This window comes from Streptomyces lasiicapitis (assembly GCF_014646335.1).
GTDB lineage: Bacteria > Actinomycetota > Actinomycetes > Streptomycetales > Streptomycetaceae > Streptomyces > Streptomyces lasiicapitis.
In genome coordinates, this window is the sequence record NZ_BMNG01000011.1 from 330,858 (window position 1) to 388,224 (window position 57,367).

Below are 57,367 nucleotides of genomic sequence, written 5' to 3' on the forward strand. Positions count from 1 at the left end.
CGCAGCGCGACCAGCGCCCACCCCCGGCAACGCACAGACAAAGCCCCCCCCAAGGCGCCCCGCGACTAGGAGGGCTTCTCCTCGAACGCCGGCAACGCAAAGATCCTGACCTTCGCCTCATCGGACATGAGCTCCACCAACGGCAACACCAGGTCCCACAAATCCCGCTTCCCGACTTCACGCACGAGCGCGTCGAGCTCGGCATCGGACAGCGCGGCCGCCCGCGAGGCGACAACCCGCCGGGACTCCTCCGGCAACACCTCCACAAGGGGCAGGAACTCCCCCCACAGCCCGGTGGCCACAACGGCGGGAACGACGCCGCCGAGGACATCGGCGTCCCGCAGGGCCGGCAGCCCCGCCACCACACGCAACTCCTCCTCCCCGAGCAGCGCGACCAACGGCAGCAGCGACTCCCAGAGCCCCTGCCCGGCCACGGTCACGACGAGCGGGTCGAGGAGCTCGGCAGGCTGCGCGGCGGCGAGCGCGGCGATGCGCCCGCGCTGCTGCCCCGTCACCATCCCGGCCACGGCCAGCGCTTCGGGCCACAGCCCCTCCCGGGCGGCGGTGGCGATGACGGCGGCGAGCCGTTCCTCGCCCATCAACTCGACGATCTGCCCGAGCCGTTCGGGAATGTCGACGAAGAAGCCGGTGCGCAGCACCACCGCGTCGGAGACCTGCGGCAGGATCCGCCGCAGCGCGCCGTCGCGCAGATGACCGACGAAGCGCCCCATGGTGACGTGGTCCTCGCGCTCGGCGAGGGCGACGGAGATGCGGACGAGGAGGTTCTCGTCGAGGCGGTCGACGATGCCGCTGATCCGCCGCGGGTCGAGGTGCCCGCAGGACTCGGCGGTGAAGGACACCGGGAGCTTCTCGATGATGTCGGCGGCACGGGCGGGTTCGAGGCGCCCGGCGACGGCGGCGGCGAGCCGGGGGCCCAGCGCCTTCTGGGAGATCGCGGCGGCCACCCCCGCGGGCACCAGCTTCGTCGCGGAGGCGATCCGGTCGAGCATCTCGGGCGCCCGGTCGTACAGCGCCGCGACGCACTCGGTACGGAAGCGGCGTACGTCATCGGCGGGCAGCGCCCCCAGGAACGCGAGCGCGTCGGGCTCGACGCCGAGGAGACGGGCGGTCTTCAGGGTCTCGGCCCTGCCGCGCAGCTTGTCCATGCTGTCCTCGCCCCCGCCCTACCGGAAGAGAATCCGGCGTACGGGCCCGCGGGCCAGCGCGGGCACCAGCTTCAGGGCCTCCTCGGCCGCCTGGTTCAGGCCGGACGCCCGGCTCTCGCGCTCGTGGCGCAACGCGTCGGCGAGCAGCGCGAGTTGCTCGGGCGGCAGCCCGGCGAAGGACTCCGGGGGCCCGGCCCCCAGCTCCGTCGTCAGTTTCTCCAGTGCTTCGGTGCTCACGGGACCTCCCGGGGGTGCGCCGGTCTTGGAGGTCCCGAGAGTGGAGCGAAATTGAATAATAGTCAATAGCGGTGGCGGAGCAAGCCGAGCAAACGGAACGGCGCAAACGGAAGACAGAAGAAGGGGGTACGGGGGGTGTGCCGTACCCCGGCACACCCCCCGTACCCCCCGACAGGCGTCAGCCCTTGACGGCCCCCGCCGCCAGACCCGAACCGAGCCTGCGGTGCACGACCACGAAGAAGAGCATGACGGGCACCGTGACCAGCGTGGAGCTGGCCATGACGGGCCCCCAGGACGTGGTGTTCTCCCCGAAGAACTGGAAGATGCCCACCGCCGCCGTGTACTTGTCGTTGCCCTTCATGAAGGTGTACGCGAAGACGAACTCGTTCCACGCGGTGATGAAGGCGAAGATCGAGGTCGCGACGAGGCCGGGCGCGACCAGCGGAAGCAGCACCGACCAGAACATCCGGAACCAGGAGGCACCGTCGATGTACGCGGCCTCCTCGACCTCCTTGGGCACCGCCGCGACGAACCCGCGCAGGGTCCAGATCGCGAACGGCAGCGACAGGGCGATGTACACGATCGACAGGCCGAGCAGCGAGTTGAGCATCTCGTAGTCCCGCATCTGGATGAACAGCGGGATGACGAGGGCCTCAAGGGGCACCATCTGCACGATCAGGACCATGATCAGCACGGAGGTGCGGAACTTGAACTTGAAGCGGGCCACCGCGATCGCCGCGAACAGCGAGAGCAGCGCCGCCGCCAGGATCGTGGCGATGCCGACGATGGCCGAATTCAGCAGGTACTGGCCGAAGTTGCCCCGGTCGAAGACGAAGTCGAAGTGCTCGAAGCTGATGCCGCTCGGCAGCAGGTCCGAGCCGCGGGTGAGCGCCTTCGGGTCGAGCGCGGTGGAGACCATCCAGTAGACGGGGAAGAGGGTGAAGACGAGCAGGGCCGCCACGGAGAGCGGCAGGCCGATGCGCGCGGCGAGCGAGGGTCGTCGGGTACTCACAGGTCCTCCCCCCCCTGCCGGAACAGTGTCCGGATGTAGACGATGGTGATCGCGAGCAGCAGCAGCGTCAGGAGGACGGCCGCCGCGGCGCCCGCGCCGTAGTCGTTCTTGGCGAACGCCTCGATGTAGGAGTACACGCCGAGGTTGTAGACGTCCGGGTTGGAGCCGCTGCCTCCCGGCATCAGGAAGACCTGGGTGAAGACCTTGAAGTCCCAGATGGTGGAGAGGATGGTCACCACCAGGAAGACGGGCTTGATGGTCGGCACGGTGATCTTCCAGAACCGCTGCCAGGCGTTGGCACCGTCGATCTCCCCTGCCTCGTACAGCTCCTTGGGAATCGTCAGGAGCCCCGCGAGGACGGTGATCGCCACGAACGGGAAGCCGTGGTGCACGACGTTGATCGTGGCGATGCCGTAGAACGGCAGCCGCTCGGTGAACCAGTTGGTGGTCTCGGCGTCGATCAGGCCCATGGAGTCGGCGAGCTGGCTGAACATGCCGTCCTCCGGCGAGAACAGCCAGATCCATACGTACGTCCCGGTCACCGCGGGCATCGCCCAGGCGGCCAGGATCGACACGGAGCAGATCAGCTTCCACGTCGGGCCGAGGCGGTTGAGGAGCAGCGCCACGGCCGTGCCGAGGGCGACGGTCAGGCCGACGCAGGCGAACGCGAAGAACACCGTGTTGGGCAGGACCGTCTTCCACAGCAGATCGCTGGTCAGCAGGTCCTTGTAGTGGTCGAAGCCGGTGAAGGTGGCTTCGCCGCCGCCGAACTTGACCTTGTAGTCCTGCATCGACAGCTTGCCGACCTGGATCAGCGGCCACAGCAGCAGACCGGCGAGCACGATCAGTGAGGGGGCGAGCAGGAGCCAGGGGCGGGTGAGGGTGGTGAGCTTCTTGCGGCGGCGCGCAGGCTCACCGTCGTCGGACGGGTGGGAGCGAAGGCTCGAAGAGCCGGAGGAACCGTCCTTCGAGCCGTCGCTGACGAGCATGTCTTTCACGTTGGTCACTCGTCCCTGTGATGCCTACTTGTCCTTGGCGAAGATCTCGTCCATGTCCTTGGCCGCCTTGTCCGCAGCGTCCTTCACGGACGACTTGCCGGTGAGGATCGACTGGACCATGCCGGTGACGACCTGCGAGGCCTGGATCTCGCCGTACGCCTTGGTCTTGGGCACCGTGGCGCCGGCCTCGATCATCTGCTTCGCGAACGGCTCGACCAGCGGGTCCTTCTGGCCCTCGATCTTCTTCAGCTCGGAGTTCTGGCCGGGGAAGTAGTTGGTCTGCTTGGCCCACTTCGCGGCGAACTCACCGGTGGTCATCATCTTGACCAGCTCCCAGCCGAGTTCCTTCTTGTCCGTGTTGAACGTGGACAGGTAGGAGCCGCCGAGGAAGGACTTGCTCATCCCGCCGGTCTCGCCCGGGATCGGGACGGCGCCGAGCTTGCCCTTGAGCTTGGGGTTCGCGTCGGTGATGGCCTTCGGGGTCCAGTTGCCGCCGATCGCCATGGCGATCTGGCTCTTGTTCCAGGCGTCGCCGACCTCCTTCTCGGTCCAGGTGTTCACCTTGGCCGGGGAGACCTTGTCCTTGGTGGCGAGGCCGGTGTAGAACTCGATGCCCTTGATCGCCTCGGGCGAGTTGATGGCGGACTTCCACTGGTCGCCGTCCTGCGTGGCGAGTTCACCGCCGGCGCCCCAGATGAAGGGGGTCGCGAACATCTCCGCGCCGCCCGCCACCGGGAACGGGATCAGCCCCGGCTCCTTGTCCTTCAGCGTCTTCGCCGTGGCCTGGAGCTCCTTCCAGGTCGTCGGCGGCTTCAGCTTGTGCTTCTCGAAGATGTCCTTGCGGTAGACGATGGACCGCACGCCCGCGTACCACGGCATGCCGTACTGCTTGCCGTCCAGCGTGCCGGCGTCCTTCAGGCCCTCGACGAGGTCGCCTGCGAGGCCCGACTTCTTGACGTCGTCCGTCACGTCGACGAGCGCCTCGGTCTCCGCGAACTGCGGCACCCACGTCGTGCCGACCTCCGCGACGTCGGGGACCTGGTCCTCGCCGCCCTCGATGGCCGTCGTGAACTTCTTCTGGGCGGTGGCCCACTGCTGGTACTCGACCTTGATCTTGGCGCCGGTCTTCTTCTCGAAGGCCGCGCCGACCTCCTTGAAGAAGGGCCGGGGGTCGGGGTTGGTGCCCTCCATGATCCACACGGTGAGCGTCTTGCCCTTGCCCTCGACCTTGCCGCCGTTGTCGCCGCTGTCGCCGCCGTCATCGCCGCCGCACGCGGTTGCGGTCAGACCGAGCGTCAAGGCGATACAACCTGCCGCGATGACACGTCGCTTCATGCCGGCCCCCTTAAGGTTCCTTTGGTGAGAGCGATTCTGGTCACACAGAGTGTGGGCGGTCTAGACCCTTTCGGCGAAGCGGCCGAACCGTAATCACCGTTGCGCGCTGCGCTACGGGGTGCAACCGCCGTTGCGGACGGCGCAATCCCATGCTCCCGACCGTGCGCTCTCGTGCTCCCGCGGCGCCGGGCAAGCAAAACGCGACGCCCACCCAGTGTCCGGTCGGGGACAAGGCAGGCGTCGCGCCAGTTCCGTACGCCGTTGTACGGGACGTTTGTGGGGCCGTACGGATTACACCGTCAGCGCCCGGTCGGTCGGGCGAATGGGCGAGGGAAGATCACTCGCACCGGTGAGGAAGCGGTCCACGCCGCGTGCGGCGGAGCGGCCCTCGGCGATCGCCCAGACGATGAGGGACTGGCCGCGGCCCGCGTCACCGGCGACGAAGACACCGGGGACGTTCGTCTGGAACTCGCCGTCGCGGGCGACGTTGCCGCGCGCGTCGAGGTCGAGCCCGAACTGGTCCACCATGCCGTTCTCACGGTCCGTGCCGGTGAAGCCCATGGCGAGGGTGACGAGCTGGGCGGGGATGCGCCGCTCCGTGCCGGGCTTCTGGGTGAGCTTGCCGTCCACGAACTCGACCTCGACGAGGTGCAGGAACTGCACGTTCCCGTCCTCGTCGCCCTCGAAGTGGGTGGTCGAGACGGAGTAGACGCGCTCGCCGCCCTCCTCGTGGGCCGAGGTGACCTTGTAGAGCATGGGGAAGGTCGGCCAGGGCTGGCCGGGGGCCCGGTCCTCGCCCGGCTGCGGCATGATCTCCAGCTGGGTGACGGAGGCCGCGCCCTGCCGGTGGGCGGTGCCCACGCAGTCCGCGCCGGTGTCGCCGCCGCCGATGACGACGACGTGCTTGCCCTCGGCGGAGACGGGCGTGGTGACGTAGTCGCCCTCCTGCACCTTGTTGGCGAGCGGCAGGTACTCCATCGCCTGGTAGACGCCCTTGAGTTCGCGGCCCGGGACGGGCAGGTCGCGGGCGGTGGTGGCGCCCGCCGCGATGACCACGGCGTCGTAGCGCTTGCGGAGCTTCGCCGCGTCGATGTCGCGGCCGATCTCCACGCCGGTGCGGAACTTGGTGCCCTCCGCGCGCATCTGCTCGATGCGGCGGTTGATGTGCCGCTTCTCCATCTTGAACTCGGGGATGCCGTAGCGGAGCAGGCCGCCGATGCGGTCGGCGCGCTCGTACACGGCGACCGTGTGTCCTGCCCGGGTGAGCTGCTGGGCGGCGGCGAGGCCCGCCGGGCCCGAGCCGATCACGGCGACGGTCTTGCCGGACAGGCGCTCCGGCGCCTGCGGCGCCACGTCACCGGTCTCCCACGCCTTGTCGATGATGGAGACTTCGACGTTCTTGATGGTGACGGCGGGCTGGTTGATGCCGAGCACGCACGCCGCCTCGCAGGGGGCGGGGCACAGGCGCCCTGTGAACTCCGGGAAGTTGTTCGTGGCGTGCAGCCGCTCCTGGGCCGCCGACCAGTCCTCGCGGTACGCGTAGTCGTTCCACTCGGGGATGAGGTTCCCGAGCGGACAGCCGTTGTGGCAGAACGGGATGCCGCAGTCCATGCAGCGCGAGGCCTGCTTGGAGATGATCGGAAGGAGCGAGCCGGGAACGTAGACCTCGTTCCAGTCCCGCACCCGCTCGCCGACCGGGCGGGTCTCGGCGACCTCGCGGCCGTGGTTCAGGAAGCCCTTGGGATCAGCCATTGGTCGCCGCCTCCATCATCTTCTCGGTGATCTCGGACTCGGAGAGTCCGGCTCGCTCGGCGGCGTCCTTGGCGGCGAGCACTGCCTTGTACGTGCTGGGGATGATCCTGCTGAAGCGGGCCACGGACGTGTCCCAGTCCGCGAGCAGCTTCTCGGCGACGGTGGAGCCCGTCTCCTCCTGGTGGCGGCGCACGACGTCGTGCAGCCACTGCTTGTCGGTGTCGTCCAGCGGCTCGACGGCCGCCAGGTTCCCGGCGTTGACGTTGTCGCGGTCCAGGTCGATGACGTACGCGATGCCGCCCGACATGCCGGCCGCGAAGTTGCGCCCGGTCTCGCCGAGGACGACCGCGTGGCCGCCGGTCATGTACTCGCAGCCGTGGTCGCCCACGCCCTCGGACACCACGAGCGCGCCGGAGTTGCGCACGCAGAACCGCTCGCCGGTGCGGCCGCGCAGGAACAGCTCGCCGCCGGTCGCGCCGTAGCCGATGGTGTTGCCCGCGATGGTGGAGTACTCGGCGAGGTGGTCGGCGCCGCGGTCGGGGCGGACGACGACGCGGCCGCCGGAGAGGCCCTTGCCGACGTAGTCGTTGGCGTCGCCCTCCAGGCGCAGCGTGACGCCGCGCGGCACGAAGGCGCCGAAGGACTGGCCCGCCGAGCCGGTGAAGGTGATGTCGATGGTGTCGTCGGGCAGGCCCGCGCCGCCGAACTTCTTCGTCACCTCGTGGCCGAGCATGGTGCCGACGGTGCGGTTGATGTTGCGGATGGCGACCTGGGCGCGGACCGGCTGGGCGTCCTCCTGCGAGCCCGCGGCGAGCGCGTCGGCGGCCAGCTTGATCAGCTCGTTGTCCAGGGCCTTCGCCAGGCCGTGGTCCTGCGGGACCAGCTGGTGGCGGACCGCGCCGGAGGGCAGGTCGGGGACGTGGAACAGCGGCTTCAGGTCGAGGCCCTGGGCCTTCCAGTGGTTCACGGCCCGCTCGGTGTCGAGGAGTTCGGCGTGGCCGACGGCCTCCTCGATGGTGCGGAAGCCGAGCTCGGCGAGGAGTTCGCGGACCTCTTCGGCGATGAACTGGAAGAAGTTGACGACGTACTCGGCCTTGCCGCTGAAGCGGTCACGGAGCGTGGGGTTCTGCGTGGCGATGCCGACCGGGCAGGTGTCCAGGTGGCAGACGCGCATCATCACGCAGCCCGAGACGACCAGCGGCGCGGTCGCGAAGCCGAACTCCTCGGCGCCGAGCAGCGCGGCGATGACGACGTCGCGGCCGGTCTTGAGCTGGCCGTCGGTCTGTACGACGATGCGGTCGCGCAGGCCGTTGAGCAGCAGGGTCTGCTGGGTCTCGGCGAGGCCGAGCTCCCAGGGGCCGCCCGCGTGCTTCAGCGAGGTCAGCGGGGACGCGCCCGTGCCGCCGTCGTGGCCGGAGATGAGCACGACGTCCGCGTGCGCCTTGGAGACACCCGCGGCGACCGTGCCGACGCCGACCTCGGAGACCAGCTTCACGTGGATCCGCGCCTGCGGGTTCGCGTTCTTCAGGTCGTGGATGAGCTGGGCGAGGTCCTCGATGGAGTAGATGTCGTGGTGCGGCGGCGGGGAGATGAGCCCCACGCCCGGCGTCGAGTGCCGGGTCTTCGCCACCCACGGGTAGACCTTGTGGCCGGGGAGCTGGCCGCCCTCGCCGGGCTTGGCGCCCTGGGCCATCTTGATCTGGATGTCGTCGGCGTTGACCAGGTACTCGGACGTGACGCCGAAGCGGCCGGAGGCGACCTGCTTGATGGCCGAGCGGCGCGCCGGGTCGTACAGGCGGTCCGCGTCCTCGCCGCCCTCACCGGTGTTGGACTTGGCGCCCAGCTGGTTCATGGCGATGGCGAGGGTCTCGTGCGCCTCGCGGGAGATCGATCCGTACGACATGGCGCCGGTGGAGAAGCGCTTGACGATCTCGGAGGCCGGCTCGACCTCGTCCACGGAGATCGACGGACGGTCGCTCTTGAAGCCGAACAGGCCGCGCAGCGTCATGAGGCGCTCGGACTGCTCGTTCACGCGGTCCGTGTACTGCTTGAAGACGTCGTAGCGGCCGGTGCGCGTGGAGTGCTGGAGGCGGAAGACCGTCTCGGGGTCGAACAGGTGCGGCTCGCCCTCGCGGCGCCACTGGTACTCGCCCCCTATGTCCAGGGCGCGGTGCGCGGAGGGGACGCCGGATGCCGGGTAGGCCTTGGCGTGCCGGGCGGCGACCTCCTGGGCGACGACGTCGATGCCGACGCCGCCGATCTTGGAGGCGGTGCCGTTGAAGTACTTCTCGACGAAGGACTCCTCCAGGCCGACGGCCTCGAAGACCTGCGCGCCGCGGTAGGAGGCGACCGTGGAGATGCCCATCTTGGACATCACCTTCAGCACGCCCTTGCCGAGGGCGTAGATGAGGTTGCGGATGGCCTGCTCGGCCCCGCCGTCGGTGGCCGGCAGGAACGTGCCCGCGCGGACCAGGTCCTCGACGGACTCCATCGCCAGGTACGGGTTGACGGCCGCGGCGCCGAAGCCGATGAGCAGCGCGACGTGGTGCACCTCGCGCACGTCGCCCGCCTCGACGAGCAGGCCGACCTGCGTGCGCTGCTTCGTACGGATGAGGTGGTGGTGGACGGCCGCGGTGAGAAGCAGGGAGGGGATCGGGGCGTGCTCGGCGTCGGAGTGCCGGTCGGAGAGCACGATCAGGCGGGCGCCGGCCTCGATGGCCGCGTCGGCCTCGGCGCACATCTCCTCGATGCGGGCGGCGAGGGCGTCGCCGCCGCCGCTGACCCGGTACAGGCCGGACAGGGTCGCGGCCTTCATGCCCGGCATGTCGCCGTCGGCGTTGATGTGGATGAGCTTGGCCAGCTCGTCATTGTCGATCACCGGGAAGGGCAGGGTGACGCTGCGGCAGGAGGCCGCGGTCGGCTCCAGGAGGTTGCCCTGCGGGCCCAGCGATGAGCGCAGGCTCGTCACGAGCTCCTCGCGGATGGCGTCGAGCGGCGGGTTGGTGACCTGCGCGAAGAGCTGCGTGAAGTAGTCGAAGATCAGCCGGGGGCGCTCGGAGAGCGCGGCGATCGGGGTGTCCGTGCCCATCGAGCCGATCGGCTCCGCGCCGGCCTTGGCCATCGGCGCGAGCAGGATGCGCAGCTCCTCCTCGGTGTAGCCGAAGGTCTGCTGGCGGCGGGTGACGGAGGCGTGCGTGTGCACGATGTGCTCGCGCTCGGGCAGGTCGGACAGCTCGATCTCGCCGGCCTCAAGCCACTCCTGGTACGGCATCTCGGCGGCGAGGGCGGCCTTGATCTCGTCGTCCTCGACGATGCGGTGCTCGGCGGTGTCGACGAGGAACATCCGGCCGGGCTGAAGGCGGCCCTTGCGGACGACCTTGGCCGGGTCGATGTCGAGGACGCCGACCTCGGAGCCGAGCACGACCAGGCCGTCGTCGGTGACCCAGTAGCGGCCCGGACGCAGGCCGTTGCGGTCGAGGACCGCGCCGACCTGGGTGCCGTCGGTGAAGGTGACGCAGGCCGGGCCGTCCCAGGGCTCCATCATCGTGGCGTGGAACTGGTAGAAGGCGCGTCGGGCCGCGTCCATGGAGGCGTGGTTCTCCCAGGCCTCCGGGATCATCATCAGGACCGAGTGGGGCAGCGAACGGCCGCCGAGGTGCAGGAGTTCGAGGACCTCGTCGAAGGAGGCGGAGTCGGAGGCGTCCGGGGTACAGACCGGGAAGATCCGCTCCAGCTTCTCCTCAGTCTTCCCCTCGGTGCCGAACAGGTCGGAGACCAGCTGCGACTCGCGGGCGCGCATCCAGTTGCGGTTGCCCTTGACCGTGTTGATCTCGCCGTTGTGCGCGACGAAGCGGTAGGGGTGCGCGAGCGGCCAGCTCGGGAACGTGTTGGTGGAGAAGCGCGAGTGGACGAGCGCGATGGCCGTGGCGAAGCGACGGTCGGACAGGTCCGGGAAGAAGGGTTCGAGCTGGCCGGTGGTCAGCATGCCCTTGTAGACGATCGTGCGGGCCGAGAGCGACGGGAAGTACGTGCCCGCCTCGCGCTCGGCGCGCTTGCGAAGGACGAACGCCTTGCGGTCCAGGGCGAGCCCGCTGCTCGCGCCGTCGCTCACGAAGAGCTGGCGGAAGACGGGCATCGTCGAGCGGGCGGTGGCGCCGAGCAGCGTCGGGGCGACGGGCACGTCGCGCCAGCCGATGACGGTCAGGCCCTCTTCGGCGGCGATCGTCTCAATCTTCGAGACGGCTTCGTCGGCGGCGGCCTGCGGCAGGAAGGCGATGCCCACGGCGTACTCACCCGCGGCGGGGAGGCTGAAACCAGCCGCTTCGCGCAGGAACGCGTCCGGGACCTGGAGCAGGATGCCGGCGCCGTCACCGGAGTCGGGCTCGGATCCGGTGGCGCCGCGGTGTTCGAGATTGCGCAGTACGGTCAGCGCCTGCTCGACGAGCTCATGGCTCGCCTCACCGGTGAGGGTGGCCACGAACCCGACACCACAGGCGTCGTGCTCATTACGGGGGTCGTACATCCCTTGCGGGGCGGGGCGACCGTCCATGGGCGACCAGGCGTCGGAACGCATCGGCACTCCCGTCGTCGTGATGGGGGCAACCTCCCGGGCGTTCAAGGGGCTCCGGGGGCGCGAGCGGCGATAGGGACGACGTTGGCCCTGGCTAAATTTCGTGCAGGTTACATGATGGCCCGCTTCTCGAAAAGCGGATACTTCATTCCAACATGTGGACAGCGCTCTAGGGGGTGAAGAGCGGCGCGGAAGGGACCCGAGCGGACAGATCGGTGGCCGCGGGCCCGGAGCGCCGCAGGCATCATTGCCCGCAGCGCTTACGGCTCATGCCCAGCGGTCAACGAATCGAAACCGCACGGTAACGACTACTTATGCAGAATCCTGCATACACCTGCAAGAGCCTTATCCTACGGCCGTCCCGAACACACTGCCCAGGGCGTACGTCACACCCGCCGCGGCACCGCCCAGGGCGAGCTGCCGCAGCCCGCTGAACCACCAGGACCGCGCGGTCACCTTCGCCACGACCGCACCACACGCGAAGAGCCCGATCAGCGCGAGGATCAGCGCGGGCCACAGGGCGCTCGCGCCGAGCAGATACGGCAGCACGGGGAGCAGCGCGCCGAGCGCGAACGCCCCGAAGGAGGACACCGCGGCGACCAGCGGCGAGGGCAGGTCGCCCGGGTCGATGCCGAGCTCCTCGCGGGCGTGGATCTCCAGCGCCTGCTCGGGGTCCTGGGACAACTGCCGGGCGACCTCACCGGCCAGCTCCGGCTCGACGCCACGCGACACGTACAGCGCGGCCAGCTCCCGCTCCTCGTCCTTGGGGTGCTTGCGCAACTCCCGGCGCTCCACGTCGAGTTCGGCCTCGACCAGCTCGCGCTGCGACGCGACGGAGGTGTACTCGCCCGCGGCCATCGAGAAGGCACCGGCCGCGAGCCCGGCGAGGCCGGTGATGACGATGGTCTCCCGCGACACCGCCCCGCCCGCGACACCGGTCATCAGGGCGAGGTTGGACACGAGGCCGTCCATGGCGCCGAAGACGGCGGGGCGCAGCCAGCCGCCGTTGACGTCCCGGTGGGTGTGGTTGTCCCGGTGCGCCTCATGCAGCGGGGCCTCGGTCTCAATGATCGCCATGACGGAAAACTCTTCCTCCCACTCGGACGGGGGCACACGTCACCCGTGTACGGAGCGTTCCGGCCCCGGTCCCTCCCCCTCGGACACTCTCGAAAGTACGCGCGAAAAATCTTGCCCGCCAGCAAGGAAGGCCGTACTTACCTGCGAAAACGCGCCTCGACGACCCTCGCGCGGACCACCCCGCGACGCCCTGCGCAAAGCCCCGCACCGAGCCTCGCCGTCATGCCGAAGGGGTGACGCTGAGCGCAGGGATGCTCACATGAGTGCCGTCGCGTGGCAGGGATGGTCCAACGCACTGCAACCCGGCAGTGGCGTGACAGGGAGGCACGGCATTGGCATCCGTCGCATGTGTTCCCTCGGTCCCGGCGCCCGGTGACGCCGACGGCCTCCGCGAGCGGGCCCGCGGGGCGATGCTCGGCCTCGCCGTCGGCGACGCGCTCGGCGCGCCCGCGGAGAACATGAAGCCCTCCGAGATCCGCCGCCGCTGGGGCCGCATCACGGGGTACGTCGCCGAGCATCCGGCCGGTACGGACGACACGGAGTACGCGATCTTCTCGGGCCTGCTTCTCGCCCGGCACGGCTCCGCGCTCACCGTCGCGCACGTCGAGGCGGCCTGGCACCAGTGGATCGCCGACCTCGACGAAGGCCCGTTCCGCGGCGCCGGGTTCAGCGAACGCGGCACCCTGGAGAACCTGCGCCGGGGCCTCGCGGCGCCCATCTCCGCCCAGCACCGGCACGCCTGGAGCGACGGACTCGCCATGCGCGCCGCGCCCTTCGGGGTGTTCGCCGCGGGCGCCCCCGAGGAGGCGGCCCGGCTCGTCGCCATCGACGGCACGGTCAGCCACGAGGGCGAGGGCATCTACGGCGGGCAGGCGGTGGCGGCGGGCGTCGCGGCGGCGATGGCGGGGGCGCCGGTGGAGTCCGTGGTCACGGCCGCGCTCTCGGTCATCCCCGCCGACTGCTGGACGTCCCGCTCGCTGCGCCGCGCGGTGGCCGCGGCCCACCGGGGCGAACGCGCGGTCCGCTCGGCGGTCGTCATCGGCGGCTACCCCTGGACGGACCTGGCACCGGAGGCGGTGGGCCTGGCCTTCGGCGCGTACGCGGCCGCCTACGGCGACTTCGCGACGTCCGTCCTGACAGCCGTCAACATGGGCCGCGACGCGGACACCACCGCGGCGGTCGCGGGCTCCCTCGCGGGCGCGACCTGCGGCGCGAGGGCGATCCCCGAGGAGTGGACCACAGCGATCGGCCCGGCTCGGGGCACGTGCCTCCCCTCCATGCGGGGGCATCACGTACTGGACGTGGCGGAGCTGCTGATGCCGGAAGGGGAACCACGATGAGCGGCCACACGACAGCCACGCCCGCGGATCCGCCGGTTCCTCCCGCCCCTACGGTTCCCGCCGTCCCCACCGCTCCCGCCACCCCTGCCGTTCCCGCCGCCCCCGCTGCTCCTGCCGTTCCCACCGTCTCTGCTGTCCCCGCCGTTCCCGCCGTCCCTGCGGTGCCCGCTGTTCCCGCAGTCCCTGCCGTTCCCGCTGTGGGCAGTCGTCCCGCAGGGCGGGACGGGTGGGCACAGCGGTCAGCGCCGGGCAACCGGAAACCGGGGGTCCAGGGGGCGGAGCCCCCTGCCCGCGGCGGAGCCGCACATGGATGCAGCGGGAAGGGGCGGGATTGGGGAGCCCCCGGCAGGGCCCCCACCCCCACCAGAGACCAGGTCGAGGGCCTCCTCCTCGGCCTGGCCGCAGGCGACGCAGCGGGCTGGCCTGCCGCGCGGCACAGAGCGGCCCGCATGCCCACCTGGACCCGCCGCCTCACCCGCGAACTGGACACCTTCGCCGAGCACAACGCGACGACCACCCTCCCCGTCCCCATCGCCCTGAACCAGCCCCCGGAACCCCTCCGCCTGGGCCCCTCCGACGACGCCGAATGGGCGGCCTTCACCGCCGAGTCCGTACTGAAGGCGGCCGACGGCACCCTCGACCTGTCCCTCGGCAGAGACCGCCGCACCCGCGCCACCCTCGCCCTCGCCTGGAACACCCTGGCCAGCGAGGTGGCCGCAGCGGCGGCGGCCGCCCCGGAGGTGGAGTCCGCCCTCCTCCCCCTGCGCGCCCGCATCTCCGTACGAGCAGGCCTCGGCAACCTCGCCACAGGCCTGCGCCCGCCCGCCACGGGCCACGACAACCCCCACTTCTTCGACGACGCGGCCTGCGTACGCGCCTGTGTGCTCGCCCTGGTCCACCCGGGCGCCCCCGAACAGGCCGCCGCCCTCGCGGAGTTCGACGCCCGCTACACCCAGGACGGCGACGGCGTGCACGGCGCCCGCGCGATGGCGGCGGCGATCGCGGCAGCCCTGGCCGGCGCGACACCCGAGGACGCCGTGGCCGCCGCCCTGGCCCAGCTCCCCGAGCACACGGAGATCGGCCGCAACGCCCGGCACGCGCTCGCGCTCGCCCACGACTGCGCCCGCGGCCCGGACGGCGTGTTCGCCCTGATCCCGCTCCTGGAGCACGAGATCGTCGACCACGTCTACAGCTACGGCATCGCCGCCGCCGAGACCGTCCCGGTCGCCCTCGCCCTGGCCGTCGCCTCGCAAGGCCGCGTGCGCGAGGCGGTACCGGCCGCCGCCTGCCTGTCCCGCGTCGCCGACTCCGCGCCCGCCCTGGCCGGGGCCCTCACCGGCGCCCTCGCCACGGCCACCGGCATCCCGTACACCTGGCGCGAGGCCTGCCGCACCCTCTCCGGCTGCGCCCTGCCGCGCCTCGCGGGCACGGACCTGGTGGAGCTGGCCGGACACCTGACGCGGGCGGCACTCACCGAACCGCCCACCCCGGAGGAGGACTTGGGACATGTCACCACTGGACCCGACACCGCACGGCAGCACCCGCACCCACCCGACCACGCCGACCCTCACGGACCGCGTCACGGGCAGCCTGGTGGGAGCGGCCGTAGGTGACGCGCTCGGCGGCCCCGTCGAGGGCTGCTCCCCCGAGCAGATCGCGGAGCGCCACGGCGGCCGCGTACAGGGAATCGTCGGCCCCTGGCACGGCGACGACTGGCGCACCGCCCGCCCCATCGCCCCGTACCACAAGGGCGACGGCCACATCACCGACGACACCTTGATGACCCACGCGCTCATCCGCGTGTACGCCACCGTCCGCGACCACCTCGACGCGTACGCCATCGCCGACCATCTGGTCCCCGACCTGATCACCACCCCCCGCTGGATCCCCGAACTCGAAGCCGAGGCCCTCCCCCTCCAGCGTCTCTTCCTCGCCGAGAAATGGCTGGTGGCCCGCCTCCACTACGGCCATGTCGACCCGCGCGAGGCGGGCACGGGCAACATCGTCAACTGCGGCGCGGCGATGTACATGGCGCCGGTCGGCCTGGTCAACGCGGCGAACCCGGCGGGCGCGTACGCGGAGGCGCTGGACGTCGCGGGCCCCCACCAGTCGTCGTACGGCCGCGAGGCGGCGGGAGTCTTCGCGGCGGCCGTGGCGGCGGCCTGCACGCCCGGCGCGACACCCACCACCGTCGTCGACACCTGCCTGTCCCTGGCGAAGGACGGCACCCGAGCCGCGATCGAGGCCGTGGCCGAAGTGGCAAGCAACCACGGGGAGTTCGAGTCGGCACTCGCTCCCCTCCGCACGGCCATCACCCCCTTCGACACCGTCGGCCCCGACTACCGCTCGCCCTCCCTCGGCGCCCGCCGCCCCTCCCGCCTGCACGCCATCGAGGAACTCCCCATCGCCCTGGCCATGCTCCTGATCGCCGACGGCGACTACCGCCACACGGTCCTCGGCTCGGTGAACTACGGCCGCGACTGCGACTCCATCGCCACGATGAGCGGCGCGATCGCGGGCGCCCTGCACGGCGCGTCCGCCGTCCCCCACGACTGGTCGACAACGATCGCGCAGGCCAGCCGCCTGGACCTGCACACCCCCGCCACCACCCTCGCGGCAGTCACCCAGGAGATCTTCACCAAGGACCAAACCCGCCGCCGCACCCACGAGTCGGCGTTCAGAACCCTGACGGACACCCCGTGACCCGCCTGACCTGGCTCCAGCCCGAGGACCTGATCACCCACGAATTCCGCCAGGCGGAGGAGGAGGGCAGAGACGTCACGTCGGTACGGGCCCGCTGGCTGGCAGCGGGCGGCTCCCCGACCCCACCCCGGTCTGGCACGTCCCCGCGTCCGGCCGCACCACAACTGACGGCCCTGGCGGAGCAACTCCTGACCGAACTGGACGAGCCGACTGAGCCCGTCCGGCGATTGAGGACGAGGCCGTTCAGGCCGATGGCGGGGGTCCGGGGGCGGCAGCCCCTGCCCGCGGCGGAGCCGCTGATCGATGCAGCGGGAAGGGGCGGGACTGGGGAAAGCCCCGCAGGGCCCACCCACCGCACCCGCCTGCACGCAGCCTGGCTGGGCCGAGCCACAGGCTGCCTCCTGGGCAAACCCGTCGAGAAACTCCCCCTGAAAGCAATCCGCGCCCTCGCGAAATCCACCGGCAACTGGCCCCTGAACACCTGGTTCACAGCAAGGGGAGTCCCACCCGAGCTGACCACCACGTACCCCTGGAACAGACGCTCCGCCCCCACCTCCCTCGCCGAGAACATCAACGGCATGCCGGAGGACGACGACCTCAACTACCCCCTCCTGAACCTGCTCCTCCTGCAACGCCACGGCAAGGCGTTCACGACGCAGGACGTGGCCGCCCTCTGGCTGGAGGAACTCCCGGCGGCAAGGACGTTCACGGCGGAACGCGTGGCGTACCGCAACCTCCTGAACGGCATCGACCCACCCCGCACGGCCCGCCACCACAACCCGTTCCGCGAGTGGATCGGCGCCCTGATCCGCGCGGACGTGCACGGCTGGACGAACCCGGACGACCCGACGGCGGCGGCCGAGCAGGCGTACCGGGACGCGTGCCTGACGCACACGGGCAACGGCGTGTACGGGGCGATGTTCGCGGCGGCGACGATCGCGCGGGCGGCGTCGGGCACAGCCGACGTGCACCAGAGCCTGGCGGCGGGCCTGGCCGTCGTCCCCGCGGACTCCCGCCTGGCGAAGGCGGTCCGCCACGGCATCCAACTGGCGCACGGACACGGGGACTTCGACGACGTGGCGGACCGCCTGCACGAGGCGTACGGCACGCACCACTGGGTCCACGTGGTCCCCAACGCGGCCGTCCTGGCCGCGGCCCTCACCCACGCGGACGGCGACTTCACCGCCTCCATCACCCGCGCGGTCTCCGGCGGCTGGGACACCGACTCCAACGGGGCGACCGCGGGCTCGATCGCGGGCCTGCTGGCCGGTCACCCGGACGCGCTCCCGGCCCGCTGGACGGCCCCGCTCAAGAACCGCCTCGCGACCTCGGTCGGCGCCTTCCACGGCACCGGCTTCGACACCCTCGCGGCCCTCACCGCACGCCTGACCGCTCCACAGACCGCCGCACCCGCCTCGCGGACCACCGACCCCACCCCCCAGGAGGCACCCCGCCCATGACCCGCCCCCACATCGCCGTCCTCGGCAGCATCAACATGGACCTCGTCGCGTACGTGGCGAAGGCCCCGCAGCGCGGGGAGACCGTCACCGGCCGCGAGTTCCGCACGCTCCCCGGCGGCAAGGGCGCCAACCAGGCCGTCGCCGCGGCCCGCGCGGGCGCCACCGTGTCGATGATCGGCGCGGTCGGCAACGACACCTTCGGCACCCAACTGCGGTCCGCGCTCGACCACTCGGGCGTGGACACCGACCTGCTGCGCACCGTCGAGGGCCCGAGCGGCACCGCCCACATCGTCGTGGACGACGACGGCGGCAACGCGATCGTCGTCATCCCCGGCGCCAACGACACGCTCACCACCCTCTCCCCCGGCGACACCGCCGAGATCGCCTCCGCCGCCGCGCTCCTGCTCCAGCTGGAGATCCCCATGGAAGGGGTGCTCGCCGCCGCACAGGCGGCCCGCGCGGCCGGCGTACGCACCATCCTCACCCCGGCGCCCGCCCGGCCCTTGCCGCCCGAACTCCTCGCCGCCACCGACCTGTTGCTCCCCAACGAGCACGAGGCCGCCGCCCTCACCGGCCTCCCCGACCCGGCGGACGCGGCCCGCGCGCTCCTCGACCAGGTCCCGGAGGTCGTCGTGACGCTCGGCGCCGCGGGCAGTCTGTACGTGGCCCGGGGCGCCGAACCCGTCACGGTGCCCGCGCGGCGGGTCACCGCGGTGGACACGACGGGCGCGGGCGACACCTTCGCGGGCGCGCTCGCGGTGGCCCTGTGCGAGGGCAACTACCTTCCTCAGGCGGCGAGTTGGGCGTCGGCGGCCTCCGCCCTCTCCGTGCAGCGTCCGGGTGCGGCGGCCTCCATGCCGTACCGGACGGAGATCGACACCGAAGCGGGCGTCACGGCATGACACCCCCGACCCCACCATCCCCGGCACCTGCCCCTCCCCTCTCCGGCCTGCGCGTCCTCGATCTGGCGACCCTCTTCGCGGGCCCCCTCGCCGCCACCCTGCTCGGCGACTTCGGCGCGGACGTCGTCAAGGTCGAGCACCCGACCCGCCCCGATCCGTCCCGGGGCCACGGCCCGGCGAAGGACGGCGTCGGCCTGTGGTGGAAGCTGCTCGGCCGCAACAAGCGCACGATGACCCTTGACCTCTCCTCCCCCGGCGGCCGCTCGACCCTCCTGCGCCTCGCCGCCGACGCGGACGTGATCGTCGAGAACTTCCGCCCCGGCACCCTGGAGAAGTGGGACCTCGGCTGGGAGGAGCTGAGCGCCGCGAACCCGCGGCTCGTGCTCGCCCGGGTCACGGGCTTCGGCCAGTTCGGGCCGTACGCGCGCCGCCCCGGATTCGGCACCCTCGCGGAGGCGATGAGCGGCTTCGCCGCCGCCACCGGCGAACCGGACGGGCCGCCGACGCTCCCGCCCTTCGGCCTCGCGGACTCCATCGCGGGCCTGGCCACGGCGTACGCGGTGATGACGGCCCTCGCGGCACGCACGGCCACCGGCCGGGGCCAGGTCGTCGACATGGCGATCATCGAGCCGATCCTCACGGTGCTCGGCCCGCAGCCGCTCTGGTACGACCAGCTCGGTCACGTACAGCCGCGCACCGGCAACCGCTCCACGAACAACGCGCCCCGCAACACCTACCGCACGGCCGACGGCAAGTGGGTCGCGGTCTCCACCTCCGCGCAGTCGATCGCGGAGCGCGTGCTGCGCCTGGTGGGCCGCCCCGACCTGGTCACCGAGCCGTGGTTCGGCTCGGGCGTGGAGCGCGCCGCGCACGCGGACGTCCTCGACGAGGCGGTCGGCGGGTGGATCGCCCGCCGCACCCGCACCGAGGTGATCGAGGCCTTCGAGAAGGCGGAGGCGGCGGTCGCGCCCGTCCAGGACGTACGCGACGTGATGACCGACCCGCAGTACGCGGCCCTAGACACCATCACCACCGTCCGGGACGACCCGGAGCTCGGCGACCTGCGGATGCAGAACGTCCTCTTCCGCCTCAGCGAGACGCCCGGCGCAATCCGCTGGGCGGGCCGCCCGCACGGCGCCGACACGGACGCGATCCTCGCCGAGCTTGGTCTCACGGACTCCGAGATCGCCTCGCTCCGCAAGGAGGGCGCGCTGTGAGACCGATCCCGCTGACCTGGCTGTACGTTCCCGGGGACCGCCCCGACGTGGTGGCGAAGGCGCTCGTGGCGGGCGCGGACGTGGTGGTGGTCGACCTGGAGGACGCGGTGGCCCCGGCCCGCAAGGAGTACGCGCGGGCGGCCACCGCGGAGCTCCTGTCCGCGCCCCGGCCGGGTCCCGGCCCCGCCCTGCACGTCCGCGTGAACGCGCTCGGCACCCCGCTGTCTGACGCGGACCTGCGGGCGATCGCCCCGCTGCCGGGCCTCGCGGGCCTGCGGCTGCCGAAGGTCACCTCACCGGACGACGTGATCCGCGCGGCCGAGCGGGCGGCGCCGCACGACGGCGGTGCCCCCGCGCTGCACGCCCTCCTTGAAACCGCCCTCGGCGTCGAGCGGGCCCACGCCATCGCCACCGCCCACCCGGCCCTGCACGGCCTGTCGATCGGCGAGGCGGACCTCCGCGCCGACCTGGGCGTACGCGACGACGCGGGCCTGGACTGGGCGCGCTCCCGCGTGATCGTGGCGGCCCGCGCCGCGTCGCTGCCCGCGCCGCCCCAGTCGGTGTACCCCGACACCCGCGACGTGGCGGGCCTCGCGGCGTCCTGCGCGCACGGCCGCACCCTCGGGTTCCTGGGCCGCGCGGCGATCCACCCCCGCCAGCTCCGGGTGATCGAGCGCGCCTACCTCCCCACTCCGAAGGAGATCGAACAGGCCGAGTCCATCCTCAAGGCAGCGGCATCGCAGGAGGGAGCCCAGGCCCTCCCCGACGGCCGCTTCGTGGACAGGGCGGTGGTGGAGGGGGCCCGCAGAACGCTGGCGCTGGCGGAACCGGACGGCTAGCGAAGCCGAAGCCCGATCCCGCCCGGTCGCTCGGGGCCGCAGGCCAATTTCCCGCCGCGACGGCGAGCAACCCGGGCGAACGCCCCCGGCGGTGCCGAGCCCGCCTCAGCCCTTCTCGGCAGCGGACTCAGCCGCACCCTTGGACTTGGCGTCACCGGAATCAGAGTCGACGTCGGACTCGGAGCCGGAGCCGGACTCGGCGTCGACGGAGTCCGAAGGCTCCCCCTTGTCCAGGGCGACTCCGCCAGAATCCGCGACTCCGCCAGAATCTGCTCCGGGCTCGACGATCTCTTCGCGGCCAGGCCGCGTCTTCGCGGAAATGACCAGATAGACCACCGCGAGGACGAAGACAAGCAGCGCCGTCCAGTTGTTCAGCCGCAGACCGAGGAACTCGTGCGCGTCGTCGACGCGCATGTACTCGATCCAGAAGCGGCCGACACAGTACGAGGCGACATAGAGCGCGAACGCGCGGCCGTGGCCGAGCTTGAAGCGGCGGTCGGCCCAGATGACCAGGACGGCGACGCCGATGCACCACAGGGACTCGTACAGAAAGGTCGGGTGGTAGGTGCCGGGCACCCGCCCGTCCTCCGCCGACGTGATCTTCAGGGCCCACGGCAGATCGGTCTTCTTGCCGTACAGCTCCTGGTTGAACCAGTTCCCCCAGCGGCCGATGGCCTGGGCGATGGCGATGCCGGGGGCGAGCGCGTCGGCCCACGCGGGCAGCGGGATGCCCCGGCGGCGACAGCCGATCCAGGCGCCCACGGCACCGAAGGCGATCGCGCCCCAGATGCCGAGCCCGCCCTCCCAGATCTTGAAGGCGTCCACCCAGTCACGGCCGTCGCTGAAGTACAGCTGGTAGTCCGTGATCACGTGGTAGAGGCGGCCGCCGACGAGTCCGAAGGGCACGGCCCAGACGGAGATGTCGGCCACGGTGCCGGGACGGCCGCCGCGGGCGATCCACCGTTTGTTGCCGAGCCACACGGCAACGAAGACGCCGATGATGATGCAGAACGCGTAGCCGCGCAGCGGAATGGGGCCGAGATCGACCACTCCGCGCGACGGGCTGGGGATGTAGGCAAATTCCATGGCAGGGTCGACGCTACCGTGCCGGGCGGCGGCGACGGCAGCCAGCCCGGCAACGGGTCAATAACGGGGGCCGGCGCTCCGGTCCTGGCCGGCCCTGCCGACGGGACCTACTGGTTGGCCTTCTCCACCATGGCCTTGAGCTTCTGGGGGGTCACCGGATTCTGCTGGTCGGCGAAGATGTCCTTGCCGTCGAGCAGGACCGTGGGCGTGCCGCGGAGCTTGGCCTTCTGGAATGCCTCCTGGGACTTGGCGACCCAGCTGTCGTGCTTGCCGTCGTTCACACACTTCTTGAACGTGGTCGTCGCGAGCCCGTCGACCTTGCCTGCGAGGTCGATCAGCTTGCCGTTGTCGGCGAAGGCGTCGTCGGGCTCCGGCGGCTGGTTCTTGAACAGCTCGTCGTGGTACGGAGCGAACTTCCCCGCGTCCTGGGCGCAGGCCGCGGCGTTGGCGGCGTGCAGGGAGCCGCTGCCGCCCATGTTCCCGTCGATGAGGGTCGCGAGGTGGTACTCCACCTTCAGCTGTCCCTTGTCGGCCAGGTCGTTGATCGTCGGGCTGTAGCCGACCTCGAACTGCTTGCAGGCCGGGCAGCGGAAGTCCTCCCAGATGGTGAGCCTGGACTTCGCGGTGTCCTTGCCCAGGGGGATGGACAGCTTGTCGTCGCCGCTCGCCCCCTTGGGCGCGACGACCGGGCCCGAGGTGTCCTTCTTGTCGTCGTCGCCCGCGTTGGCCGCGAGGACGCCGATGACGGCGGCCAGGGCGAGCACGCCGACGACGGCCGCGCTCACCAGCATCACGCGGCGCCGCTTGTCCCGCGCCTTCTGCCGCTCCCGCTCCACCGCGATGCGTTCACGGGCCGATTGCTTACCTTCTCGGTTCTTCTCGCTCACATCGGGGCAAACGAACCGGGGAGGCACCAGCGTGCCTCCCCGGTCCCAGGTCCACCCTTAAGGATTACGCGGATCCACGTACGCCCTGGGCGAGTTCACCCGCGAGCGCCCGGACCGCGGCGAGGCCGGCCGCCTCGTCGTCGGCGTCCAGCATCCGCTGGACGAACGCGGAGCCGACGATGACGCCGTCGGCGAAGCCCGCGACCTCCGCCGCCTGGGTCGCGTTCGAGACGCCGAGGCCCACGCAGACCGGCAGGTCGGTGGTGGCGCGGGTGCGCTCCACCAGCGCCTGGGCCTGGGCGCCCACGGACACGCGGGTGCCGGTGACGCCCATCAGCGAGGCCGCGTACACGAAGCCCGAACCGGCCGCCGTGATCGTCGCGAGCCGGGCGTCCTTGCTGCTCGGGGCGACGACGAAGACCGTGGCCAGGTCGTGCTTGGCCGCGTGCTCGCGCCACAGCGCGGACTCCTGGACCGGCAGGTCGGGCAGGATGCAGCCCGCTCCGCCCGCCTCGGCGAGCTCGGCGGTGAACCGCTCGACGCCGTAGCGGTCGATGGGGTTCCAGTACGTCATGACGAGCACCGGCTTGCCGGTGGCCGCGTGGGCCTCGCGCACCGTGCGGATCACGTCGGCGATCTTCACGCCGCCGCGCAGGGCGATGTCGTCGGCGGTCTGGATGACGGGCCCGTCCAGGACGGGGTCGCTGTGCGGGAGGCCGACCTCGACGACGTCCGCGCCGCCGTCGAAGACGGCCTTGATCGCCGCGATGCCGCCGTCCACGGTGGGGAAGCCCGCCGGGAGGTAGGCGATGAGGGCGGACCTTCCCTCGGCCTTCGCGCCCGCGAGGGTGTCGCTCAACAGCTTGATGTTGCCGCTCACTTGGCGTCTCCCTCGATCTCCGCGACGTCGCCCGCCGCGTCCGCGGCGACGGTCGCGTCCGTCTCGTACAGACTGAAGTACCGGGCGGCGGTGTCCATGTCCTTGTCGCCGCGCCCCGACAGGTTGACGATGATCAGCCCGTCCTTGCCCAGCTCCTTGCCGACCTCCAGGGCGCCCGCGAGGGCGTGCGCGCTCTCGATCGCCGGGATGATGCCCTCGGTGCGCGAGAGCAGGCGCAGGGCCTGCATCGCGGCGTCGTCGGTGACCGCGCGGTACTCGCCGCGGCCGCTGTCCTTCAGATACGCGTGCTCGGGGCCGATGCCCGGGTAGTCGAGCCCGGCGGAGATCGAGTACGGCTCGGTGATCTGGCCTTCCTCGTCCTGGAGTACGTAACTGCGCGAGCCGTGCAGGATGCCGGGCTCGCCCGCGGTGAGGGTCGCGGCGTGCTCGCCGGTCTCGACGCCGTGCCCGGCGGGCTCGCAGCCGACGAGGCGTACGTCGGCGTCCGGGATGAAGGCGTGGAACAGGCCGATCGCGTTGGAGCCGCCGCCGACACAGGCGATGGCCGCGTCGGGCAGGCGGCCCGCGCGCTCCAGGATCTGGCGGCGGGCCTCGACGCCGATGACGCGGTGGAAGTCGCGGACCATGGCGGGGAAGGGGTGCGGGCCCGCCACCGTGCCGAAGAGGTAGTGCGTGTGGTCCACGTTGGCGACCCAGTCGCGGAACGCCTCGTTGATCGCGTCCTTGAGCGTGCGGCTGCCGGACTTCACGGCGATGACCTCGGCGCCGAGCATGCGCATGCGGGCGACGTTGAGGGCCTGCCTCTGGGTGTCGATCTCGCCCATGTAGATGGTGCAGTCGAGGCCGAACAGGGCGCAGGCGGTGGCGGTGGCGACACCGTGCTGGCCCGCACCGGTCTCGGCGATGACCCGGCTCTTCCCCATGCGCTTCGTCAGGAGCGCCTGCCCGAGCACATTGTTGATCTTGTGGGACCCGGTGTGGTTCAGGTCCTCACGCTTGAGGAACACCCGGGCGCCGCCCGCGTGTTCGGCGAACCTCGGCACCTCCGTGAGGGCGCTGGGGCGGCCCGTGTAGTTGACGAGCAGGTCGTCGAGCTCGCGGGCGAACTCCGGGTCGGCCTTCGCCTTCTCGAACTCGACGGCGACCTCGTCCACGGCGGCGACGAGCGCCTCCGGGATGAACTTGCCGCCGAACGCGCCGAAGTAGCCTTCGGCGCTCGGGATCCGACCCTCCGGGTCGGGAATGAAGTACTCGCTGGGCATGTGGATACCTCGCGTGGCTTTGGGTGGTATTCGGTCACCGTATCCGCGCGTGCGCCTCTGGCCGGTCGGGATGCCGGGCGGCATCTGTCCCGCCGCTCCGCTGCGGGTTTCTCCCACCCGCCCACCCGTGACCGTCGGCCCCGGGGTGCGGGAACAAGCCCACCGCTCCGCGGTGGATCACTCCCACCCACCCGTGCTCCGTGACACGGAGCGGGGCTGGGCTTCGGCCCGGATTACGGGTGCGGGACATCCCACCCACCCGGGGGTCCAGGGGGCGAAGCCCCCGGTTTCGGGAAGGGGCGGGCTTGGGGAAGAAACATCCGCCGCGACGGCGAGCAACCCCTCACAGACCGGTTCGGCGGTGCCGGACCAGCCCTAAGCGGGCCGCAGACCAAGGCGATCGCGCGCGTAGCGCGGGCGCCATCGCATGCCGTTCACCTGGCCGGGCTCGTCCCCGATGACGTACCGCACCCGCCGCCCGTGCACGCGCCGCGCAGGCGCCCTGCACCCACGGGGTCGGCACCCCCGGGCCAGCCGGGCGTAAGGCCCCCCGACGGCCGAGGCCTCCACGACCGGCGCCGCCGACCGCACGCACGCCCGACCGCCGCCCGGGCGCGAACCCAGGCGGTCGGTGGCGGTGGCGAGGTCGGTGGTGGGCATGGGAACCGGGTCAGTTCCTGCCGTGGCGCAGGGCCGGGTGCGCGCCCGCAGCGACGAGGTCGGACACCGCCGACTTCGGGTCCCGGCCGGTGACGAGGGACTCGCCGACGAGGACGGCGTCGGCGCCCGCGTTGGCGTAGGCGATCAGGTCGTGCGGCCCGCGCACCCCGGACTCGGCGATCTTGACGACGGAGTCGGGCAGCTCGGGCGCGACGCGCTCGAAGGTGGCGCGGTCGACCTTGAGGGTCTTCAGGTCGCGCGCGTTGACGCCGACGACCTTCGCCCCGGCGTCGACGGCCCGCTCGGCCTCCTCCTCGTCGTGGACCTCCACGATCGGGGTGAGGCCGATGGACTCGGCGCGCTCGATCAGCGACTCGAGGGCCGGCTGGTCGAGGGCGGCGACGATCAGCAGGGCGAGGTCGGCGCCGTACGCACGCGCCTCCCAAAGCTGGTACGACGTGACGATGAAGTCCTTGCGCAGGACCGGGACGTCGACCTTGGCGCGCACGGCCTCCAGGTCGGCGAGCGAGCCGCCGAAGCGGCGCTCCTCGGTGAGCACGGAGATGGCGGCGGCGCCACCCGCCTCGTAGTCGGCGGCGAGGGCGGCGGGGTCGGCGATCGCGGCGAGCGCGCCCTTGGACGGGCTGGAGCGCTTGACCTCACAGATGACCTTGACGCCTTCGCCGCGCAGCGCGGCGACCCCGTCCTTGGCCGCGGGCGCCTTCGCCGCGCGCTCCTTGAGCTCGTCGAGGCTGACGCGCGCCTGCCGCTGTGCGAGGTCGGCGCGGACTCCGTCGATGATCTCGTCGAGCACACTCACGCGAGAGGCCCCCTTCCAGGACGGTTGAATCTACGTTCAAGCGGTGTTCAAGGCGGTGTTCAAGCAGTACAGCGGGGTGTGGTCCGCCTCGGCGGGCCTTCCCATGGTCACTGCGATGGTATCCGCAGGACGGCGTAGGACTCGCATCCGGTTGACGCGGGTCCCACCACCTGGACATTTGTCAGGCGCCCGGCGCAGTGCTAGGGGTTCAGCCAGGCACCGAACGGCAGGTTTCGTACGAGGGTGAAGACGGCGAGCACGGCGCCCACCGCCCAGAGCTGTGTCCGGCCCAATTCGAGCCGCACCGGCCTGCCGCGCGCGGCCCGCGCCGCCCACCACGCCCACCCCGCCGCGAAGAGCCCGAAGCCGACGACGGCGAGGGCGTTCGCGCCGAGTGCCGCCGACAGGTCGCCGTGGGCGAAGGCGTGGGCGCTGCGCAGACCGCCGCAGCCGGGGCAGTACACGCCGGTGTAGTACAGGAGCGGGCAGGCCGGGTAGTGCCCCGGTTCGTTCGGGTCGATCGTGGCGACGTACGCGAAAGCCGCGGTGACCGCGCCGAGCACGCCGAGCGGCACGGCGAGGCGGCGAAGCCCGCTGTCCGGGCGCGGCGGCGCGACGGTCTCCGGTTCTGGATTCACACAGGCATTCTCTCCCGCCCGGGGCCCGGGCGCCCGGGTGGTACGCCGATGGAGGGTCCAAGTGGTATGCCCCGGCAGGGCGGGAGTCGTCCACGTACGCCGACGGGGCGGCCGGAATGGTTCCCGGCCGCCCCGTCGGCGTACGTATCAGCGTCTGAGTGGCGCGGTCAGCTCTCGGAGCTCGCCACCTGCGGCGCGCGCTGCGGCTTCTGGCCGAGGCCCGCGAGGCGCATGGCGCCGCCCACGACGCCGCCGGCGAGGGTGAGGGCCATGCCGGCCCAGAAGCCGAGCGGGTTGTCCATCACCATGAACGCGCCCGCGACACAGAAGCCGATGAAGGCGATGATGGACCCGGTCCAGGCGGCCGGGGTGTGACCGTGTCCTCCGTGGCTGCTGCCCGCCATGACTTGCTCCTCGTAACTATGCGTGTGGGGTGGTGCCCAGGGTCCGGTCGCGTCGCCGGTCCCGCGCCACCGTGAGTCGGACGCTCGGCTCCATTGTCCCGTACCCGCGGGTGTGCCTTGAGCGGGGGGTCGCAGGGCCGCGCGGGGCGGGGTCAGGCTTCGCGGCGGGGCGGGGTCAGGCCTCGCGGGTGGGGTCCTCGCCGCGGTCGATGGCCTTCCACAGGTCCTCGGGGCGGTCCGGGTCGGGGGCTCGACGCTGGGCACGGGGCCGGGGGGCGCCGTCGCGTTCGTAGCGCCCCGACATCGCGGGCCAGCCGCGGCCGCAGATGAGGGCGAGCAGGCCGGCGGCGAGGATCAGGGCGCCCGCGGCCACGGCGGCGTAGGGCCAGCCGGTGTGGCTGAGGTCGGCGATGCGGGAGGCGGCGTCGCCGGAGGTGTCGGCGGCCTTCTCGTCGAGGGCGCCGCTGTCGTTCGCGCCGAGCAGCGCGGCCACGGCGATGCCGACGCCGCTGAGCGCGAGCAGCAGGGACACGAGCACGCGCCCGGTGCGGCGCACGGCGAAGACGGCGACGAGCGCGGCAAGGCCGACTATGGCGAGGGCCGCGGGCACGCCCGTGACGTCGCTGCCCTTGGCGGTCAGCGGGAAGTCGCCGCCCGCGACGGCGGCGGTGCCGTGCGCCCAGGACTGCCGGGACGCGAGCAGCGCGAGGGCCGCGCCGACGGCGCCGAGCAGCAGGGCGGCGGCGAGGCTGCGCCGGCCGCCGCGCGGGGCGGGGTCGGCGGCCACCTGCGGCGCCCCGTCGGAACGGGACGACACGCCGTCGGTACGGGGTGTTGGCACTGCAGAAGTCACCCGTCCACTATCCCTCACGGCCCGCGGCGGCGTGCAGCCGGTTCGCGGTATGGATGGCGCGCAGCACGGCGGCGGCCTTGTTGCGGCATTCGGTGTCCTCGGCGACGGGGTCGGAGTCGGCGACGACCCCGGCTCCGGCCTGCACATACGCGGTGCCGTCGCGAAGGAGCGCGGTGCGGATGGCGATGGCGGTGTCGGAGTCGCCCGCGAAGTCGAGGTAGCCGACGCAGCCGCCGTACAGGCCGCGACGGGAGGGCTCCAGTTCGTCGATGATCTGCATGGCGCGCGGCTTGGGGGCGCCGGAGAGGGTGCCCGCGGGGAAGCAGGCGGTGAGCACGTCGTAGGCGCTGCGGCCGTCGGCGACGCGGCCGGTGACGGTCGAGACGATGTGCATGACGTGCGAGTACTTCTCGATGGACATGAAGTCCACGACCTCGACGGTGCCGGGCTCGCAGACCCGGCCCAGGTCGTTGCGGCCCAGGTCGACCAGCATCAGGTGCTCGGCGCGCTCCTTGGGGTCGGCGAGGAGTTCGTCGGCGAGCGCCTGGTCCTCCTGCGGGGTCGCGCCCCGCGGCCGGGTCCCGGCGATGGGGTGCACCATGGCGCGCCCGTCCTCGACCTTGACCAGGGCCTCCGGCGAGGACCCGACGACGTCGAAGCCGTCGAAGCGGAACAGGTACATGTACGGCGACGGGTTGGTGGCCCGCAGCACGCGGTAGACGTCCAACGCGCTTGCCCCGCACGGGGTTTCGAAGCGCTGCGACGGCACGACCTGGAAGGCCTCGCCCGCGCGGATGCGTTCCTTGATGTCCTCGACGGCGTCCTGGTACTGCTCGCCGCCCCACAGCGCGGTGTACTCGGGCAGTTCGGAGGGCGGGAGCGCGGCCGGGGGCTGGGCGACGGGCCGGGAGAGGTCGGCCTGCATGGCGTCGAGGCGGGCGAGCGCGTCCGCGTACGCCTCGTCGACGCCGCTGTCGAGGTCGTTGTGGTTGATCGCGTTGGCGATCAGCAGGACCGAGCCGTCCCAGTGGTCGAGGACGGCGAGGTCGCTGGTGAGCAGCATCGTCAGCTCGGGGAGCCTGAGGTCGTCGCACTCCCCCGGGCCGATCTTCTCCAGGCGGCGCACGATGTCGTATCCGAGGTAGCCGACCATGCCGCCGGTGAACGGGGGCAGGCCCTCGGCGCCGGTGAGGTCGCGCGGGGTGTGCAGGGTCTCGACGGTGGCGCGCAGGGCGTGCAGCGGGTCGCCGGTGACGGGCACGCCGACGGGCGGGGTGCCGAGCCAGTGGGCCTCGCCGTCTCGAGTGGTGAGGGTGGCGGCGCTGCGTACGCCGACGAAGGAGTACCGGGACCACGACCGGCCGTTCTCCGCGGACTCCAGGAGGAACGTGCCGGGGCGCTCGGCGGCGAGCTTGCGGTAGAGCCCGACCGGGGTGTCGCCGTCCGCGAGGAGTCTGCGGCTGACGGGGATCACTCGGCGGTCGGTCGCGAGCTTGCGGAAGGTCTCGAGATCCATGGGAGCAGACCCTACTTACCCGGTGCCGGGGCGTCGGCCACGGCGAGCACGTCGGTGTCGAAGCAGGTGCGGGTGCCGGTGTGGCAGGCTGCGCCGACCTGGTCGACCTGGACGAGGACGGTGTCCGCGTCGCAGTCGAGGGCCACGGACTTCACGTACTGGAAGTGGCCTGACGTGTCGCCCTTGACCCAGTACTCCTGCCGGCTGCGCGACCAGTAGGTGCAGCGGCCCGTCGTCAGGGTGCGGTGCAGGGCCTCGTCGTCCATCCAGCCGAGCATCAGCACCTCGCCGGTGTCGTACTGCTGGGCGATGGCGGGGACCAGGCCGTCGGCGCTGCGCCTGAGGCGGGCGGCGATCTCGGGGTCGAGGCTGCTGGGCTTGGGCGATGCGGTCATGGGCCCATTGTGCCGCCCGCGCGGTGCCCGCCCGGCGGACGTCCACTGTCCGGACCGGGCACCCGGTCGTAGGCTGGCTCCATGTCGACCCATGCCAAGCGTGAACGGCTTCTCCTCGCCGATCTGTTGGAAGCCGCAGGACCGGACGCGCCGACCCTCTGCGACGGCTGGAACACCCGTGATCTCGCGGCCCACGTGGTGGTGCGCGAGCGGCGCGCGGACGCCGCGGGCGGGATCCTGATCAAGCAGCTCGCCGGGCGCCTGGAGCGGGTGCAGGCGGAGTTCGCCGCGAAGCCGTACGAGGAGCTGATCCAGCTGATCCGTACGGGACCGCCGCGGTTCTCGCCCTTCAATCTGAAGCAGGTCGACGAGGCGTCGAACGCCGTGGAGTTCTACGTCCACGCCGAGGACGTGCGCCGCGCCCAGCCCGACTGGACGCCGCGCGAGCTCGACCCGGTGTTCGCCGACGCCCTGTGGTCCCGCCTGGAGCGGATGGCCCGCGTCGTCGGCAGGAAGGCGCCGGTCGGCCTGGTCCTGCGCCGTCCGGACGGGCAGACGGCGGTGGCGCACCGCGGCGCCCCGGTCGTCACGGCGACGGGTGAGCCGGCCGAGCTCCTGATGTTCGTCTTCGGCCGCCAGGAGGCGGCGGACGTGGAGCTGGAGGGCGACAAGGACGCGGTGGCGCGGCTGCACGAGGCGAAGCAGCTCGGTCTCTGACGGTCGGACTCTCGACGTCTCTGGCGGTCGGACTCTCGACCGACGTCTCTGACGGTCGGACTCTCAGCGGGCCGGAAGCTGGAACGGCCGCGGCAGGCGCTGTGAACTCCTGCCGCGGCCGTGGTCCGTGCCCGTCCCGCGTCACCGCTGGGGCGGTTCCTCCGGCCGGTCGGCGCCGAGCTGCCCCTTGAGCTTGTCCTGGGCCGTGTCGACCTGGCTGCTGTACTTGCCCTGAGTCTTGTCGTCGACAAAGTCTCCGGCCTTGTCGATGCCCTGTCCGGCCTTGTCCTCGTGACCCTTGAGCATCTGCTTCAGCTTGTCCATCACAGACATCGCCGACCTCCTTGCTGTTCGTCGGTCACTTCCAGCATGGGCTCCGAGTACGCAGCGCGCATCCGCAGGACCCCGCAGTCACCGCGCCGGCTCGGCACCACGCAGCCGGCGCAGCCCCACCAGGGCCCCCGCCCCGGTCACCACGGCCCCCGCCACGAACACGGGACCGACACCCCACGTACCGATGGCGACCCCGGTGAGCGGGTAGCACAGCGGCGGCACCCCGAGCGTGAGCAGGCTCGCCACCGACATCACCCGCCCCATGTACGCGGGCTCGGTGACCGTCTGCACCAGCGCCCCGCCCAGTGCCCCGCCCAGTGCCCCGCCGAGCCCGAGCAGCAGCCCCACCAGCAGTGCCGCGAGCACCGCCCACGCGACCGACGGCACGAACGCCAGGGCCGCGAGCGCCGCCGCCCCGGGCAGCGCCGTCCACGAGAGGACCGCCCCGGCCCGCCGCACCCGCCCGCGCACGGCCACGAAGAGCGCGGCGAGACCGGCCCCGGCGCCGAACCCGGACACGACCCACCCCATGCCGCCCGCGCCCCAGCCCCGCTCGTCGGCGAGCAGCACCATCCCCACGTTGCCGGGCCCGGAGAAGCCCATCTCGGTCACCGCGATCACGACCATGAGGGGTGCGAGCACCTTGTGCCCGCGTACGTACCGCAGCCCGCTCAGCAACTGCCGCCGAGGGGATTCCGTGGTGCCCGCCCGGTCGTCGGCGGGCAGTTCGCGGACCTTCACGGCGAGGAGCAGCGGCAGGGAGAGCGCGAACAGCGCCCCGGCCACGGCGAACCCCGTCGCGGGCCCGCCCAGCGCGACGGCCGCGCCGCCCGCCGGGGCCGCCGTCACCGTCGCCACCCGCTGCGCGAGCCCCCGCATGCCCTGCACCCGCGCCAGTTCCCCCGGCGCGGTGAGCCGCGGCGGCAGCGCGCCCACGGCGGGCAGGAACAGCGCGTCCACCACGCCGAAGAGCAGGGCGGCCACGACCAGCAGCCAGACCGCGGGGGTCGACACCCACAGCGCCGCAGCCAGGGCGAGAATCACCACGCACCGCGCGGCATCGCTGCCGATCACCACCCGCCGGGGCCCGAACCGGTCGGCGACCACTCCCCCGCCGAGCATCAGGACGGCGCGAGGCACGGCGCCGACGGCGAGCACCAGGCCGGTCTGGGTGGCGTCGCCGCTGCGGGTAGCGGCCCAGGACAGTGCCGCGAAGTAGACGCTGTCGCCGATCATCGAGGCGGTGTACGCAGCGAGCCAGCGCAGGACGTTCCCGTCCCGGTGAGCGGGCTTCCCGGCTTTGGCAGGGGCGGTGGCGGTGGTGCGCGGCTCGGTGGCGGTCACGCCCATCAGCCCTTCATGAGGTCCGGAACGGGAAGCTGTAGAGGTGCAGCGCGACGTTCTCGCGCCCTTCGTCGTCGCCCGCCTCGTGCGCGGTGTTGCCGGAGTCGACGTACTTCCTGATGACGGCCCGCAACTCGCCGGAGAGGGCGGAGAGTTCGGGGGCGGTGAGCCGGAGCAGATAGTCGGAGCCGTCCGACGCGGCCTGCCACTCGGGGCTCCAGGCGGGCTGCTCGTCGAGATAGCGCAGGTAGGCATCGGTGCGCTGGTCGACGATGGTGCGGGAGACGGCGGTGTGCGCGGCGAGCTTCTCGGGGGCGTCCTCGAAGTCCCGCCGGTGCAGGCTGAGGCCCTGCTGCGCGGGCTGCCACCAGCGTTCGCGGCCGTCGCCGCGCTGTGCGCCCGGCGCCTCCACGATGAGGCCGTGCTCGGCGAGTTTGCGCAGGTGGTAGCTGACCAGCGAGACGGCGCCGTCGACCTCTTCGGCGAGCTGCGAGGCGGTCGCCCTGCGGCGTACGTACAGGGAGCGGTACAGCTTCAGGCGGAGGGGGTGGCCCAGGGCCTTCAACGTGCCGAGGTCGGTGATGCGGCGGTCCTCGGGCTGGTCGTTCGCGCCCTGCTCGGCCTGATCGGGCTTGTCGTTCATGCCCCTCACGCTAGATAGGAAGGAAAAGTTGCGCAATCATTTTTGCGCAACCTTCCTTTCCCATTTCCCTCGCTGTCCGGACACGACCCGGACGCGACAAGGCCCCGGCCACCCTGAGGTGAACCGGGGCCTGGCGGCGACGCGGAGCTAGCGGACGACGTGCCCCGCCTCCCGCAGCGTCTCCTTGACCTCGCCGATGCGCAGGTCGCCGAAGTGGAACACCGACGCGGCGAGCACCGCGTCCGCGCCCGCCGCGACGGCGGGCGGGAAGTGGTCGAGGCGGCCCGCGCCGCCCGAGGCGATGACGGGCACCGTGACGTGCTTGCGGACGGCCTCGATCATCTCGATGTCGTAGCCGTCCTTCGTGCCGTCGGCGTCCATCGAGTTCAGCAGGATCTCGCCCGCGCCCAACTCGGCGGCGCGGTGCGCCCATTCGACGGCGTCGATCCCGGCGGACTTCCGGCCGCCGTGGGTGGTGACCTCGAAGGTCCCGGCTTCCGTGCGCCGGGCGTCCACCGAGAGCACCAGCACCTGCCGCCCGAACCGCTCGGCGATCTCGCGGATCAGGTCGGGGCGCGCGATGGCCGCCGTGTTCACGCCGACCTTGTCCGCGCCCGCCCGCAGCAGCTTGTCGACGTCCTCGGCCGTGCGGACGCCGCCGCCGACCGTGAGCGGGATGAAGACCTGCTCGGCGGTGCGGCGGACCACGTCGTACGTCGTCTCGCGGTCGCCGGAGGACGCGGTGATGTCCAGGAACGTCAGCTCGTCGGCGCCCTCGGCGTCGTACACCTTGGCCATCTCGACGGGGTCGCCCGCGTCGCGCAGGTTCTGGAAGTTGACGCCCTTGACGACCCGGCCCTTGTCCACGTCCAGGCAGGGGATGACGCGTACGGCGAGGGTCATGCCGGGCCTCCCTCGACCGGAGCGGCCAGGGCATCCGGGTCAGCCGGAACGGCCGACGCGGCCGGGGTCCGGTACGCCTCCACCTCGACCTCGACGACCAGGCTCGGGTCGATGAAGCCGGAGACGATGAGCATCGACGCGGCCGGGCGCACGTCGTCGAACAGCTCCTTGTGGGCGCGGCCCACGTCGTCGACGTCGCGGGCGTGCGTGAGGTACATGCGGGTGCGCACGACGTGCTCGCGGCCCAGGCCCAGCTTCTTCAGCGCGTCGACGGCGACTTGGAAGGCGTTCATCGTCTGCTCGTAGGGCGTGCCCGCGTCTATCGAGCCGTTCACCACGGACGTGCAACCCGCCACCAGGACGAGGCCGTTGGGCAGCTCGACCGCGCGGGAGTAGCCGACGGCCTCCTCCCACGGCCCGCCCGAACTCACCCTGCGGACACCGGAGCTCATGACGACGCCACCGCCGCGAGGGCCTCTTCCAGGGTGAACGCCTTCGCGTACAGCGCCTTGCCGACGATCGCGCCCTCCACGCCCTGCGGCACGAGCTGCGAGATGGCGCGCAGGTCGTCCAGGGAGGAGACGCCGCCGGAGGCGACGACCGGGCGGTCGGTGGCCGCGCACACGTTGCGCAGCAGCTCCAGGTTCGGGCCCTGGAGCGTGCCGTCCTTGGCGATGTCGGTGACCACGTAGCGCGCGCAGCCCTCGGCGTTCAGGCGCTCCAGGGTTTCGTAGAGGTCGCCGCCGTCGCGGGTCCAGCCGCGGCCGCGCAGCGTGGTGCCGCGTACGTCGAGGCCGACCGCGATCTTGTCGCCGTGCTCGGCGATGACCTTGGCGACCCAGTCCGGGGTCTCCAGGGCGGCGGTGCCGAGGTTGACGCGGGTGCAGCCGGTGGCGAGGGCGGCGGCGAGGGTGTCGTCGTCGCGGATGCCTCCGGAGAGCTCCACCTTGATGTCCATGGCGGCGGCGACCTCGGCGATCAGCTCGCGGTTGTCGCCGGTGCCGAACGCCGCGTCCAGGTCCACCAGGTGCAGCCACTCGGCGCCCGACCGCTGCCAGGCCAGGGCGGCCTCCAGCGGGGAGCCGTAGGAGGTCTCCGAGCCGGACTCGCCGTGGACGAGGCGCACGGCCTGGCCGTCGCGGACGTCGACGGCGGGGAGGAGTTCGAGGGTGCTCACAGGGTTCCGATCCAGTTGGTGAGGAGCTGGGCGCCGGCGTCGCCGGACTTCTCGGGGTGGAACTGGGTGGCCCACAGGGCGCCGTTCTCCACGGCCGCGACGAACGGCTCGCCGTGCGTGGTCCAGGCGACCTTGGGGGCGCGCATCACGGGGTTCGCGACTTCCAGGGACCAGTCGTGGACCGCGTACGAATGCACGAAGTAGTAACGCTCGTCCGCGCCGAGGCCCTTGAACAACTCGGAGTCCGCCGGGGCCGCGACCGTGTTCCAGCCCATGTGCGGCACGGTCTCGGCCTTCAGGGGCTCGACCGTGCCGGGCCACTCGTCCAGGCCCTCGGTCTCGACGCCGTGCTCGATGCCGCGCGCGAAGAGGATCTGCATGCCGACGCAGATGCCCATGACCGGGCGCCCGCCGGACAGGCGGCGGCCGACGATCCAGTCGCCGCGCGCCTCGATGAGGCCCTTCATGCAGGCGGCGAAGGCGCCGACGCCGGGCACGAGGAGGCCGTCGGCGTTCATCGCCTTGTCGTAGTCACGCGTGATCTCGACGTCGGCGCCCGCGCGGGCGAGGGCCCGCTCCGCGGAGCGGACGTTCCCGAAGCCGTAGTCGAAGACGACGACTCGCTTGCCGGAGGTCAATTCCACACCTCCAGGCGGACGACGCCCGCGATCAGGCACATGGCGGCGCCGATGGACAGGAGCGTGATGAGGCTCCTGGACTGCTTCTGCTTGACGAAGGAGTAGACGCCGCCGAGCAGGAAGAGCCCGACGAAGAACAGCAGGGTGGAGGTACCGCTCATGGCTTAGAGGGCGCCCTTCGTGGAGGGGAGGATGCCGGCCGCGCGCGGGTCGCGCTCGCTGGCGTACCGCAGGGCCCGGGCGAGGGCCTTGAACTGGCACTCCACGATGTGGTGGGCGTTGCGGCCGTAGGGCACGTGGATGTGCAGGGCGATCTGTGCCTGGGCGACGAAGGACTCGAAGATGTGCCGGGTCATCGTCGTGTCGTACTCGCCGATCATCGGCGCCATGTTCTCCGGCTCGGTGTGCACCAGGTACGGGCGGCCGGAGAGGTCGACGGTGACCTGGGCGAGGGACTCGTCGAGCGGGACCGTGCAGTTGCCGAAGCGGTAGATGCCGACCTTGTCGCCGAGGGCCTGCTTGAAGGCGGCGCCGAGGGCCAGCGCGGTGTCCTCGATGGTGTGGTGCGAGTCGATGTGCAGGTCGCCGTCGGTCTTGACGGTGAGGTCGAACAGGCCGTGCCTGCCCAGCTGGTCGAGCATGTGGTCGTAGAAGCCGACGCCCGTCGACACATCGACCTTGCCGGTGCCGTCGAGGTCGATCTCGACGAGGACCGATGTCTCCTTGGTGGTCCGCTCGACTCTGCCTACGCGGCTCATTCGCTCTGCTCCTTCTTGAGTGCGCGTACCGCATCGAGGAACGCGTCGTTTTCGGCGGGGGTTCCCGCGGTCACCCGCAGCCACCCGGGCACGCCGTTGTCCCGGACCAGGACGCCCCGGTCGAGGATCTTCTGCCAGACCGCGTGGGCGGCCCCTTCGCCTTCGAAGCGCCCGAACTGCACGAAGTTGGCGTCCGACTCGGTGACTTCGTAGCCGATCGCGCGCAGTTCGCGGACGAGGCGGTCGCGCTCGGCCTTGAGCCGGCTCACATAGCCGAGGAGCGTGTCCGTGTGCTCCAGGGCGGCGAGCGCGGTGGCCTGGGTGACGGCCGACAGGTGGTACGGCAGACGGACGAGCTGCACGGCGTCGACGACCGCCGGGTGGGCGGCGAGATAGCCGAGCCGCAGCCCGGCCGCGCCGAAGGCCTTGGACATGGTGCGGGAGACGACGAGGTGGGGGCGGCCCTCAAGCAGGGGCAGCAGGGACTCGCCGTGGCTGAACTCCACGTACGCCTCGTCGACGACCACGACGGACGGCTTGGCGGCCTGCGCGGCGTCGTACAGGGCGAGGACCGTCTCGGCGCTCACCGCGTTGCCCGTGGGGTTGTTGGGCGTGGTGATGAACACGACGTCCGGCCGGTTCTCGGCGATGGCCCTGGCGGCCTCTTCGGGGTCGATGGTGAAGTCGTCGCGGCGCGGCCCGGAGATCCAGCCGGTGCCGGTGCCGCGCGCGATGAGGCCGTGCATCGAGTACGAGGGCTCGAAGCCGATGGCCGTGCGGCCGGGCCCGCCGAAGGTCTGCAGGAGCTGCTGGATGACTTCGTTCGAGCCGTTCGCCGCCCAGACGTGGGCGAGCGTGACCTCGTGGCCGCCGGTCCGCGTCAGGTACTCGGCGAGCCGGGTGCGCAGCTCGACCGCGTCCCGGTCGGGGTAGCGGTTGAGGTGCCGGGCGGCCTCGCGGACGCGCTCGGCGATGCGCTCGACCAGGGCGTCGGGCAGCGGGTAGGGGTTCTCGTTGGTGTTCAGGCGGACGGGGACGTCCAACTGGGGCGCTCCGTACGGGGACTTGCCGCGCAGCTCGTCCCGGACGGGGAGATCGTCGATCGTCAGGTCGCTCACTGGCCCGGCACCTTCCACCCGCTGTGCCAGTTTTGTTCGCCTTCGGCAAAACGTGCCTTGACGGCGGCGCCGTGCGCGGGCAGATCCTCGGCCTCGGCGAGCGTCACCACGTGGTGCGCGACGTCGGCCAGGGCCTCGCGGGTGTAGTCCACGATGTGGATGCCGCGCAGGAAGGACTGCACGGACAGGCCGGACGAGTGGCACGCGCAACCGCCCGTGGGAAGCACGTGGTTGGAGCCCGCGCAGTAGTCGCCGAGGGAGACCGGCGCCCAGGGGCCGACGAAGATCGCGCCCGCGTTCTTGACGCGGTCGGCGACCGCGGCGGCGTCGCGGGTCTGGATCTCCAGGTGCTCGGCGCCGTACGCATCCACCACCCGCAGGCCCTCTTCCAGGCCGTCGACCAGGACGATCGCGGACTGCCTGCCCGCGAGGGCCGGGGCGATCCGGTCCTCGACGTGCTTGGTGGCGGCGACCTGCGGCACCAGCTCCTTGGCGACGGCGTCCGCGAGCTCGGTGGAGTCCGTTACGAGGACGGCGGCGGCCAGCGGGTCGTGCTCGGCCTGGCTGATCAGGTCGGAGGCGACGTGCACCGGGTCGGCGGTGTCGTCCGCGAGGACCGCGATCTCGGTCGGGCCGGCCTCGGTGTCGATGCCGATACGTCCCGTGAAGTACCGCTTGGCGGCGGCGACCCAGATGTTGCCGGGGCCCGTGACCATGTTGGCCGGGGCGCACGACTCGGTGCCGTACGCGAACATCGCCACCGCCTGGGCGCCGCCGACCGCGTACACCTCGTCGATGCCGAGGAGCGCGCAGGCCGCGAGGATCGTCGGGTGCGGCAGGCCTTCAAAGTCGGCCTGGGGCGGCGAGGCGAGCGTCATGGAGGCGACGCCGGCCTCCTGCGCGGGCACGGCGTTCATGATCACGGAGGACGGGTAGACGGAGCGGCCGCCCGGTGCGTACAGACCGACGCGCTCGACCGGCACCCACTTCTCGGTGACCGAGCCGCCGGGCACGACCTGGGTGGTGTGCGGGGCGCGGCGCTGGGCGCGGTGGACGGCGCGGGCGCGGCGGATGGACTCCTCCAGGGCCGCGCGGACGTCCGGGTCGAGCCCCTGGAGGGCCTCGGCGAGGGCCGCGGCGGGCACCCGGACCTGCTCCAGCCGCACGCCGTCGAACTTCTTCGCGTACTCGATCAGCGCCGCGTCGCCGCGATGATGCACGTCTTCGCAGATGGGCCGCACCTTGTCCAGGGCGGCCGCGACGTCGAAGTCGGCACGGGGCAGCAGGGCGCGCAGGGCGGGGCCCTCAGGGAGGGCGTCGCCGCGCAGATCGATTCGGGAGATCACATGGCCAATTCTCGCAGACGGCCATCGGCGCCCGGTCGCCCGTATCAATGGCTGATACAAGCCGTATGGAGGTTTGAGGCCCGGCCCGCGAATTAACGGAAGACCACGTTCACCACTAGCGTTCAGGCGGTCACACAGCGGGCATGAACAGTTGTACGAGACATCTGCGCACCGCGGACGCTTCACGGGAGGACATCAGCAGTGACGGGAGGACATCAGCAGTGGTCGACGACACCGGCATCGGGGACCCGCCGGACGGGCTGACCGCCGCGGAGATCGGCATGTGGCAGGCGTTCCGCAACGGCAGTGTGTACGACCTGAGGTCGGGGGACGCGGCGGTGGACGACCCGCACGGCGGCCACCCGTGGGGCCCGGAGCGCAGTGTCCGCGCCCGCATCGTGTGCTGGCTGCTCCTCGGCGGGCCGCCCGCGCTCGCCGGGCGGGTGTCGTCGCTGAAGCTGGCCGGGGTGCAGATCACCGATGTGCTCGACCTGGCGGGCGGCGTGGTGGTGCCGTACACGGAGCTGAAGGGCTGTCGCTTCGAGAAGGAGGTCCTGCTCCCCGAGGCGCGCTTCACCACACTGCGCATGGTCGACTGCTCCATCCCGCGCCTGGAGGGCGCCCGCCTGCACACCGAGGGCGACCTGCACCTTCCCCGCTGCCGCGTCCACAACGGCATGCGGCTCACGGACGCCCACATCGGCACGGACCTGCTGCTCAACCAGGCCGTGGTCTACCGCGACCGGCGCGGCCGCTCGATCATGGCCGACGGCATGACGGTCGGCCAGGACCTGCAGGCCGAGATGCTGGAGTCGCACGGCGAGCTGAGCCTGCGCGGCGCGAAGATCGGCGTCAGCCTGAGCCTGCGCGGCAGCCGCCTGGCCAATCCGTACGGCCGCCGCGCCCTGAACGCGCCCCAGCTCACCGTCGAGCGCACGCTGTACCTGACCCCGGCGGGCGTCGGCAATCCCCCGCAGACCAGCGGCACGACGCCCGCGCGCGGGACGCGGGTGCAGCGCTTCGAGTGCGAGGGCGGCATCCGCCTGGACGACGGGCGCTTCGGCGACGCGGTGGATTTCGGCCAGGCCCGCTTCACGCTCCAGAACGACCAGGAGGTGTCGCTGCGCCGCGTCCAGACGCCCGAGCTGCGCTTCCTCTCCGAGGCCCCCGGGCGCGGCAAGATCGTGCTGTCCGGCGCCCGGGTGGTCAACCTGATGGACAAGGCGGCGAGCTGGCCCGGCCCCGGCTGCCTCCAGATGGGCGGCTTCTCGTACGAGAACCTCATCCCGCAGGGCAGCTTCCCGCTCTCCCGCCGCCTCCAGTGGGTGGCGGCGGCCACCGCCGAGTACAACCCCGAGCCGTACGAGAAGCTCGCCACCGTCCTGCGCAACGGCGGCGAGGACGCCGACGCCCGCGAGGTGCTGCTCGCCAAGCAGCGCCGCCGCCGCGAGACGCTGCCCCCGGCGGCCAAGATGTGGGGCTACGCCCAGGACTGGACGGTCGCCTACGGCTACCGGCCCGGGCGGGCCGCGCTGTGGATGGCGGTCCTGTGGGCGGCCAGCGCCGTCGCCTTCTCGCGCGCGGACCACCCCCCGCTGAAACCGGGCGAGCACCCCAACTGGAACCCCTCCCTCTTCGCCCTCGACCTCCTGCTGCCCGTCATCAACCTGGGCCAGGACAGCTACTGGCAGCTCCGCGGCGGCTGGCAGTGGCTGGCGGCGGTCCTGATCCTGCTCGGCTGGATTCTGGCGACGACGGTGGCGGCCGGGGCGACGAGACTGCTGCGCAGGAGCTGAACCACCCCGCCCCGCCGGAAAGCGGCCGAACCGTTACCCGGCGCCGCACAACCATCGCTCCGGCCCGCCCGTCAACACACAACGACCGCACCAGACCGTTCAAGGCGCAAGAGGGGGACCGCACATGCCGATCCTGCGCGCCCTCGTACGGACCGCCCGCATGGTCCGGCACACCCCGCGGCTCGCAGCCGGCCTCACCCCCGACGACGAGGTCCTCCTCGACGTCCCGGACGACCGCCTCGGCCCGGCCCTGGTCGCCGCGGGCCGCGGTGAGTACGGCCCGGCCGCGAAGCTCCTCGCCACCACCCGCGAGGCCGCCGAGTGGGAGAACCGCGACCGCTACACCACCCGCCTCGCCGCGTTCGCCCGCTCCCGCTCCGAGTGGTTCGACGACTGGCTGTCGGCGGCCCCGCACGATCCGGACGCGCTGCTGCTCAAGGCCGAGCTGGCGGTCGTACGCGGCTGGGAGTCCCCCGCGCGCGCGGAGCTGCTTCGCGAGGTGAGCCCGCTGCTCACGGCGGCCGCCGACGCCGACCCGCGCGACCCGGTGCCGTGGCGCATCGCGCTCGACCACGCCCGCGGCACACACGCCTCGTACACCGAGTTCGAGGAGCTGTGGGCGCAGGCGGTGCGCCGCTCCTCGTACCACTACGGCTGCCATGCCTCGGCGCTGATGTACCTGTCGGCGGACTGGTACGGCTCGCACGCCGAGTGCTTCCATTTCGCGGAGCGGGCGGCGGCGGACGCGCTGCCCGGGTCGCTGATACAGGCACTGCCGGTGCGCGCCGCGTTCGCCTACCTGACCAGCGCCGCCGGGAACCTGCCGCGCGAACGCCTGGACAAGGCGGCCGACCTGGCGATCGCCCTGTCCGGCGAGTACGCCGCCGCCGACCCCTGGCCGGCCGAGGTCCGCAACCTCCTCATGTACGTCCTGATCCGCCTGGAGCGCTGGCACGACGCCCTCGACCAGCTCCGCGTGATCGGTCCGTACGCGACGTCGTTCCCCTGGGACCGGCTCTCCGACGACCCGCTCGGGCAGTTCCTGGAGCTGAGAGACGGGGTGCGGATAGAGGTCGCGGCGCAGACACCGCTGCGCGGCCCGCGCGCGCGGGCGGACGGTCCGGCCTCCGGCGGCCGTTAGGCTTTCGGATCGTGACGACCGTCCGGCTTCCGCTCTTCCCGCTCAACTCGGTGCTGTTCCCGGGGCTCGTGCTGCCCCTGAACGTCTTCGAGGAGCGCTATCGCGCCATGATGCGCGAACTCCTGAAGGTTCCCGACGAGGAGCAGCGGCAGTTCGCCGTCGTGGCGATCCGTGACGGCCGCGAGGTCGCGCCGAGCGAGCACGGGCTCCCCGACCAGACCGCCAAGGCCGAGCAGGGGCCCGCCGCGGGCTTCGGCGACGACCCGCTGAAGGCCTTCCACGCGGTGGGCTGCGTCGCGGACGCGGCGACCATCCGGGAGCGCGAGGACGGCGGCTTCGAGGTCCTGGCCACGGGCACGACCCGGGTGCGGCTGCTCTCGGTGGACGCCTCCGGGCCCTTCCTGACCGCCGAGCTGGAAACGCTGGAGGAGAAGCCCGGCGACGAGGCGGGCGCCCTCGCCGAGGGCGTGCTGCGCGCCTTCCGCTCGTACCAGAAGCGGCTCGCGGGCGCGCGGGAGCGCTCCCTGTCGACCAGCGCGGAGCTGCCCGACGAGCCGTCGGTGGTGTCGTACCTGGTCGCCGCGGCGGCCGTGCTCGACACCCCCACCAAGCAGGACCTCCTCGAAGCCCCCGACACCGCGTCCCGGCTGCGCGAGGAGCTGAAATTGCTGCGCACCGAGACCGCGATCATCCGTAACCTGCCGTCGTTGCCCGCGACGGAGCTGACGCGCGGCACGACCAGCCTCAACTGACGTACGAAGCGGGCCTCACGGAGCGGGGAGCGGGCAGCAGCGTGGCGAAGAAGCAGAAGAAGTCCCAGACGGCGGGCGGCACCCCCGCGACGGTGGCCCTGACCGCGGCCGGCACGCCCTTCACGGTCCACTCCTACGACCACGACCCCGCCCACCCCTCCTACGGCCAGGAGGCCGCGGAGGCGATGGGCGTCTCGCCCGACCGCGTCTTCAAGACCCTGGTCGCCGACGTCGACGGCGCACTGACCGTGGCCGTGGTCCCCGTTGCGGGCACCCTGAACCTGAAGGCCCTGGCCACGGCGGTGGGCGGCAAGCGCGCGACGATGGCGGACCCGGCGGCGGCCGAGCGCACCACGGGCTACGTACGCGGCGGAATCTCGCCGCTGGGCCAGCGCAAGAAGCTCCGCACGGTCCTGGACGACTCGGCCTCCGCCCACGCCACGATCTGCGTCTCGGCGGGCCGCCGCGGCCTGGAGGTCGAACTGGCCCCCGCCGACCTCGCCACGCTCACCGCCGCGGTACTCGCCCCGATCGGACGTGAATGACCCCTCGACGGGCCCCCGGTCCTCGACTAGGACCACACCCATGTCGAAGAAAACACGCAAGCGGAAGTGGCGGGTAAGAAAAGGCAAGGCCAACCACGGAAGGCGCCCGGCGTAGGCATCTCAGCCCGTCCGGCGAACCCCACCCGGAGGTCCAGGGGGCGCGAGCCCCCTGGTTTCGGGAACCTCTACTTCTCCGGCGCCCCGTACGGATCCCGGTACGCGTCCTCGTACGAAGCGAACGGCGCGGGATCCCGGGGCCCGAACAGCCCCGTCAGCACCAGGTGAACGACCATCGCGGCAACGGGCCACGCGAGCAGCACACCCTTGGCCTTCAACTCCATGGGCGCGTCGAAGACGATCCCCGCCCCCACGGACTTGGCGTGCGCCGCCACATCCGTCTCGGGCCCGACCCAGACCCCCACCTTCCAGGCGAGCACAGCCCCGAGCAACGACCCCGCGGCAAGCCCGACGACCAGCGGAATCCCGCCCCGCCGCCGCACGAGGAACACCACGAGCGCACTGACGAACCCGAACGCGAGCCCCAGCAGAGTGAACGTTCCATCGACCCCGATGGCCTGCTCGCCCTCGGTGTCCTTGAGGTAGACGTCCGTCCGGTCGGCGATCAGCGGCACCCGAGGCGCCAGCCACAGCCACAGCAGCCCAAGCAGCACCCCGCCGACGGCCACCGCGACCATGATCACCGCGGCGGCCCGCACTTCGTTCCTCATACCGGGCCCACCCTCCTGCTGCGCCGGCTCGGGCACGGGCCCCGAGGACTGCGCGGGTTCCTGCCAGGGGTTCTGCCCCGGCTGGTCGTGCGGCGGTTGGGAGGGAGTAAACGGTGCGGTCACGCACACATGGTGCCAGCTCAACCTGAGATGCGCCCCACCGGACGGCGGATCGGCGTCAGCGGACGGCGGCCCGCCGGTAGGCCCAGGTGGCGACGGCAAGCGAGACGACGCCGACGCCCGCGCAGACCGCGAGGTCGAGCAGGACGACGCCCCAGTCGGGGTCGGGCGCGAAGGTCCGGGCGAGCGCCTCCACGCCGTACGTGGAGGGCAGCAAGTCACGCGCGTACTGCAGGAACTCGGGCATCCGGTCGGCCGGGAGCACGCCGAGGAGGAGCGCGGCGGACATGCCCATCTGACCGAGCAGGGTGGCGAGTTCGGGCCGCGGCGCGAGCAGGCCGAGAGCGGCGCCGAGCCCGGCGAGCGCGGCACCGGAGAGCGGGATCACCGCGGCGAGCACCCACAGGTGCGTCAGCGGTAGCCCGAAGAGCCCGCAGCCGACGACGGCCGTGACGATGGTGCCGGGCACCGTGAAGGAGGCGTACGCGGCCGCGGCGCCGAGGACGACGGCGGCGGGCGGCACGGGCAGGGTGGCGTAGTGGTCGAGGCCGCCGTCACCGCGGAGCTGGCCGAAGTACTGGGCGAGCAGGTTGAGCGCGACGAAGGCGACCACGAGCACCGAGGACCCGGCCACGACGGCATGCGCCTCCCCGCCCCCGTCCACCACGCCCCGCATCAGGATCATGATCCCGACGGACTGGAAGGTGGCGACGAAGAGCAGCGGAATCCGCGCGACACGGGCGCGCGAGAGCTGCGCCCGGTAGACGGCGCCCAGGGCTGGCAGGAGCCGCGCCCGCGCCCCGAGCGGCGCCGCGACGTCCGGCACCGGTACGACGCCCTCCTCGGCGCGCACGACGGCTTCCAGGGGAACGGCACTCAACGGACGACCTTCCTGCCGACTGGCCTGACAACACCACGCCTCACGGGCGCCCCTCAACCCGGCCCGCACCCACACGGCCCACACGCACGCAGCTCACGTCCACACGGCCGACGCACGCGCGGCCCACATCCACACGGCCCACATCCACACGGCTCACGCCTTCACCAGCCCGTCGCCGCCCCGCCCGCCGAGGGCGAGATACACGTCCTCCAGGCTGGGCGTGGCCAGTGTGAAGTCGTCGAGCGCGGCGAAGGCGCCCCCGCCGGTGACCGCGGCGACGGCCGCCCGTGCCTCCTCGGGCGCGAGCCGCAGCGTCCACTTGCGCCCGGACTCGACCGCGGAGGAGCGCAGCGCGGCGACCTCCGGCACGTCGACGGGCGCCCGCTCGCGCCAGACGAGCTCCACCCGGACCTCCCCCGCGACCTGCTCCTTGAGCCCGGAGGGGGTGTCGCAGGCGATGACCCGGCCGTGGTCGAGCACGGCGACGCGGTCGAGGACGGTCTCGGCCTCGATGACGTTGTGGGTGACCAGGAGCACCGTCGTACCGCGCTCGGCCCTGCGCCGGTCGACCGCGCCCCACACGGCGCGCCGCGCCACCGGGTCCATGCCGGTCGTCGGCTCGTCGAGCACGAGCAGGCGCCGCTCCCCCACCAGGGCGGTGGCGAAGCAGGCGAGCCGGCGCTGACCGCCGGAGAGCTTCTTCAGGGGGCGCGAGGCCAGGGCGGTGAGCCCCAGCTCGTCCATGACGTCGTCGCGCTCGGCCCGCGCGCGGGCGGTTTCGAGGCCGCGCAGGCGCGCGGTCGTCTCGACGGCGAGGGAGACGGTCAGCTCGTCGAGGGCGGTGGACTCCTGCCCCAGATAGGCGAGGAGCCGGGCGGCCCGCTCCGGGTGGCGCACGATGTCGTGCCCGAGGACGTGGACACTGCCGCTGTCGGGCCGCATCAGCCCGGTGAGCTGGCGTACGAGGGTGGACTTGCCCGCGCCGTTGGGTCCGAGGAGGCCGAAGATCTCGCCGCGGCCGACCTCGATGCCGAGGCCGTCGCTGGCCCGGACCTCGGGTGTCGCGGGCCTGCCGCGCCTGCCGCGGGCGGCCGGATAGACCTTGACCAGGTCACGCACGACGCAGACGGCATCGCTGCCGTGCCCCTGCCGGAGCCCCTGTCGGACTGCCTGTGCCGCGCGCGTACTCACGAAGGACGAGGGTACGGGGTCCGATGTCCGGTATGGCGCGCGGGGCGGCTCTCACGCCCCCTCGTCGCACCGAAATCCCGCCGAAGCCGCACCGAAATCGCACCGGAAGTCGCGCCGGAAGAGGGCCGCAGCCCCTCCCTACTCCCCCGCGGGAGCGTGCTCGGCGGCCGTCCTGACGTCGATCTCGCGCCAGAAGCCCGCCCGGATCGCGTACCGGTCGTGCTCGTCGATCTGGTCGTCCTTGTGGGCGAGCAGGCCGAACCTGGCCGCGTACCGGAGCAGTTCGCCGTCGACGCGGTGCGGGATGCGCGGGTACATCGTGGACAGCTTCTGGAGGTTGTGCTGCTCGGGCAGGCGCGCCATCCAGCGGCGGGCGAAGACCTGCCCGACCTCGTAGGGATCGCCGCCGACCGTGGTGATGTCCTCCTCGCGGTCCGCCCAGCGCTGCTCGGCCGTGGTGAGCTGGGCGAGCGTCGGCAGGGCCGCGACCTCGGCGGACTCGGCGGGGGTGCCGGGGCGGTCGACCCAGCCCTTGTCGGAGGACCAGCGCAGGGTCGCGTTGGCCGGTTCCTTGGCGGGCTGGGTGCCGGGGCCGCGCAGGGCGGCGAGGTCCTTGGGGGTGGGGACGCCCTTGGCGGCCGGAACGCGCTCCCCGTTCTCCTGGCCGCCCGCGGCGCCGACGGGGTGCGGCGCGGGGGCCTGGCGGGCCTGGTCGGCGCCGGTGGCGAGCGCGGACTCGGGCAGCGGCGCGGAGAGGATCGCGGCGATCTCGGGGCGCGGGGCGGGCGGCGGGGCGCAGACGCCGGTCAGTTCCTTGGCGCGGACGGCCTTGGTGATCCAGGTGCGGTCGAGGACGCGCCGCTCGTCGGCCTCGGCGACCAGGTCCTCCGACTGGTTGTAGTCGCCGTCGGCGGCCTGCACGGCCCACAGGTGGACGGCGACGCCGTGCTCCTTGGCGGCCATCATCCCGGGCAGCAGATCGCCGTCGCCGGTGACGAGCACGACGTCGGAGCAGGCGCGGTTGCGGGCGAGCTCGGTCAGCTCGGCGTGCATCGCGGCGTCCACACCCTTCTGCGCCCAGCGTCCGTCGCTGCGGGTCAGGGCGCCGAGGCGGACGGTGACGCGCGGCATCACGCGGAGCCTTCGGTGCTCCGGCTGGGGTACGCGGTCGGGGGCGCCGTCGAACCAGTAGATCCGCAGCAGGGGGCGCTCGGTGTCGGACTCGGCGCGCTCGCGCAGGCCCTGGATGAGGGCGGTGTGATCGACGGTGATTCTGGACCGGGAGGGCTCTCCCGCGAGGAGGCTCGCGGCGGCTCCCAGCAGATACCCGGCGTCCACCAGGACGATGCAGCGGTCCACGCGATCCACCCTCTTTCCCTGGAAGATTCCTGAAGGTGCCCGAAGGTCCCACAGATCCCGAGTGGGGATCAGGAGATTCAAAGGATCGGGAGATCCAGAGGTTCCTGGAGGATCCTGGAGGTCACTTCGGGTTTCCTTCGAGTCTGCCCGACCTCGGGGAGGTTAACGGCCCGAACTCGATCTTCGGCGTGGCGTATCCGCTCTGTACCCATCGACAGCCCTTATTACGCACGGTAATTATCCAAAATGCGCGTTTTGTGGACCTATGTGAGTCTGGTCGCGTTACGGCCCCCGGATCCCCCGCAGGAGGAAGATCACCATGGCCAAGAACAAGAACCGCGATCGTCATCAGAAGGCCGCCCAGCAGAACCGCGGCTCGCAGGCCGAGTCAGCCTCGGAGCAGGCGAGGTCGGCCGCGACCGAGGCCCGGCAGGCCATGGAGTCGCAGGCCCAGGGCAGCCCGGCGGAAGTTGCCCGTAAGCACCAGCGCCGCTTCGGCCACAACTGACGCAATTGACGCCGGTCCAGGCACACATGCCGGCACAGGCACACATGAGGGGCGCACCCGAACCGGGTGCGCCCCTTGGCCATGCCGTGATCCAGAAAGTCAGCCCGCCAGGCAGGACGGGCCGAGCAGCACCTTCAGGTCGCCGAAGAGTGCCGGGTCGGGCTTCACGCGGTGCCGGTCGAGCCGGAGCACCGTGGTCTTCTGGGCGCCCTGGAGCTTGATCCGCACCTCGCTGTTGCCCCGGTGGTGGCTGAGGATCTCGCCGAGGCGGGTGACCATCGGCGGGCTCACCTTCACGGTCGGGATGGTGATGAGGACGGGCGCGTTGGTGCCGGCGTTCGACAGGTCGGGGACCTGCATCTCCATGGCGACGAGGCGCGGGACGTCCTCGCGCTTGTCGAGGCGTCCCTTGACGAACACCACGGCGTCCTCGACCAGTTGCGTGGACACCAGCTGATACGTCGCCGGGAAGAACATGCACTCGATCGAGCCCGCGAGGTCCTCCACCGTGGCGATCGCCCACGCGTTGCCCTGCTTGGTCATCTTGCGCTGCAGCCCGGAGATGATGCCGCCGATGGTGACGACCGCTCCGTCGGAGAAGTCTCCGCCGGTCAGCTGCCCGATCCCCGCGTCCGCCTTGTCGGAGAGCACGTGCTCAAGGCCGAACAGCGGGTGGTCCGAGACGTACAGACCCAGCATCTCCCGCTCCTGGGCGAGGAGATACGTCTTGTCCCACTCGTCGGTGGTGAACTCGACGTCCAGGCCGAAGCCGGGCTCGCTGGAGTCGTCCTCGCCCATCCCGCCGAACAGGTCGAACTGTCCCTCGGCCTCCTTGCGCTTGACCGCCACCACGTTGTCGATCATCGGCTCGTACTGCGCGGTCAGGCCCTTGCGGGTGTGCCCCATGGTGTCGAACGCGCCCGCCTTGATCAGCGACTCCGTGGTGCGCTTGTTGCAGGCGGCCGCCTCCACCTTGTCCAGGTAGTCCGGGAACGAGGCGAACTTCCCCTTCGCCTTGCGCGAGCGGATGATCGACTCGACCACGTTCGTGCCGACGTTGCGCACCGCCTCGAGGCCGAACAGGATCACGTCGTCACCCTGGGCGGCGAAGTTGTGCACCGACTCGTTCACGTTCGGCGGCAGCACCTTGATGCCCATGCGACGGCACTCGTTGAGATACACCGCCGACTTGTCCTTGTCGTCCTTCACGGACGTCAGCAGCGCCGCCATGTACTCGGCCGGGTAATTCGCCTTGAGATACGCGGTCCAGTAGGTGACGAGGCCGTACGCGGACGAGTGCGCCTTGTTGAACGCGTATCCGGCGAAGGGCACCAGGACGTCCCAGAGGGCCTGGATCGCGGCGTCCGAGAAGCCCTTGTCGCGGGCGCCCTTCTGGAAGAGGACGAAGTTCTTCTCCAGCTCTTCGGGCTTCTTCTTGCCCATCACGCGGCGCAGGATGTCGGCCTCGCCGAGCGAGTAACCGGCGATGATCTGGGCGGCCTTCTGCACCTGCTCCTGGTACACGATGAGGCCGTAGGTGAGGCCGAGCGTCTCCTTCAGGGGCTCTTCGAGCTCCTTGTGGATCGGCGTGATCTCCTGGCGGCCGTTCTTGCGCTCCGCGTAGTTCGTGTGCGAGTTCATGCCCATCGGGCCCGGCCGGTACAGGGCCGAGACGGCGGAAATGTCCTCGAAGTTGTCGGGCTGCATCTGGCGGAGCAGCGAGCGCATCGGGCCGCCGTCGAACTGGAACACGCCGAGCGTGTCACCGCGGCAGAGCAGTTCGTACGTCTTGGGGTCGTCGAGCGGAAGGGAGAGCATCTCCAGCTCGATGCCCTTGTTGGCCTCCACCATCTTCACGGCGTCGTCCATGATCGTGAGGTTCCTGAGGCCCAGGAAGTCCATCTTGATCAGGCCGAGCGACTCGCACTGGGGATAGTCCCACTGCGTGATGGTCACGCCGTCGGTGTGCCGGACCCAGATCGGGGCGTGCTCGATGATGGGCTCGCTGGACATGATCACGCCCGCGGCGTGCACGCCCATCTGCCGGACCAGGCCCTCGACGCCCTTGGCGGTGTCGATGACCTTCTTGACGTCCGGCTCGTTCTCGTACATCCCCCGGATCTCGCCCGCCTCGCTGTAGCGCGGGTGCTTGGGGTCGGTGATGCCGGAGAGGTCGATGCCCTTGCCGAGGACGTCGGCGGGCATGGCCTTGGTGAGGCGGTCGCCCATCGCGTACGGATAGCCGAGGACTCGGGCGGAGTCCTTGATGGCGTTCTTCGCCTTGATCTTTCCGTACGTACCGATCATGGCGACCTTGTCCTCGCCGTACTTCTCGGTCACGTACCTGATCACTTCGACGCGCCGACGCTCGTCGAAGTCGATGTCGACGTCGGGCATGGAGACGCGCTCGGGGTTGAGGAACCGCTCGAAGATCAGTCCGTGCTCGATCGGGTCGAGGTCGGTGATGCCCATGGCGTACGCCACGATCGAGCCGGCCGCGGAGCCACGCCCCGGGCCCACCGCGATGCCGTTGTTCTTGGCCCACATGATGAAGTCCGCGACGACCAGGAAGTATCCCGGGAACCCCATCTGGATGATGATGTCCATCTCGTAGTCCGCCTGGCGCTGGCGGTCGTCGGGGACACCTCCGGGATAGCGGCGGTTCATGCCGCGCCGCACTTCCTCCTTGAACCAGGTGGTGTTGGTGTAGCCCTCTTCCGGGATGTCGAACTTCGGCATGAGGTCGCGCTTCTCGAACATGCCGGTCGTGTCGATCTGCTCCGCCACGAGCAGCGTGTTCGCGCACCCCTCCTGCCAGGCGTCGGAGGAATCGACGGCGTACATCTCGTCCGTCGACTTCAGGTAGTAGCCCGTGCCGTCGAACCGGAAGCGGTCCGGGTCCGAGAGGTTCTTGCCCGTCTGGATGCACAGCAGGGCGTCGTGCGCCGTCGCCTCGTGCGCGTACGTGTAGTGCGAGTCGTTGGTGACCAGCGGCGGGATGCCCAGCTTCTTGCCGACCCGCAGCAGGTCCTCGCGCACCCGCCGCTCGATGTCGATCCCGTGGTCCATCAGCTCCAGGAAGTACCGGTCCTTGCCGAAGATGTCCTGGTACTCCGAAGCCGCCTGCACCGCCTCGTCGAACTGCCCGAGCCGCAGTCGCGTCTGCAGCTCACCCGAAGGACAGCCGGTCGAGGCGATCAGCCCCTCCGACCACTGGGAGATCGTCTCCTTGTCCATCCGCGGCCACTTCTGCAGCCAGCCCTCGGCGTACGCGTCCGAGGACAGCCGGAAGAGGTTGTGCAGCCCCGTCTTGTTCGCCGCCCAGATCGTCTTGTGCGTGTAACCACCCGAACCCGACACGTCGTCGCGCTTCTGGTGCGGCTGCCCCCACTGGATCTTCCGCTTGTTGCGGCGCGACTCGGGCGCCACATACGCCTCGATCCCGATGATCGGCGTCACCCCGGCCTTCTTCGCCGTGTGGAAGAAGTCGTACGCCCCGTGCAGGTTGCCGTGGTCGGACATCGCGATGTGCGTCATGCCCATCTCGTTGCACGCGTTGAACATGTCCTTCAGCCGCGCGGCACCGTCCAGGAGCGAGTACTGGGTGTGGACGTGCAGGTGCGTGAAAGGCGGCTTCGACACGGCGTGGGCCTCCAACGGGAACACTGGGCGACAGGCTGCGGACAGTCTGGGTGGACAGCGTGGAAGTCTAATCGGCGGGACTGACATCGAGGTCTAATACTGTGGCGCGTAGCGCCTCGATGAGGGGTGGTGGCCGGGTGGCGGGTGGGCGGGCACTCGGGAGTACGGTCGGGCGTTGGAGAGGGCGGAAGACCGTCCCATATGTCATGCACCAGGAGGCACCCCGCGATGTCGGTCCCGCAGCCCACCGCCGACCAGCGCGGCGAGGAGATCCTCGCCGTCTTCGACACCGCGTTCGGCGAGCTGCTCGCCGCCGACCCCGCCGCGTTCCGGGTGAAGTTCCGGAAGATGGCGGCCTCGGCCTTCGCGTTCTACCGCGGCACGGCCGGCCTCTTCTACCACGACCTGGAGCGCGAGCAGCACGACAGCGGGTCCAGCGGGTCCGCTGAGTACATGGACGACCGCACGGGCCGCGTCTGGATCCACGGCGACCTGCACGCCGAGAACTTCGGCACGTACATGGACTCCCAGGGCCGCCTGATCTTCAACGTCAACGACTTCGACGAGGCGTACGTGGGCCCCTTCACCTGGGACCTCAAGCGCCTGGCCGCCTCCCTGGCCCTGATCGGGTACACGAAGGCACTCAGCGACGAGCAGATCACCAAGCTGGTCCGTACGTACGCCGCGGCGTACCGCGAGCGGATCCACGACCTGGCGACGGGCGCGAAGAGCGACGAGGTGCCGCCGTTCACGCTGGACACGGCCCAGGGCCCCCTCCTGGGCGCCCTGCGCGCCGCCCGCTCGCTGACCCGCTTCAGTCTCCTGGAGTCGATGACGGAGATCCGTGACTTCGAGCGCCGCTTCGCGCCGGGCGGCGGCTCCATCGAGCTGGACGCGGCCACGCGGTACAAGGTCCTTGCCGCGTTCGACGGCTATCTGGAGACGCTGCCGGAGTCCTCCCTGACCCGCCCGGACTCCTACCGGGTCAAGGACGTGGTGGGCCGCCGCGGCATCGGCATCGGCTCCGCCGGGCTGCCCTCGTACAACATCCTCCTGGAGGGCAACAGCGACGCGCTGGAGAACGACGTCGTGATCTACCTGAAGCAGGCCCAGACCCCGGCCGTCTCCCGGCACATCACGGACCCCGCGATCCGCGGCTACTTCCAGCACGAGGGCCACCGCACGGTCATCTCCCAGCGCGCCCTGCAGGCGCACGCGGACCCCTGGCTCGGCTGGACCGAGCTGGACGGCGCGGGCCAGCTCGTCGCCGAGGTCTCGCCGTACGCGGTGGACCTGGACTGGTCGGACATCGACGACGTGGAGGAGATCTCCGCCGTGGTCGCCGACCTGGGCCGGGCCACGGCGACCATGCACTCCGCGGCGGACGACGAGTCCGGGCACTCGGACCTGGTGCCGTTCTCCACGGAGCGGGCCATCGACGCCGCCATCGCGGCCGACGAGGGCGGCTTCGCCGACCTCCTGGTGGACTTCGCGCACCGCTACGGCGCACGGGCGCGCGCCGACCACCAGATCTTCGTCGACCTCTTCCGCAACGGCCGGATCCCGGGCCTGTAGGCCGCGGCGCCGTCGCGGACCGGCCTCGCCGGATGCGTGTTGTCCGGCCTTGTCGGACGCGTGTTGTCCGCCCTCGCCGGGCGCGTGTTGTCCGGCCTTTGTCGGATTCATAGGGACCCTTTAGGGGTCCCTTACGACGGCTCATGGCAAACTCGCTTGCGCGATGGACATCTCCGGGACCCAGCTCAGAACGGCACGGGCGGCAGTGTTCACGGCTCTCGTCGTGATGCTGTCCGCCGCGTCGCACGTTCTGCTGTCCCGGGCCCCGCTGCCGCTCACCACGTTCGCCGCACTGGCCGCCGCCGTCTTCTGCGTGGCGTTCGCGCTGGCGGGACGCGAGCGCGGCTTCGGCGCGATCGCCGCGCTGCTCATCCCGCTGGAGCTGGCCGCCGACACGGTGTTCACGGCGGGCCAGCACGTCTGTTACGGCCAGGCGGGCGGCCCGGTCGCGGGCCCGCTGCGCTCCGTCGGCTTCGACGTGCTGTGCGGCGGCGGCAGCGTCGGCACCCCCCTGGCCCGGATGGCAGGCGGCGAGAACCACGGCGGCGGTGCCGCCCTGCTCGCCGACGCCGACCCCGGCGCGGCCTGGCTCCTGCTGGCCGCGCACGTCGGGGTCGGGCTGCTCGCGGCGGCCTGGCTCGGGCGCGGCGAGCGTGCCGTCGCCGGGCTGCTGAGGGCCGCGGCCGCGGCGACGTTCCGGCCGCTGCTGATCGCGGTCGCCGCGGTGACCCGGCGGATCGAGCCGGTGCGCCGGCCGGCCCGCACCGCCCGCCGGACGCCGGTCGTCCGCACCCGGCTGCTCGTGCACTTCGTGGGACGGCGTGGACCGCCGTGCTGGGCCCTGACCGCCTGAGCACAGCACCGTCCACCCGCCACATCCACGGAGAACAATCATGAGCAAGCGCAACAGCCAGGCCTCCAAGCAGGCCGCCCGCGAGCGGATCCGCGCCCAGCAGGAGGCGGAGCGCAAGCGCGAGAAGCGCAAGCGGTCCGTCGTCGTCGGCGTCTCCATCGTCGGCGTGCTCGCCATCGCCGGCGGCGTCTCGTACGCCGTCATGCAGAACAACAAGCCCGGCTACTGGGAAGACGCCAAGGACCAGAAGCTGGTCAAGCCCGCGAACACCTCGGGCAAGGACGGCACGACCGTCGTCGTCGGCAAGGCGAGCGCCAAGAAGACCCTGAAGGTCTACGAGGACCCGCGCTGCCCGATCTGCGCGAGCTTCGAGCAGAGCGTCGGCTCGACGGTCGACAAGGACATCAAGGACGGCAAGTACAAGGTCCAGTTCGTCGGCGCCACGTTCCTCGACAACAACATCCCGGGCGAGGGCTCCCGCAACGGCATGAGCGCCCTCGGCGCCGCCCTGAACGTCAGCCCGGACGCGTTCCTCGCGTACAAGAAGGCGCTGTACTCGGTGGACAACCACCCGAGCGAGCAGGACGACAAGTTCAAGGACGACTCGTACCTGCTCAAGATCGCCGACGAGGTGCCCGAGCTGAAGAAGAACGCGGGCTTCAAGAAGGCGGTCAAGGACGGCACTTACGACCGCTGGGCCCTGGCGATGGGCCAGGCCTTCCAGGACGACAAGGACGGCGTGGAGGGCACCCCGGCCTTCGTCATGGACGGCAAGCAGCTCAAGGGCGCCGACGGGAAGAACGCGCCGATGACGGTCGCGGACTACAACAAGGCGGTGGACGCGGCCCTCAAGGGCTGAGCCACCGGCAACGCGCGTGCCTGAGCGGCGTGCAGCGGAAGAGCGGGCGAACTTTTCGCAGTCGCCCGCTCTTCGCCTTTACTGGCCAGTAGGGTGCCCCTCTGTGACCAGTCGAATTGACAACTCCCTTACGCCGCCGAGCGATCCCGCGAGACAGCCGGGCACCTCGCTCACGCCGCGCCGCCGCACCGTCGTCAAGGCCGCGGCCGCCACCGCCGCCCTCGCCGCCCCGCTCGCGGCGACCCCCCTGGCCCGGGCCGCCGCCGGCCCCGCCTTCCTGCACGGCGTCGCCTCCGGTGACCCGCTGCCCGACGGCGTCCTGCTGTGGACGCGGATCACGCCGACGCCCGACGCGGTGCCCGGCTCCGGCAAGGGCCCGGACGTCGAAGTGCGCTGGGAGATAGCCGAGGACAAGGGCTTCACCAAGGTCGTGGGCCGCGGCTCGACCACCGCGAAGGCCGCGAGCGACCACACGGTCAAGGCCGATGTAAGGGGCCTGCGCCAGGCGACCACCTATTACTACCGCTTCTCCGTAGGCAGCGATTCGCCGGTGCACTCCCCGGTGGGCCGCACCCGCACCACCCCCGCCCACGAGGCCTCCGCGCCCGGCGTCCGCTTCGGCGTCGTGTCGTGCTCCAACTGGGAGGCCGGGTACTTCTCCGCGTACCGCCATCTCGCCGCCCGCACCGAACTCGACGCGGTCCTGCACCTCGGCGACTACCTCTACGAGTACGCGTCCGGCGGCTTCGCCTCCTCCGGAGACGTCGTACGCGAGCACCGGCCGAAGCACGAGATCCTCACCCTCGCCGACTACCGGACCCGGCACGGCGCCCACAAGACCGACGCCGACGCGCAGGCCATGCACGGCACCCACCCGGTCATCGCGATCTGGGACGACCACGAGGTCGCCAACGACGCCTGGTCGGGCGGCGCGGAGAACCACACCCCGGAGACCGAGGGCTCCTGGGCCGCGCGCGTGGCCGCCGCCAAGCAGGCCTACTTCGAGTGGATGCCGGTGCGCCCGGCCACCGAAGGCACCGTCTACCGCAGGCTGCGCTTCGGCAAGCTGGCCGACCTGCACCTGCTCGACCTGCGCTCGTTCCGCTCCAAGCAGGCGAGCGTGGGCAGCGGCGACGTCGACTCGCCGGACCGCACGATCGCGGGCCGCGCCCAACTGGACTGGCTGAAGGCAGGGCTGGCGGCGTCGGACGCCGCGTGGAAGCTGGTCGGCACGTCGGTGATGATCTCGCCGGTCGCGTTCGGCTCGCTGCCCGCGTACCTCCTCAAGCCCCTCGCGGAACTGCTCGGCCTGCCCACCGGCGGCCTGGCCGTCAACACCGACCAGTGGGACGGCTACACCCACGACCGCAAGGAACTCATCGGCCACCTGCGGGACAAGGGCATCCGGAACACCGTGTTCCTGACCGGCGACATCCACATGGCGTGGGCCAACGACGTGCCCGTGACCGCCGCCACGTACCCGGCGTCGCCGTCCGCGGCCACGGAGTTCGTCGTCACGTCCGTGACGTCCGACAACGTCGACGACTTCCTGAACGTCGCGCCGCACACCCTGTCCCTGGTCGGCGTCGCCGCGATCAAGGCAGCCAACCGCCATGTGAAGTGGCTGGACATGGACTCGCACGGGTACGGCGTCCTCGATGTCACGGCCGAGCGCTCGCAGATGGATTACTACGTGATCTCCGACCGCGCGGACCCGAAGGCGACCTCTTCATGGGCGCGCTCCTACCGCACGCTCACCGGCACGCAGAAGGTGGAGCGCGTGAACGCACCGGTGCGGTGACAACCTGGTGTACAGGGGCGGACCCAAGCCCTCCGGCCCCTTACTGTGTCGCCCATGAGCAACCAGGGGGACGTAGTAGACGGTCGTTTCGAGCTGCTTGAGCGGCTCGGCAGCGGTGGCATGGGCACGGTGTGGCGGGCGCGCGACACCGTGCTGCACCGCGAGGTGGCGCTGAAGGAAGTCCGGCCTCCGGGGCCGGAGTTGACCGGTGACGCCTCGCGGATGCTGCGGGAGCGGGTGCTGCGCGAGGCGCGTGCCCTTGCGCGCGTCAATCACGCCCATGTCGTGACGATTCACCACATCGTCGACGTGGAACCGCATCCGTGGCTGGTGATGGAGCTGCTACCGGGCCGTACCCTCCAGGACCTCCTCGAGGAGCGCACGCTGCCGCCGCGGGAGGCGGCGCGCCTGGGCCGGGAGCTGCTCTCGGCCCTGCGCGCCGCCCACGCCGCGGGCATCCTGCACCGCGACATCAAGCCCGCCAACGTACTGCTGCGCGAGCCGTCGCCGGACCGTCCCGACGGCGTCCCGCCCGCCGTCCTCACCGACTTCGGCATCGCCACGCTCCAGGGCTCCACGCAGCTCACCGCCACCGGCGACCTGATCGGCT

General features: G+C 71.6%; 54 protein-coding genes (1 of these 54 running past the window's edge). 19 read left to right on the plus strand and 35 right to left on the minus strand.

From position 1 onward, the window contains the following. Positions 1–65 precede the first annotated feature (65 nt). The 8 genes from IEY91_RS25070 to IEY91_RS25105 all read right to left on the minus strand — a co-directional run bounded on the left by IEY91_RS25070 (position 66) and on the right by IEY91_RS25105 (position 12,147). A complete protein-coding gene (locus tag IEY91_RS25070) occupies positions 66–1,166 on the minus strand; it encodes a hypothetical protein (protein WP_189175779.1) in 1,101 nt (366 codons plus the stop codon). An 18-nt stretch (positions 1,167–1,184) separates the two neighbouring features. After that, positions 1,185–1,403 carry a hypothetical protein gene (locus tag IEY91_RS25075; protein WP_189175780.1) on the minus strand — a complete coding sequence of 73 codons (219 nt, stop codon included), beginning with the start codon at positions 1,401–1,403 and terminating at the stop codon, positions 1,185–1,187. 178 nt (positions 1,404–1,581) lie between these two features. Then, positions 1,582–2,415: a carbohydrate ABC transporter permease gene (locus IEY91_RS25080; RefSeq protein WP_189175781.1), complete on the minus strand. Its 834-nt coding sequence runs from the start codon at positions 2,413–2,415 to the stop codon at positions 1,582–1,584. After that, positions 2,412–3,404 carry a carbohydrate ABC transporter permease gene (locus IEY91_RS25085; protein ID WP_189175782.1) on the minus strand — a complete coding sequence of 331 codons (993 nt, stop codon included), beginning with the start codon at positions 3,402–3,404 and terminating at the stop codon, positions 2,412–2,414. The genes IEY91_RS25080 and IEY91_RS25085 overlap by 4 nt, the downstream gene beginning before the upstream one ends. A 33-nt stretch (positions 3,405–3,437) precedes the next feature. Beyond that, positions 3,438–4,748 carry a sugar ABC transporter substrate-binding protein gene (locus tag IEY91_RS25090; protein ID WP_164325866.1) on the minus strand — a complete coding sequence of 437 codons (1,311 nt, stop codon included), beginning with the start codon at positions 4,746–4,748 and terminating at the stop codon, positions 3,438–3,440. Positions 4,749–5,039: 291 nt separating this feature from the next. After that, positions 5,040–6,500, minus strand: coding sequence for a glutamate synthase subunit beta (locus IEY91_RS25095; protein WP_164325865.1), 1,461 nt, complete (start codon positions 6,498–6,500; stop codon positions 5,040–5,042). After that, positions 6,493–11,022: a glutamate synthase large subunit gene (gltB, locus tag IEY91_RS25100; protein WP_189175834.1), complete on the minus strand. Its 4,530-nt coding sequence runs from the start codon at positions 11,020–11,022 to the stop codon at positions 6,493–6,495. Before gltB ends, IEY91_RS25095 begins: the two co-directional genes overlap by 8 nt. Before the next feature lie 393 nt (positions 11,023–11,415). Then, positions 11,416–12,147, minus strand: coding sequence for a VIT1/CCC1 transporter family protein (locus IEY91_RS25105; RefSeq protein ID WP_164325864.1), 732 nt, complete (start codon positions 12,145–12,147; stop codon positions 11,416–11,418). 332 nt (positions 12,148–12,479) lie between these two features. Between IEY91_RS25105 and IEY91_RS25110 the strand changes: the two genes are divergently transcribed. The 7 genes from IEY91_RS25110 (at position 12,480) to IEY91_RS25135 (ending at position 20,608) form a co-directional block, all read left to right on the plus strand. Beyond that, the gene (locus IEY91_RS25110) at positions 12,480–13,487 is read left to right on the plus strand and encodes an ADP-ribosylglycohydrolase family protein (protein WP_164325863.1); all 1,008 of its coding nucleotides are present in this window, start codon (positions 12,480–12,482) and stop codon (positions 13,485–13,487) included. A gap of 395 nt (positions 13,488–13,882) precedes the next feature. Beyond that, positions 13,883–15,100: an ADP-ribosylglycohydrolase family protein gene (locus IEY91_RS25115; protein WP_189175835.1), complete on the plus strand. Its 1,218-nt coding sequence runs from the start codon at positions 13,883–13,885 to the stop codon at positions 15,098–15,100. Beyond that, a complete protein-coding gene (locus IEY91_RS41950; protein ID WP_229697213.1) occupies positions 14,994–16,190 on the plus strand; it encodes an ADP-ribosylglycohydrolase family protein in 1,197 nt (398 codons plus the stop codon). The genes IEY91_RS25115 and IEY91_RS41950 overlap by 107 nt, the downstream gene beginning before the upstream one ends. Beyond that, entirely contained in the window at positions 16,187–17,650 is a 1,464-nt protein-coding gene (locus IEY91_RS25120) for an ADP-ribosylglycohydrolase family protein (protein WP_229697214.1), read from the plus strand. Before IEY91_RS41950 ends, IEY91_RS25120 begins: the two co-directional genes overlap by 4 nt. Further along, a complete protein-coding gene (gene rbsK / locus IEY91_RS25125; RefSeq protein WP_189175783.1) occupies positions 17,647–18,552 on the plus strand; it encodes a ribokinase in 906 nt (301 codons plus the stop codon). Before IEY91_RS25120 ends, rbsK begins: the two co-directional genes overlap by 4 nt. Continuing rightward, positions 18,549–19,769, plus strand: coding sequence for a CaiB/BaiF CoA transferase family protein (locus IEY91_RS25130; protein WP_189175784.1), 1,221 nt, complete (start codon positions 18,549–18,551; stop codon positions 19,767–19,769). Before rbsK ends, IEY91_RS25130 begins: the two co-directional genes overlap by 4 nt. Then, positions 19,766–20,608 (plus strand): HpcH/HpaI aldolase/citrate lyase family protein, encoded by an 843-nt coding sequence (locus tag IEY91_RS25135; RefSeq protein ID WP_189175785.1) that lies wholly within the window; start codon positions 19,766–19,768, stop codon positions 20,606–20,608. Before IEY91_RS25130 ends, IEY91_RS25135 begins: the two co-directional genes overlap by 4 nt. Before the next feature lie 105 nt (positions 20,609–20,713). Here the strand turns inward: IEY91_RS25135 and lgt are convergent, their stop codons facing one another. The 11 genes from lgt to hisI form a co-directional block, all read right to left on the minus strand. Continuing rightward, entirely contained in the window at positions 20,714–21,694 is a 981-nt protein-coding gene (gene lgt / locus IEY91_RS25140; RefSeq protein ID WP_189175786.1) for a prolipoprotein diacylglyceryl transferase, read from the minus strand. 107 nt (positions 21,695–21,801) lie between these two features. Beyond that, positions 21,802–22,581, minus strand: a complete 780-nt coding sequence (locus IEY91_RS25145) for a DsbA family protein (RefSeq protein WP_164325856.1) — start codon at positions 22,579–22,581, stop codon at positions 21,802–21,804. 64 nt (positions 22,582–22,645) lie between these two features. Further along, positions 22,646–23,461, minus strand: a complete 816-nt coding sequence (trpA, locus tag IEY91_RS25150; protein WP_164325855.1) for a tryptophan synthase subunit alpha — start codon at positions 23,459–23,461, stop codon at positions 22,646–22,648. After that, positions 23,458–24,744, minus strand: a complete 1,287-nt coding sequence (trpB, locus tag IEY91_RS25155; protein WP_189175787.1) for a tryptophan synthase subunit beta — start codon at positions 24,742–24,744, stop codon at positions 23,458–23,460. The genes trpA and trpB overlap by 4 nt, the downstream gene beginning before the upstream one ends. Before the next feature lie 375 nt (positions 24,745–25,119). Then, positions 25,120–25,404: a tryptophan biosynthesis modulator TrpM gene (gene trpM, locus IEY91_RS41955; protein ID WP_373288009.1), complete on the minus strand. Its 285-nt coding sequence runs from the start codon at positions 25,402–25,404 to the stop codon at positions 25,120–25,122. A 10-nt stretch (positions 25,405–25,414) separates the two neighbouring features. Next, on the minus strand, positions 25,415–26,224 hold the full coding sequence (gene trpC, locus IEY91_RS25160) for an indole-3-glycerol phosphate synthase TrpC (protein WP_164325853.1): 810 nt from the start codon (positions 26,222–26,224) through the stop codon (positions 25,415–25,417). Between the two features lie 200 nt (positions 26,225–26,424). Next, complete coding sequence (locus IEY91_RS25165; RefSeq protein ID WP_189175788.1) at positions 26,425–26,862, minus strand: DUF2752 domain-containing protein; 438 nt, start codon at positions 26,860–26,862, stop codon at positions 26,425–26,427. A gap of 167 nt (positions 26,863–27,029) precedes the next feature. Then, complete coding sequence (locus tag IEY91_RS25170; protein WP_164325851.1) at positions 27,030–27,266, minus strand: HGxxPAAW family protein; 237 nt, start codon at positions 27,264–27,266, stop codon at positions 27,030–27,032. Positions 27,267–27,441: 175 nt separating this feature from the next. After that, a complete protein-coding gene (locus IEY91_RS25175) occupies positions 27,442–28,119 on the minus strand; it encodes a TIGR02234 family membrane protein (RefSeq protein WP_164325850.1) in 678 nt (225 codons plus the stop codon). Between the two features lie 7 nt (positions 28,120–28,126). Beyond that, positions 28,127–29,635, minus strand: coding sequence for an anthranilate synthase component I (locus IEY91_RS25180; protein ID WP_189175789.1), 1,509 nt, complete (start codon positions 29,633–29,635; stop codon positions 28,127–28,129). An 11-nt stretch (positions 29,636–29,646) separates the two neighbouring features. Then, positions 29,647–30,030 (minus strand): phosphoribosyl-AMP cyclohydrolase, encoded by a 384-nt coding sequence (gene hisI / locus IEY91_RS25185; RefSeq protein WP_189175790.1) that lies wholly within the window; start codon positions 30,028–30,030, stop codon positions 29,647–29,649. A gap of 81 nt (positions 30,031–30,111) precedes the next feature. Here hisI and IEY91_RS25190 point away from each other — a divergent pair, with 81 nt between their 5' ends. Beyond that, complete coding sequence (locus IEY91_RS25190) at positions 30,112–30,747, plus strand: TIGR03085 family metal-binding protein (RefSeq protein WP_189175791.1); 636 nt, start codon at positions 30,112–30,114, stop codon at positions 30,745–30,747. 141 nt (positions 30,748–30,888) lie between these two features. Here IEY91_RS25190 and IEY91_RS25195 read toward each other — a convergent pair whose 3' ends face one another. From IEY91_RS25195 to hisD, 11 genes are all read right to left on the minus strand, one after another. Beyond that, complete coding sequence (locus tag IEY91_RS25195) at positions 30,889–31,080, minus strand: antitoxin (protein ID WP_164325846.1); 192 nt, start codon at positions 31,078–31,080, stop codon at positions 30,889–30,891. Positions 31,081–31,158: 78 nt separating this feature from the next. After that, positions 31,159–32,424, minus strand: a complete 1,266-nt coding sequence (locus tag IEY91_RS25200; protein ID WP_229697215.1) for an MFS transporter — start codon at positions 32,422–32,424, stop codon at positions 31,159–31,161. 13 nt (positions 32,425–32,437) lie between these two features. Continuing rightward, entirely contained in the window at positions 32,438–33,067 is a 630-nt protein-coding gene (locus tag IEY91_RS25205) for an ArsR/SmtB family transcription factor (RefSeq protein WP_189175793.1), read from the minus strand. Between the two features lie 147 nt (positions 33,068–33,214). Further along, positions 33,215–33,970 (minus strand): imidazole glycerol phosphate synthase subunit HisF, encoded by a 756-nt coding sequence (gene hisF / locus IEY91_RS25210; protein WP_164325843.1) that lies wholly within the window; start codon positions 33,968–33,970, stop codon positions 33,215–33,217. Continuing rightward, on the minus strand, positions 33,967–34,422 hold the full coding sequence (locus IEY91_RS25215) for a RidA family protein (RefSeq protein WP_189175794.1): 456 nt from the start codon (positions 34,420–34,422) through the stop codon (positions 33,967–33,969). Before IEY91_RS25215 ends, hisF begins: the two co-directional genes overlap by 4 nt. Then, entirely contained in the window at positions 34,419–35,147 is a 729-nt protein-coding gene (gene priA / locus IEY91_RS25220) for a bifunctional 1-(5-phosphoribosyl)-5-((5-phosphoribosylamino)methylideneamino)imidazole-4-carboxamide isomerase/phosphoribosylanthranilate isomerase PriA (RefSeq protein WP_164325841.1), read from the minus strand. The genes IEY91_RS25215 and priA overlap by 4 nt, the downstream gene beginning before the upstream one ends. Continuing rightward, a complete protein-coding gene (gene hisH / locus IEY91_RS25225) occupies positions 35,144–35,791 on the minus strand; it encodes an imidazole glycerol phosphate synthase subunit HisH (protein ID WP_164325840.1) in 648 nt (215 codons plus the stop codon). The genes priA and hisH overlap by 4 nt, the downstream gene beginning before the upstream one ends. Further along, positions 35,782–35,946 carry a CG2302 family histidine operon protein gene (locus tag IEY91_RS25230; protein WP_016641795.1) on the minus strand — a complete coding sequence of 55 codons (165 nt, stop codon included), beginning with the start codon at positions 35,944–35,946 and terminating at the stop codon, positions 35,782–35,784. Before IEY91_RS25230 ends, hisH begins: the two co-directional genes overlap by 10 nt. Positions 35,947–35,949: 3 nt before the next feature. Continuing rightward, on the minus strand, positions 35,950–36,543 hold the full coding sequence (hisB, locus tag IEY91_RS25235; RefSeq protein ID WP_016641794.1) for an imidazoleglycerol-phosphate dehydratase HisB: 594 nt from the start codon (positions 36,541–36,543) through the stop codon (positions 35,950–35,952). Then, entirely contained in the window at positions 36,540–37,661 is a 1,122-nt protein-coding gene (locus IEY91_RS25240; RefSeq protein ID WP_189175795.1) for a histidinol-phosphate transaminase, read from the minus strand. The genes hisB and IEY91_RS25240 overlap by 4 nt, the downstream gene beginning before the upstream one ends. Beyond that, positions 37,658–39,007: a histidinol dehydrogenase gene (hisD, locus tag IEY91_RS25245; protein ID WP_189175796.1), complete on the minus strand. Its 1,350-nt coding sequence runs from the start codon at positions 39,005–39,007 to the stop codon at positions 37,658–37,660. Before hisD ends, IEY91_RS25240 begins: the two co-directional genes overlap by 4 nt. Before the next feature lie 281 nt (positions 39,008–39,288). On the opposite strand from hisD, the gene IEY91_RS25250 reads away from it, so the two are divergent. The 5 genes from IEY91_RS25250 to IEY91_RS42825 all read left to right on the plus strand — a co-directional run bounded on the left by IEY91_RS25250 (position 39,289) and on the right by IEY91_RS42825 (position 43,356). Beyond that, positions 39,289–40,803, plus strand: coding sequence for an oxidoreductase (locus tag IEY91_RS25250; protein ID WP_373288014.1), 1,515 nt, complete (start codon positions 39,289–39,291; stop codon positions 40,801–40,803). A 124-nt stretch (positions 40,804–40,927) separates the two neighbouring features. Further along, the gene (locus IEY91_RS25255) at positions 40,928–41,944 is read left to right on the plus strand and encodes a hypothetical protein (RefSeq protein ID WP_189175797.1); all 1,017 of its coding nucleotides are present in this window, start codon (positions 40,928–40,930) and stop codon (positions 41,942–41,944) included. 11 nt (positions 41,945–41,955) lie between these two features. Next, entirely contained in the window at positions 41,956–42,696 is a 741-nt protein-coding gene (locus tag IEY91_RS25260; protein WP_164325835.1) for an LON peptidase substrate-binding domain-containing protein, read from the plus strand. A 41-nt stretch (positions 42,697–42,737) separates the two neighbouring features. Beyond that, a complete protein-coding gene (gene ybaK / locus IEY91_RS25265; RefSeq protein WP_164325834.1) occupies positions 42,738–43,241 on the plus strand; it encodes a Cys-tRNA(Pro) deacylase in 504 nt (167 codons plus the stop codon). Positions 43,242–43,281: 40 nt separating this feature from the next. Beyond that, positions 43,282–43,356 carry a hypothetical protein gene (locus tag IEY91_RS42825; protein WP_467690357.1) on the plus strand — a complete coding sequence of 25 codons (75 nt, stop codon included), beginning with the start codon at positions 43,282–43,284 and terminating at the stop codon, positions 43,354–43,356. A gap of 70 nt (positions 43,357–43,426) precedes the next feature. Here IEY91_RS42825 and IEY91_RS25270 read toward each other — a convergent pair whose 3' ends face one another. From IEY91_RS25270 to IEY91_RS25285, 4 genes are all read right to left on the minus strand, one after another. After that, entirely contained in the window at positions 43,427–44,092 is a 666-nt protein-coding gene (locus IEY91_RS25270; protein WP_189175798.1) for a DUF2567 domain-containing protein, read from the minus strand. 55 nt (positions 44,093–44,147) lie between these two features. Further along, positions 44,148–44,969: an ABC transporter permease gene (locus IEY91_RS25275; protein ID WP_164325832.1), complete on the minus strand. Its 822-nt coding sequence runs from the start codon at positions 44,967–44,969 to the stop codon at positions 44,148–44,150. Positions 44,970–45,122: 153 nt separating this feature from the next. After that, positions 45,123–46,160, minus strand: a complete 1,038-nt coding sequence (locus tag IEY91_RS25280; RefSeq protein WP_189175799.1) for an ABC transporter ATP-binding protein — start codon at positions 46,158–46,160, stop codon at positions 45,123–45,125. A gap of 138 nt (positions 46,161–46,298) precedes the next feature. Beyond that, on the minus strand, positions 46,299–47,519 hold the full coding sequence (locus IEY91_RS25285; protein WP_164325830.1) for an NYN domain-containing protein: 1,221 nt from the start codon (positions 47,517–47,519) through the stop codon (positions 46,299–46,301). 319 nt (positions 47,520–47,838) lie between these two features. Between IEY91_RS25285 and IEY91_RS25290 the strand changes: the two genes are divergently transcribed. Beyond that, positions 47,839–48,027, plus strand: coding sequence for a hypothetical protein (locus IEY91_RS25290; protein WP_164325829.1), 189 nt, complete (start codon positions 47,839–47,841; stop codon positions 48,025–48,027). 99 nt (positions 48,028–48,126) lie between these two features. Here IEY91_RS25290 and dnaE read toward each other — a convergent pair whose 3' ends face one another. Beyond that, positions 48,127–51,669, minus strand: a complete 3,543-nt coding sequence (gene dnaE, locus IEY91_RS25295; protein WP_164325828.1) for a DNA polymerase III subunit alpha — start codon at positions 51,667–51,669, stop codon at positions 48,127–48,129. Between the two features lie 228 nt (positions 51,670–51,897). On the opposite strand from dnaE, the gene IEY91_RS25300 reads away from it, so the two are divergent. The 5 genes from IEY91_RS25300 to IEY91_RS25320 form a co-directional block, all read left to right on the plus strand. After that, the gene (locus IEY91_RS25300; RefSeq protein ID WP_164325827.1) at positions 51,898–53,244 is read left to right on the plus strand and encodes a DUF2252 domain-containing protein; all 1,347 of its coding nucleotides are present in this window, start codon (positions 51,898–51,900) and stop codon (positions 53,242–53,244) included. Positions 53,245–53,407: 163 nt separating this feature from the next. Continuing rightward, positions 53,408–54,097: a hypothetical protein gene (locus tag IEY91_RS25305; protein ID WP_164325826.1), complete on the plus strand. Its 690-nt coding sequence runs from the start codon at positions 53,408–53,410 to the stop codon at positions 54,095–54,097. 40 nt (positions 54,098–54,137) lie between these two features. Beyond that, the gene (locus IEY91_RS25310) at positions 54,138–54,956 is read left to right on the plus strand and encodes a thioredoxin domain-containing protein (RefSeq protein ID WP_164325825.1); all 819 of its coding nucleotides are present in this window, start codon (positions 54,138–54,140) and stop codon (positions 54,954–54,956) included. Positions 54,957–55,071: 115 nt separating this feature from the next. Then, positions 55,072–56,757, plus strand: coding sequence for an alkaline phosphatase D family protein (locus tag IEY91_RS25315; RefSeq protein WP_189175837.1), 1,686 nt, complete (start codon positions 55,072–55,074; stop codon positions 56,755–56,757). Between the two features lie 54 nt (positions 56,758–56,811). Then, positions 56,812–57,367, plus strand: partial view of a serine/threonine-protein kinase gene (locus IEY91_RS25320; protein WP_189175800.1) — the 5' portion only. 1,058 nt of this gene lie beyond the right edge of the window; 556 of the gene's 1,614 nt are visible here — the first part of the coding sequence; the start codon lies at positions 56,812–56,814; the stop codon falls past the right edge of the window.

Coding starts and splice junctions, on each gene's coding strand:
- IEY91_RS25070 (WP_189175779.1), bottom strand. CDS start 1,166: ATGGACAAGCTGCGCGGCAGGGCCGAGACCCTGAAGACCGCCCGTCTC.
- IEY91_RS25085 (WP_189175782.1), bottom strand. CDS start 3,404: ATGCTCGTCAGCGACGGCTCGAAGGACGGTTCCTCCGGCTCTTCGAGC.
- IEY91_RS25090 (WP_164325866.1), bottom strand. CDS start 4,748: ATGAAGCGACGTGTCATCGCGGCAGGTTGTATCGCCTTGACGCTCGGT.
- IEY91_RS25095 (WP_164325865.1), bottom strand. CDS start 6,500: ATGGCTGATCCCAAGGGCTTCCTGAACCACGGCCGCGAGGTCGCCGAG.
- gltB (WP_189175834.1), bottom strand. CDS start 11,022: ATGTACGACCCCCGTAATGAGCACGACGCCTGTGGTGTCGGGTTCGTG.
- IEY91_RS25105 (WP_164325864.1), bottom strand. CDS start 12,147: ATGGCGATCATTGAGACCGAGGCCCCGCTGCATGAGGCGCACCGGGAC.
- IEY91_RS41950 (WP_229697213.1), top strand. CDS start 14,994: ATGTCACCACTGGACCCGACACCGCACGGCAGCACCCGCACCCACCCG.
- rbsK (WP_189175783.1), top strand. CDS start 17,647: ATGACCCGCCCCCACATCGCCGTCCTCGGCAGCATCAACATGGACCTC.
- IEY91_RS25130 (WP_189175784.1), top strand. CDS start 18,549: ATGACACCCCCGACCCCACCATCCCCGGCACCTGCCCCTCCCCTCTCC.
- lgt (WP_189175786.1), bottom strand. CDS start 21,694: ATGGAATTTGCCTACATCCCCAGCCCGTCGCGCGGAGTGGTCGATCTC.
- trpB (WP_189175787.1), bottom strand. CDS start 24,744: ATGCCCAGCGAGTACTTCATTCCCGACCCGGAGGGTCGGATCCCGAGC.
- trpM (WP_373288009.1), bottom strand. CDS start 25,404: ATGCCCACCACCGACCTCGCCACCGCCACCGACCGCCTGGGTTCGCGC.
- IEY91_RS25170 (WP_164325851.1), bottom strand. CDS start 27,266: ATGGCGGGCAGCAGCCACGGAGGACACGGTCACACCCCGGCCGCCTGG.
- IEY91_RS25180 (WP_189175789.1), bottom strand. CDS start 29,635: ATGGATCTCGAGACCTTCCGCAAGCTCGCGACCGACCGCCGAGTGATC.
- hisI (WP_189175790.1), bottom strand. CDS start 30,030: ATGACCGCATCGCCCAAGCCCAGCAGCCTCGACCCCGAGATCGCCGCC.
- IEY91_RS25190 (WP_189175791.1), top strand. CDS start 30,112: ATGTCGACCCATGCCAAGCGTGAACGGCTTCTCCTCGCCGATCTGTTG.
- IEY91_RS25195 (WP_164325846.1), bottom strand. CDS start 31,080: ATGTCTGTGATGGACAAGCTGAAGCAGATGCTCAAGGGTCACGAGGAC.
- IEY91_RS25205 (WP_189175793.1), bottom strand. CDS start 33,067: ATGAACGACAAGCCCGATCAGGCCGAGCAGGGCGCGAACGACCAGCCC.
- hisF (WP_164325843.1), bottom strand. CDS start 33,970: ATGACCCTCGCCGTACGCGTCATCCCCTGCCTGGACGTGGACAAGGGC.
- IEY91_RS25215 (WP_189175794.1), bottom strand. CDS start 34,422: ATGAGCTCCGGTGTCCGCAGGGTGAGTTCGGGCGGGCCGTGGGAGGAG.
- IEY91_RS25230 (WP_016641795.1), bottom strand. CDS start 35,946: ATGAGCGGTACCTCCACCCTGCTGTTCTTCGTCGGGCTCTTCCTGCTC.
- hisB (WP_016641794.1), bottom strand. CDS start 36,543: ATGAGCCGCGTAGGCAGAGTCGAGCGGACCACCAAGGAGACATCGGTC.
- IEY91_RS25250 (WP_373288014.1), top strand. CDS start 39,289: ATGTGGCAGGCGTTCCGCAACGGCAGTGTGTACGACCTGAGGTCGGGG.
- IEY91_RS25255 (WP_189175797.1), top strand. CDS start 40,928: ATGCCGATCCTGCGCGCCCTCGTACGGACCGCCCGCATGGTCCGGCAC.
- IEY91_RS25290 (WP_164325829.1), top strand. CDS start 47,839: ATGGCCAAGAACAAGAACCGCGATCGTCATCAGAAGGCCGCCCAGCAG.
- IEY91_RS25300 (WP_164325827.1), top strand. CDS start 51,898: ATGTCGGTCCCGCAGCCCACCGCCGACCAGCGCGGCGAGGAGATCCTC.
- IEY91_RS25305 (WP_164325826.1), top strand. CDS start 53,408: ATGGACATCTCCGGGACCCAGCTCAGAACGGCACGGGCGGCAGTGTTC.
- IEY91_RS25310 (WP_164325825.1), top strand. CDS start 54,138: ATGAGCAAGCGCAACAGCCAGGCCTCCAAGCAGGCCGCCCGCGAGCGG.